Source organism: Terrabacter sp. 2YAF2 (assembly GCF_052114705.1).
Classification (GTDB): Bacteria; Actinomycetota; Actinomycetes; order Actinomycetales; family Dermatophilaceae; genus Terrabacter.
The window spans coordinates 1-48,880 of record NZ_JBFRFG010000024.1; the positions used below are offsets into that span (position 1 = coordinate 1).

36 protein-coding genes are annotated in these 48,880 nt (G+C 71.5%); 11 read left to right on the top strand and 25 right to left on the bottom strand.

Annotation, left to right across the window (positions count from 1 at the left end; all coding sequences use genetic code 11):
• Positions 1 to 252 precede the first annotated feature (252 nt).
• The 6 genes from rplI to AB4030_RS19625 all read right to left on the bottom strand — a co-directional run bounded on the left by rplI (position 253) and on the right by AB4030_RS19625 (position 5,844).
• The gene (gene rplI, locus AB4030_RS19600) at positions 253 to 699 is read right to left on the bottom strand and encodes a 50S ribosomal protein L9 (protein WP_442280886.1); all 447 of its coding nucleotides are present in this window, start codon (positions 697 to 699) and stop codon (positions 253 to 255) included.
• A 26-nt stretch (positions 700 to 725) separates the two neighbouring features.
• A complete protein-coding gene (gene rpsR, locus AB4030_RS19605; RefSeq protein WP_013494395.1) occupies positions 726 to 962 on the bottom strand; it encodes a 30S ribosomal protein S18 in 237 nt (78 codons plus the stop codon).
• A gap of 135 nt (positions 963 to 1,097) precedes the next feature.
• On the bottom strand, positions 1,098 to 1,712 hold the full coding sequence (locus AB4030_RS19610; RefSeq protein ID WP_442280887.1) for a single-stranded DNA-binding protein: 615 nt from the start codon (positions 1,710 to 1,712) through the stop codon (positions 1,098 to 1,100).
• 60 nt (positions 1,713 to 1,772) lie between these two features.
• Complete coding sequence (rpsF, locus tag AB4030_RS19615) at positions 1,773 to 2,060, bottom strand: 30S ribosomal protein S6 (protein WP_030197748.1); 288 nt, start codon at positions 2,058 to 2,060, stop codon at positions 1,773 to 1,775.
• A gap of 261 nt (positions 2,061 to 2,321) precedes the next feature.
• Positions 2,322 to 3,665, bottom strand: coding sequence for a glycosyltransferase 87 family protein (locus AB4030_RS19620; RefSeq protein WP_442280888.1), 1,344 nt, complete (start codon positions 3,663 to 3,665; stop codon positions 2,322 to 2,324).
• A 49-nt stretch (positions 3,666 to 3,714) separates the two neighbouring features.
• Positions 3,715 to 5,844, bottom strand: a complete 2,130-nt coding sequence (locus AB4030_RS19625) for a transglycosylase domain-containing protein (protein WP_442280889.1) — start codon at positions 5,842 to 5,844, stop codon at positions 3,715 to 3,717.
• Between the two features lie 197 nt (positions 5,845 to 6,041).
• On the opposite strand from AB4030_RS19625, the gene AB4030_RS19630 reads away from it, so the two are divergent.
• From AB4030_RS19630 to AB4030_RS19645, 4 genes are all read left to right on the top strand, one after another.
• Positions 6,042 to 6,620, top strand: a complete 579-nt coding sequence (locus AB4030_RS19630) for a SigE family RNA polymerase sigma factor (RefSeq protein WP_442280890.1) — start codon at positions 6,042 to 6,044, stop codon at positions 6,618 to 6,620.
• Complete coding sequence (locus tag AB4030_RS19635; RefSeq protein WP_442280891.1) at positions 6,617 to 7,705, top strand: hypothetical protein; 1,089 nt, start codon at positions 6,617 to 6,619, stop codon at positions 7,703 to 7,705. Before AB4030_RS19630 ends, AB4030_RS19635 begins: the two co-directional genes overlap by 4 nt.
• 128 nt (positions 7,706 to 7,833) lie before the next feature.
• Positions 7,834 to 8,472: a PadR family transcriptional regulator gene (locus tag AB4030_RS19640; protein WP_442280892.1), complete on the top strand. Its 639-nt coding sequence runs from the start codon at positions 7,834 to 7,836 to the stop codon at positions 8,470 to 8,472.
• Between the two features lie 3 nt (positions 8,473 to 8,475).
• Positions 8,476 to 9,567, top strand: coding sequence for an inositol-3-phosphate synthase (locus tag AB4030_RS19645; protein ID WP_442280893.1), 1,092 nt, complete (start codon positions 8,476 to 8,478; stop codon positions 9,565 to 9,567).
• Between the two features lie 132 nt (positions 9,568 to 9,699).
• On the opposite strand, the gene AB4030_RS19650 is transcribed toward AB4030_RS19645, so the two are convergent.
• From AB4030_RS19650 to AB4030_RS19660, 3 genes are all read right to left on the bottom strand, one after another.
• Positions 9,700 to 10,404 carry a DUF4190 domain-containing protein gene (locus AB4030_RS19650; protein ID WP_442280894.1) on the bottom strand — a complete coding sequence of 235 codons (705 nt, stop codon included), beginning with the start codon at positions 10,402 to 10,404 and terminating at the stop codon, positions 9,700 to 9,702.
• The gene (locus AB4030_RS19655; protein WP_442280895.1) at positions 10,401 to 11,180 is read right to left on the bottom strand and encodes a hypothetical protein; all 780 of its coding nucleotides are present in this window, start codon (positions 11,178 to 11,180) and stop codon (positions 10,401 to 10,403) included. The genes AB4030_RS19650 and AB4030_RS19655 overlap by 4 nt, the downstream gene beginning before the upstream one ends.
• A 168-nt stretch (positions 11,181 to 11,348) precedes the next feature.
• Positions 11,349 to 12,035 carry a DedA family protein gene (locus AB4030_RS19660; protein WP_442280896.1) on the bottom strand — a complete coding sequence of 229 codons (687 nt, stop codon included), beginning with the start codon at positions 12,033 to 12,035 and terminating at the stop codon, positions 11,349 to 11,351.
• Between the two features lie 173 nt (positions 12,036 to 12,208).
• On the opposite strand from AB4030_RS19660, the gene AB4030_RS19665 reads away from it, so the two are divergent.
• Complete coding sequence (locus AB4030_RS19665; protein WP_442280897.1) at positions 12,209 to 12,847, top strand: peroxiredoxin; 639 nt, start codon at positions 12,209 to 12,211, stop codon at positions 12,845 to 12,847.
• Positions 12,848 to 12,915: 68 nt separating this feature from the next.
• Here the strand turns inward: AB4030_RS19665 and AB4030_RS19670 are convergent, their stop codons facing one another.
• The 16 genes from AB4030_RS19670 to AB4030_RS19745 form a co-directional block, all read right to left on the bottom strand.
• Positions 12,916 to 13,977 carry a threonine aldolase family protein gene (locus AB4030_RS19670; protein WP_442280898.1) on the bottom strand — a complete coding sequence of 354 codons (1,062 nt, stop codon included), beginning with the start codon at positions 13,975 to 13,977 and terminating at the stop codon, positions 12,916 to 12,918.
• A gap of 122 nt (positions 13,978 to 14,099) precedes the next feature.
• Positions 14,100 to 14,831, bottom strand: a complete 732-nt coding sequence (locus tag AB4030_RS19675) for an SDR family NAD(P)-dependent oxidoreductase (RefSeq protein WP_442280899.1) — start codon at positions 14,829 to 14,831, stop codon at positions 14,100 to 14,102.
• The gene (locus AB4030_RS19680) at positions 14,828 to 16,180 is read right to left on the bottom strand and encodes a DUF6421 family protein (RefSeq protein ID WP_442280917.1); all 1,353 of its coding nucleotides are present in this window, start codon (positions 16,178 to 16,180) and stop codon (positions 14,828 to 14,830) included. Before AB4030_RS19680 ends, AB4030_RS19675 begins: the two co-directional genes overlap by 4 nt.
• 774 nt (positions 16,181 to 16,954) lie before the next feature.
• A complete protein-coding gene (locus AB4030_RS19685; RefSeq protein ID WP_344942552.1) occupies positions 16,955 to 17,230 on the bottom strand; it encodes a WXG100 family type VII secretion target in 276 nt (91 codons plus the stop codon).
• Between the two features lie 55 nt (positions 17,231 to 17,285).
• Positions 17,286 to 17,561, bottom strand: a complete 276-nt coding sequence (locus AB4030_RS19690; RefSeq protein WP_081633740.1) for a WXG100 family type VII secretion target — start codon at positions 17,559 to 17,561, stop codon at positions 17,286 to 17,288.
• A 283-nt stretch (positions 17,562 to 17,844) separates the two neighbouring features.
• Positions 17,845 to 22,245 (bottom strand): FtsK/SpoIIIE domain-containing protein, encoded by a 4,401-nt coding sequence (locus tag AB4030_RS19695; RefSeq protein ID WP_442280900.1) that lies wholly within the window; start codon positions 22,243 to 22,245, stop codon positions 17,845 to 17,847.
• Positions 22,242 to 24,938, bottom strand: a complete 2,697-nt coding sequence (locus tag AB4030_RS19700) for a transglutaminaseTgpA domain-containing protein (RefSeq protein ID WP_442280901.1) — start codon at positions 24,936 to 24,938, stop codon at positions 22,242 to 22,244. Before AB4030_RS19700 ends, AB4030_RS19695 begins: the two co-directional genes overlap by 4 nt.
• Entirely contained in the window at positions 24,935 to 26,404 is a 1,470-nt protein-coding gene (locus tag AB4030_RS19705; protein WP_442280902.1) for a DUF58 domain-containing protein, read from the bottom strand. Before AB4030_RS19705 ends, AB4030_RS19700 begins: the two co-directional genes overlap by 4 nt.
• A gap of 34 nt (positions 26,405 to 26,438) precedes the next feature.
• A complete protein-coding gene (locus AB4030_RS19710; RefSeq protein WP_442280903.1) occupies positions 26,439 to 27,422 on the bottom strand; it encodes an AAA family ATPase in 984 nt (327 codons plus the stop codon).
• Between the two features lie 91 nt (positions 27,423 to 27,513).
• Positions 27,514 to 33,831, bottom strand: a complete 6,318-nt coding sequence (locus tag AB4030_RS19715) for an Ig-like domain-containing protein (RefSeq protein ID WP_442280904.1) — start codon at positions 33,829 to 33,831, stop codon at positions 27,514 to 27,516.
• Positions 33,828 to 34,622 (bottom strand): hypothetical protein, encoded by a 795-nt coding sequence (locus AB4030_RS19720; protein WP_442280905.1) that lies wholly within the window; start codon positions 34,620 to 34,622, stop codon positions 33,828 to 33,830. The genes AB4030_RS19715 and AB4030_RS19720 overlap by 4 nt, the downstream gene beginning before the upstream one ends.
• A gap of 208 nt (positions 34,623 to 34,830) precedes the next feature.
• Positions 34,831 to 36,531 (bottom strand): protein kinase domain-containing protein, encoded by a 1,701-nt coding sequence (locus AB4030_RS19725; protein ID WP_442280906.1) that lies wholly within the window; start codon positions 36,529 to 36,531, stop codon positions 34,831 to 34,833.
• Positions 36,528 to 38,762, bottom strand: coding sequence for an FHA domain-containing protein (locus AB4030_RS19730; RefSeq protein WP_442280907.1), 2,235 nt, complete (start codon positions 38,760 to 38,762; stop codon positions 36,528 to 36,530). The genes AB4030_RS19725 and AB4030_RS19730 overlap by 4 nt, the downstream gene beginning before the upstream one ends.
• 2 nt (positions 38,763 to 38,764) lie before the next feature.
• Positions 38,765 to 39,577: a PP2C family protein-serine/threonine phosphatase gene (locus AB4030_RS19735; protein WP_442280908.1), complete on the bottom strand. Its 813-nt coding sequence runs from the start codon at positions 39,575 to 39,577 to the stop codon at positions 38,765 to 38,767.
• Positions 39,574 to 40,062, bottom strand: coding sequence for a hypothetical protein (locus AB4030_RS19740; protein ID WP_442280909.1), 489 nt, complete (start codon positions 40,060 to 40,062; stop codon positions 39,574 to 39,576). Before AB4030_RS19740 ends, AB4030_RS19735 begins: the two co-directional genes overlap by 4 nt.
• A 205-nt stretch (positions 40,063 to 40,267) precedes the next feature.
• Entirely contained in the window at positions 40,268 to 41,767 is a 1,500-nt protein-coding gene (locus AB4030_RS19745; RefSeq protein WP_442280910.1) for a CCA tRNA nucleotidyltransferase, read from the bottom strand.
• Between the two features lie 152 nt (positions 41,768 to 41,919).
• On the opposite strand from AB4030_RS19745, the gene AB4030_RS19750 reads away from it, so the two are divergent.
• The 6 genes from AB4030_RS19750 to AB4030_RS19775 all read left to right on the top strand — a co-directional run.
• Positions 41,920 to 42,405 carry an NUDIX hydrolase gene (locus AB4030_RS19750; protein ID WP_442280911.1) on the top strand — a complete coding sequence of 162 codons (486 nt, stop codon included), beginning with the start codon at positions 41,920 to 41,922 and terminating at the stop codon, positions 42,403 to 42,405.
• The gene (locus AB4030_RS19755; protein ID WP_442280912.1) at positions 42,402 to 44,786 is read left to right on the top strand and encodes a DUF6049 family protein; all 2,385 of its coding nucleotides are present in this window, start codon (positions 42,402 to 42,404) and stop codon (positions 44,784 to 44,786) included. The genes AB4030_RS19750 and AB4030_RS19755 overlap by 4 nt, the downstream gene beginning before the upstream one ends.
• Before the next feature lie 54 nt (positions 44,787 to 44,840).
• On the top strand, positions 44,841 to 46,868 hold the full coding sequence (locus tag AB4030_RS19760; RefSeq protein WP_442280913.1) for a hypothetical protein: 2,028 nt from the start codon (positions 44,841 to 44,843) through the stop codon (positions 46,866 to 46,868).
• Between the two features lie 2 nt (positions 46,869 to 46,870).
• Positions 46,871 to 47,443 (top strand): RNA polymerase sigma factor SigM, encoded by a 573-nt coding sequence (sigM, locus tag AB4030_RS19765; RefSeq protein WP_442280914.1) that lies wholly within the window; start codon positions 46,871 to 46,873, stop codon positions 47,441 to 47,443.
• Positions 47,444 to 47,603: 160 nt separating this feature from the next.
• Complete coding sequence (locus AB4030_RS19770; protein WP_442280915.1) at positions 47,604 to 48,524, top strand: hypothetical protein; 921 nt, start codon at positions 47,604 to 47,606, stop codon at positions 48,522 to 48,524.
• A gap of 156 nt (positions 48,525 to 48,680) precedes the next feature.
• A partial coding sequence (locus AB4030_RS19775; RefSeq protein ID WP_442280916.1) for an FAD-dependent oxidoreductase occupies positions 48,681 to 48,880 on the top strand: 200 nt, incomplete at its 3' end.

The window sequence follows — 48,880 nt, forward strand, 5'->3', positions numbered from 1 at the left end:
CCCCAAAGGCATCGACTTCACCACTGTCACCGACGAACGCGTCGCCCACGTCGAACACCTGCTCAACACCCGACCCCGAGCCACCCTCGGCTTCCACACCCCCGCCGTTAGGCTCAACGAACTACTCACCGTTGCGCAGACGACTTGAGTCCGCCCCGCCGGAAACTGGGCACTCGACGGGGCCGGGCATGACGAAGGGCCGGGCTCCGCGTGGTGCGGAGCCCGGCCCTTCGGCCGATCAGACCTCGACGGTCAGGCGGGGACGACCTCGAAGGTGAGGGTCGCCGCGACCTCGGGGTGCAGACGGACGGTCGCCTCGTAGGAGCCGAGCGTCTTGATGGCCTGCTTGACCTCGATCTTGCGCTTGTCGAGCTCCGGGCCACCGGCAGCCTTGACGGCTGCGGCGATGTCACCGTTGCTGACGGCGCCGAAGAGGCGGCCGGACTGGCCGGACTTGGCCGGAACCTTCACCGAGGTTGCCTCGAGCTGGCCCTTGATGCCCTTGGCCTGGTCGAGGTCCTTGATCTCGCGGACCGCGCGACCCTTGGTCAGGGCGTCGACCTGCTTCTGGCCACCCTTGGTCCACGGGGTCGCGAGACCGCGCGGCATCAGGAAGTTGCGGCCGTAGCCGTCCTTGACCTCGACGACGTCACCAGCGGCACCGAGGCCGGAGACCTCGTGCGTGAGAATGAGCTTCATGGTGTTCTCCTCGTTCCCGAACTAGCTCAGCGAGCCGAGCTCGAGTAGGGCAGCAGGGCCATCTCACGGGCGTTCTTGACGGCCGTGGCGATGAGGCGCTGCTCCTGGACGGACACACCGGTCACGCGACGCGCGCGGATCTTGCCGCGGTCGGAGATGAACTTGCGCAGGAGCGCAGTGTCCTTGTAGTCGATGTTCTCGACCTTCGCCGCCTTCAGCGGGTTGGCCTTCTTCTTGGGCTTGCGCACAACGGGCTTTGCCATCGTGGTGCTCTCCTTCTTGATGAGAGCCCGGGGTTTGGTGCCCCGGGATGGGTTTAAGAACTACGTGGGTATGCCGTCCGGCTCACTTCACCGAACGACGGTGCTGACCTGCTCGAGCTCGATCAGGAAGCGCGATCAGAAGGGGGGCTCGTCGTAGCTGGGGGCTGCGCCCCAACCGCCACCCTGCTGGCCGCCACTCTGCTGACCGCCACCGGAGGACTGGTTGTTCCAGCCACCCTGCTGGCCGCCACTCGCAGCCGGGGCCGCCTGGCCACCGGCGGAACCGCCGGTCGCCCACGGGTCCTCGGCCTGGCCGCCGGAGCCACCGCTCCAGCCGCCGCCCTGGCCGCCCTGGCCGCCGCCGAAGCCGCCACCGCCGCCGCCGCGCTGGGTCTTGTTGACCTTCGCGGTGGCACTGCGCAGGGACGGGCCGATCTCGTCGACGTCCATCTCCACGACGGTGCGCTTCTCGCCTTCCTTGGTCTCGTAGGAACGAGACTTCAGCCGGCCGGACACGATCACGCGCATGCCCCGCTGGCACGACTCCGCGACGTTCTCCGCCGCGTCGCGCCACACCGAGCAGCGCATGAACAGCGTCTCGCCGTCCTTCCACTCATTGCTCTGGCGGTCGAACTGCCGCGGCGTCGAGGCCACGGTGAAGTTCGCGACCGCAGCCCCGGACGGCGTGAAACGCAGCTCCGGGTCGGCGGTCAGGTTGCCGATGATCGTGATGACGGTGTCGCCTGCCATGCGTGGGCTCCGTTCAGTCCTTCGTCGGGTGATCGAGCGGGTTCAGTGACTGTCGCTGAATCAGGCGCCGGGGCGCAGCAGCTTGGTGCGCATGATCGACTCGCTGAGGTTCAGCTGGCGATCGAGCTCCTGGGCGGTGGCCGGCTCCGCCGTCATGGTGACGACGACGTAGATGCCCTCGGACTTCTTCTTGATGTCGTAGGCGAGACGGCGACGGCCCCAGATGTCGACGTTGTCGACGGTGCCGCCGTCGTTCTTCACGACGGTGAGGAACTTGTCCATCGTCTTGTCGACGGTGCGCTCTTCGGTCTCCGGGTCGAGGATGACCATGAGTTCGTACTGACGCATGCTTCTAACCCACCTCCTCTGGTCTCGGCGGTCACGAGTCTCTCTCGTGACAGGAGGGTTGCATTCGTCCCACCGCGGGCACGGGGCCCGGCCTGATCTTCCAGCCGGGTTCAGCCTCGCAGACCGCGCCGACATCGGTCGGTTTGATCCACAGGCCACCGGGCACACGGCGAACTGGGCAAGACTACCGGGCGAGACGGCATACCCCGAAATCGGCGCAGCCCGCGGCCCCTGCGCCCAGGAGAACGCTCGGGGGAACGCTCAGGAGAAGCGGACGATGAGCCGATCCGGCGCGCCGGTCATCGGCCCGGCGAGGTCGTCGGTCTCGGACGTCCCGCGACCCCACCGACCCCGCGCCCGCAGCCACACCACGGCCACCAGCCACAGCACGGCCACGACGCGCAGCATCGAGAAGAACGCATACCACGGCGCCGGCAGCCCACGGTCCGGCACGGTCGTCGCGGCGATCGTGAGCCATACGGCGACGAAGTTGAGTGCCTCGGCGCCGGCCCAGATGAGGTGGTCACGCCACTGCAGGGCGCACCACGCGACGAGCGGCACCAGCCACAGGGAGCTCTGGACCGTGAACGACTTGCCCGTGACGAGGACGATCCCGACCATGACGAGCGACACCTCGGCGATGGTAGGTCGCCGCGCGGACGACAGCGCGAGCACGGCTCCGACCACGAGCGCGAGGAGCCAACCGACGACCGCGAGCGTCGTCACGGCCCCCTCGGGAAGGGGGTGGCCGGCGAGCTGCGGCAGGAGCCACGGCGAGCCGTAGCCCGCGCCCGAGGACGCCCACCCCTGGTAGGGGGAGGCGGCCGCTCCGCGGTTGAGCAGCCACAGCCCCGAGAGCAGGGCGCCGAACGTCAGCAGGGCATAGCCGACGACGCGGCCCATCTCGCGCAGCCGCCCGGACCGCACGCAGAGCAGCGCGATGGCCACGAGGACCAGCACGGGATACGACCGGGCCCCGATGGCGAGCCCGAGCAGCACCCCGGCGAGCGTCGGGTTGCGCCGCGACCACGCCCACATGCCGGCGCTCGCGAGCGCCACCCCCAGCAGGTCGGCGGAGATGAAGCCGGCGAGCACCACGACGGGTGACAGCGCGACGTGCGCGGCCGAGAAGGGCCGGGCGGCGGACGACGCGACGAGCCAGACGACGGCGAGCAGCAGGAGCGTCAGCAGCACCGACCACAGCGCGAAGTACCAGACCGCGCGCGTCGCCAGCGACCCGTTGTCCGGCGTGAGGCTCGCGACGGCGGTGAGCACCAGCCCGGTCAGGGGCGGCTGACCGGTGACCGGCGCGCCGTCGCCACCCTGGAGGTAGGCGGCGATTCCGGCCTTGACGTTGGCGTCGCGGTAGGCGGTGGGCAGGTCGGCGTAGCACGCGCTCCAGAACTGGGTGTCGCCGCTGAAGCCGGTGCGCAGGCACGGCACGCGGAGCAGGACGGCGAGCCCGGCGGTGACGGCTGTCAGGGCCGACAGGAGTGCGGCCGTGAGCAGCCACGGAAGCTCGTGCGCCGCGGCATACCGCCCACGGGGGCCCCCGATGACCTCGGAGGCCGCCCGCACGACGGGGTCGTCGACCTGCTCGGTCACCGAGGCACCAGCCCCGTCAGGCCGTGACGCCCCCGACCGCACCGCCGGCTCAAGGAGTGTTGCCCTGGCTCGACCGCTGCCCCAGCGGCACCGTCAGGGTCGGCGTGGACGTCGCCGTCCGGGTCCTGGTCCTCGTCGGCGCCTGCGTCGTCGTCGGGACCTGCGTGGTCGTCGGCGCCTGCGTGGTCGTCGTGGACGGCGCCTGCGTGGTGGTCGTCGTCGGCGCCTGCGTCGTCGTCGTGGTCGGCGGCGGGGTGAAGGTCGTCGTCGGCGTGGGGATCTTGTCGTCGCCGACGCCTGCCCGCGCCGGGAAGTCCTGAACCTCCATCCCCTGGAGGGCGACCTTCATGAAGTCGTAGAAGACGTCGGCGGGGACCGTGCCACCCGTGAGGTTGGTGTCCTCGGAGCTCGTGAGGGTCTGCGGGTTGCCTTGCGCGTCGGGCTTGTACATGCCGATCGACACCGCCAGCTGCGGGACGAAGCCGGAGAACCAGATCGACTTCGCGTAGGACGACGTGCCCGTCTTGCCGGCGACCGGACGGCCGAGCCGCTGCAGCTTCGTCGCCGTGCCCCCGGTCTTGACGGTGTAGGTCATCGCGTCGGTGACGTCGGCGGTGACGTCCTTGTCGAACGCCCGCTTGGTCTGGGCCTTGGCCTCGAAGCTGAAGTCGCTCGTCGTCGAGGTGACCTTCTTGACGAAGTACGGCTTGGCGCGCACGCCCTGCGAGGCGATCGTCGAGTAGGCCGTGGCCATGTCGATGACGTGGGGCGAGGCGGTGCCGAGGACGTTGGTCAGCGTCGCGTCGAGCCCCGGCGTCTTCTCCGGGATGCCGGCGTCGATGGCCGCCTGCCGGGTCAGCTCCGGCCCGATCGTGTTGTTGAGGTTGACGAAGGCGGTGTTGATCGAGCGACCGATCATCCGGCGCATGTCGACCATGCCGTACGAGCGGCCGCCGAAGTTGGTGATCGTCGTGCCGGCGATGTCCTGGGGCTGGTCGCCGTCGAACTTCGTCTTCGTCGAGACGCCGCTGCGCACCGCGGCGAGCACGGCGAACGGCTTGAAGTTCGAGGCGCCCTGCATGATCGCCTGGGTCGAGGTGTTGAACTGCGACTTCGAGTAGTCCGCGCCGCCGTACATCGCGACGACCGCGCCGTCACCGGGTCGCACCGCGACGAGGCCGCCCTGCACCTGCTTGGGCAGGTTCGACTGCATCGCCGTGATCGCGGCGTCCTGGGACTTCTTGTCGATCGTCGTGACGATGCGCAGGCCGCCCTTGTCGATGTCCTGCTCGGACAGGCCGGTCGAGAGCAGCTCGTTCTTGACCTGCGCCGTGATGAACCCGTTGGGACCGGACGAGAACTTGTTGCCCTTGTAGGGCTGGATCTTCGGCAGCGCGGCGTACTTGGCCCGGTCCGCGGCGCTGAGCCAGCCCTCCTGCACCATGCCGTCGAGGACGTATGCGTAGCGCTTGGTGAGGTTGGCTTCGGCGGCCGGGCCCTGGGCGGGGTCGTAGAGCGTCGGGGCGTTGAGGACCGACGCGAGCACCGCGCCCTCACCGACGGTGAGCTGGGAGACGTCCTTGCCGAAGTACGCCTTCGCCGCGCTCTGGATGCCGTAGGCGCCGCGGCCGTAGTAGATGGTGTTGAGGTACTTCTCGAGGATCTCGGACTTGGAGAGCTGGCCGTCGATCTTGACGGCGATGAGGATCTCCTTGGCCTTGCGGGAGATGGTCCGGTCCTGCGTGAGGAAGTAGTTCTTGACGTACTGCTGGGTGATGGTGGAGCCGCCGACCTGGGTCTCGCCGGTGACGCTCGTCTTGACGGCGCGCAGGATGCCGCCGACCGAGATGCCGTTGTTCTGGTAGAAGGTCCGGTCTTCGGCCGCGATGTGCGCGTCCTGGACGAACTTCGGCACCTTGCTGAGCGGCACGGACTCGCGGTTGCCGTCCTGGACGGCGATGCGGTCGAGCTCGGTCTTGCCGTCGCTGTAGTAGACGATCGAGACCTGCTTGTTGGCGAGCTGGTTCGGCTGCGGGATGGCGGTCCGGTTGTAGGCGATGACCACGCCGATGACACCGACCACGAGCAGGACGCCAGCGGCGATCGAGCCCCACTTGAGGGTGCCGATGGCCCACTTCTTCCAGCCGGTGCGGCTCTTGTCGCGCCTGCTCTGCGTCACAACCTGCTCCATTCACTGATCAGGCCCGAGAACCGTCCCGAGCCGCCACTCAGTATGACCCGACCTGCACCGGGACGACGAAACCGGCGAGGCGCTTCACACGAGCGGCACAACCACCCCACAGGCTCGCTTCACATACCCCCGCATGACGTGCAACCTTTCTCCCGGGCCAGCCGGTCCTGCAGGGTGTGACGACCGTGACGAGCGCCGACGCCGGGGCGAGCAGCTCCTCGACCTGGCCGCTGACAGGGGGACCAGCCGTGGACCGAGGGTCCTTCGACGACTTCGTGGCGACGCGCTCCACGAGACTGCTGCGGACGGCATACCTGCTGACGCACGACCGCGCCCTGGCGGAGGACCTCGTGCAGACCTCGCTCGCCAAGGCGTGGTTCGCCTGGGCGCGCATCGAGGGCCAGCCCGACGCCTACGTCCGTCGGGTCATGGTCAACACGTACTCGAGCTGGTGGCGGCGGCGCTGGAACGGCGAGGAGGCGACGGCCGAGCTCCCCGAGCGTGGCGTGGGCTCCGGCCACCGTCCCGCCGACGACGTACGCGTGGACGACCGCACCGACCTCTGGCGGGCGCTCGCGCGCCTACCGAGACGCCAGCGGGCCGTCGTCGTGCTCCGGTTCTACGAGGACCTCTCCGAGGCCGAGACCGCCGAGATCATGCAGTGCTCGGTCGGCACCGTGAAGAGCCAGGCGAGCCGCGCCCTCGCCAAGCTCCGCATCGACCCCACCCTGGCGCCGAACTCCGACGAGGAGCGCGTCCGATGAACCTCACCGACCTGCGCGACGAGCTGACCACCCACGCCGACGACCTCGGCACGGCCACCGACCTCCGGGCCGGCGTCGCCGCGAAGGTCATGCAGACGAAGCGCCGCCGCGCGGTGGCCGTCGGTGCCGGCGCCACCCTCGCGGTTGCCGCGCTGGCCGTCGGGGTCGTGACGTCGCTCGGCCGGCCCAGCCCGACCGTTCCCGCCGGCACGCCGTCGAGCACGGCCCCGATGATCGGCGCCGACGGCCTGCCGTACCGTGCCGTTCCGGATGCCCACGGCGACATCATCAAGGACGGCCTCCGCCTTCGGGCGCACTCGGCCGACAGCCTGCTGGCAGGCGGCGCCATCGGCAACGTCGGGCAGCGCTCGCTCGACGTCGACTGGAACCCGACGACGACGAAGATCTCGCTCACCGTCGAGTGCTACGCCCCCACGACCTCGCCCACAGCAGCCCGAGACCTCATGGTGCGGGCACGGGTCGGCGCCATGGAGGGCTACGTCTCGATGTCCTGCTCGGCGACGGCACCGGGCGGCGACCTGCCCGTCGGCGGTCTCGAGCTGGGTCCGTCCGGCCAGGGGTCCGCCGACGTCACGGTGGGCACCCCGGCCACCCTCCACATCGACCTCGTCGACAGGCAGAACCGGCCGGTGTCGCGGCCAGGGGTGCGACTCGTCGCCGCCGTCTACGAGCTGGGTCCGCAGACCGAGGTCCGCGACGCGGCGCAGCAGGTGGTCGGCCTCGTCCCGGACGCGCTCGAGCACCAGGGCTACACGTACCGGCTACTGGCGCTCACGGCCGGACCACTCACCGATGTCGCTCGCCGGAAGGTCGAGCTCGAGGCACCGTCGAGCGGCCCCTACCTCGTCACCTACGGCACCGTCGGCACCGGCTCCCTCCGGGCGAACCCGGGCTACTACACGCTCGACGGCCTCACCGGCCAGGCCTCACAGGTCCAGGAGGGTGGCAGGGAGACCGTGCCCCAGTCCGCGGGTCGGGGGCAGTGGCTCACGGTGCAGCTCGGCGAGGGATCCCCGAACTCGACCGGCACGGCCTACATCGCCACCTACGTCCTCGCGCCCTGACGATCGAAAGAGCAATCCGTACCCACGCTGCGCGACCGCGCGGTCACACACGACGGACGGATTGCTCTTTCGATCGCACTTTGACTGGCGATGTATCGCAGCGATATATCTGCCTGTATGGTGAAGGCGTGCCGTCATCCCCACGTCCTCAGAGCCGCCGCGCCGCGCTGCTCGAGTTCGCGGTCCTCGGCCTGCTCCATGACGGTCCCCTGCACGGCTACGAGCTGCGCAAGCGGCTGACCACCGCGCTCGGCATCTTCCGCGCCCTGTCCTACGGCTCGCTCTACCCGGCGCTGCGCCAGCTGCTCGACTCGGGCTGGATCCACGAGACCACCGAGGCGGCGACCGGGACGAGCAAGCGCCCCCGGATCACCTACGAGCTGACCGCCGACGGCAAGGAGCACTTCCAGGACCTCGTCGCGGCCAGCGGCCCGGACGCCTGGGACGACGACGACTTCGACGTCCGCTTCGCCTTCTTCTCCCGCACCGAGGCCCAGGTCCGGCTGCGGATCCTCGAGGGCCGTCGCTCCCGCCTCGAGGAGCGTCTCGCCAACATCCGCGACGCCTCCCAGGCGCGCCGCGAGCGCATGGACAGCTACACCCTGGCGCTGCAGCAGCACGGCGAGGAGCGCGCCGAGCGCGAGGTCCGCTGGCTCGAGGAGCTCATCGTCGCCGAACGGCGCGCGGCCCTCGACCCGGGCCCAGCGGCATACGACACCACCGACATCACCACCCCCCAGAGCACGACCACCAACAACAAGGAGTGATCCATGGGATCCGTACGCGTCGCCATCGTCGGCGTCGGCAACTGCGCGAGCTCGCTCGTGCAGGGCGTCGAGTACTACAAGGACGCCGACCCGACCACCGGTGTCCCCGGCCTCATGCACGTCAAGTTCGGCGACTACCACGTCTCTGACGTCGAGTTCGTCGCCGCGTTCGACGTCGACGACAAGAAGGTCGGCAAGGACCTGTCCGAGGCCATCAACGCCTCGGAGAACAACACCATCAAGATCGCCGACGTCCCCACCACGGGTGTCGAGGTCCAGCGCGGCCACACGCTCGACGGCCTCGGCAAGTACTACAAGCTGACGATCGACGAGTCGTCCGCCGAGCCGGTCGACGTCGTGCAGGTGCTCAAGGACCGCAAGGTCGACGTCCTCGTCTCCTACCTCCCGGTGGGCTCCGAGCAGGCCGACAAGTTCTACGCGCAGTGCGCCATCGACGCGAAGGTCGCCTTCGTCAATGCGCTCCCGGTCTTCATCGCCTCCGACCCCGAGTGGGCCGCGAAGTTCGAGGCCGCCGGCGTGCCGATCATCGGTGACGACATCAAGAGCCAGGTCGGCGCGACCATCACGCACCGCGTCATGGCCAAGCTCTTCGAGGACCGCGGCGTCGCGCTCGACCGGACGTACCAGCTCAACGTCGGCGGCAACATGGACTTCAAGAACATGCTCGAGCGCGAGCGTCTCGAGTCCAAGAAGGTCTCCAAGACCCAGGCCGTGACGTCCAACCTGACCGGCTCGCTCTCGGGCCTCGTCGACAGCAAGAACGTCCACATCGGCCCGTCCGACTACGTCGCGTGGCTCGACGACCGCAAGTGGGCCTACGTGCGCCTCGAGGGTCGCGCCTTCGGTGACGTGCCGCTGAACCTGGAGTACAAGCTCGAGGTCTGGGACTCCCCCAACTCGGCCGGCATCATCATCGACGCCATCCGCGCGGCGAAGATCGCCAAGGACCGTGGCATCGGCGGCGCCCTGCTGTCCGCCTCGTCCTACCTCATGAAGTCCCCGCCGGAGCAGCGTCCCGACGACCTCGGTCGTGCCAAGCTCGAGGCGTTCATCGCGGGCACCGAGGCGCGCTGACCCCAGCGATCATCCCCGGGTCGAGGTGATCGCCGACCCACCGCGGTCGCCGATCACCTCGACCCGAGCACGTATGCCGTGAGGCCCCCTCCCAGCTGGGAGGGGGCCTCACGTGCGTGTGGCGTCGGCGACCTACTTCAGGACCGAGCCGGTGAGCTTGCCCGACGTTGCCGCGAGGATGCAGACGGCGTGTCGGTCGAGGCGCCACGCGAGCGCCGTGTCGGGGTAGACGAAACTCAGGTCGGTGTCCGTCACGTTGTCGCGGAGCCGCGGCTCGACCGCGTCGCTGCAGGCCCGTCCGGCGAGATCGGCGGCCTGCTTGTCTCCGGGGAAGGCTCCTTCGCGGAGCTCGACGATCGCGGCAACCTGGGCCTCGTGCGCTCCGCTGCAGGCGCGGGAGGTCACCGCGTCGACCGCGGCGTCCGGAGTGGCCGGCACGCCGTCGAAGCAGTCTCCCGCCTTGAGGTCCTGGAGGAACACCGACTGAGCCGGAGCGACCTGCCCGGAGGCGTCACGCTCCGGCCCGCCGGCGAAGATGCCGATGGCGAGCAGCGCAGCCCAGGCGAGCACGCCGAGCACGCCCAGGACGATGCCGGTGATGGCCATGCCCCGACCTCGCTGGAAGCCGCCTCGCAGCTGGTTGAGGGCGACGACGCCGAAGACGACGGCGAGCACGCCGACCAGGGGAACGAAGGCGGCGAGACCGCAGCACAGGGCAGCGATGGCGAGTCCGTTGCGCCCTCCGGGCGCCGGCACCAGCTGACCGCTCTGACCGGGCGTCGCCGTCACGGGTGGGACCAGCGGCGGGCCGCTGGGCGGAGGGAGCTCGGTGGTCACGCCGGGTGGTCCTCGTCGACCGCCACGACCGTGATGGTGGCTGGGGCATTGGCCTGGAGCGGCTGCGGCGTGATGTCGACCGCGAGCCGCGCCCCGACCGCCTCGGCGACCCAGTACGCCGGCCCCGTCCGGCGGGGGCGCATCGGCCGCCACGGGTTGCCCGTGCGCTCGAGGCCACCGCCGAGCATGTCGAACACCGCTTGCGGGGGCACGTCGATGTTGAGCCGGGACCTAACGGCCGTGACGAGGTCGTTCGACAGTGCGGCGTACTCGCGGTCGTCGATCTTCCGGGTGCGCAGGTCGTCCCAGACCAGCACCGCACCCCAGAGGAGGAAGAAGATGAAACCGATGTTGCCGACGACGCTGCTCTTCACCATCCCGATGACACCCAGCACGACGATGGTCGCCACACCGCCCCACACCAGGAGCTGGTAGCGACGCTCGCGACCCGGGTCGAGGCGCGCCAGGTCGGGGACGTGGACCTCGACGGTGCCCAGCACCCGACCTCGCGGCCGGCGGTGCTCCGCCAGCCGCAGGGCCGAGGCGCAGGTGACGCCGTTGCCGAGCGGGGCTCCCTCGATGGTGAGCTCCGACCCGATCGCCAGGTCGAGACCCTCGACCTGGTCCGCGCGGGTGGCCGAGAGGAACACCTGGGCGGCGTCCGTGTGCGGGTCGTCGTCGGTCTGCACCCAGAAGATGATCCCGCGGTCGTCGTCCAGCACGGTCTGCTCCGGGCGGCTCGCGACGATGCCGTGGAAGGTCTGGGGGGCGGTCACGCTGGTGCTCCTGCTCGGGTCGGGGCAAAGCGGGGCTCAGCCGCCCCGCGCAGGAGCATGACAGGTCATCCCCGGATTGGGGACCAAATGGGGCAAAGAGGATGAACTATCAAACCCGGCGCCCGGCGTCGGCCSGCGTCGGCCGGCGTCGGCCCGCGTCGGCCCGCGTCAGCCCGCCGACGGCATACGCGACGGAGCCTCGTGACCCTCGTGACCCTCGCGACCCTCGGGGCCCGCGTCGGCGCCCGCGCTGTGCCGCCGCTTCTGCCAGATGACGAGCGCCACGACCACGACCACCGCGACGACGACGGCAGCACCCCGTCCGAGCCACGTCTCGACGCGAGCGTACGACTGTCCGGCCAGGTAGCCGGCGGTGACCACGACACTCCCCCAGGCGATACCGCCGGCCGCGTTCCAGGCCAGGAAGGTCGGGTAGTGCATCTTGGACATCCCGGCGAGCGCCGGCATCACGGCGCGCAGGAAGGCCGTCCAGCGCGACAGGAACACTGCGGTGCCACCTTTCCGACCGAGGAAGTCCTGCGCACGGTCGATGCGGTCCCGGTGCCGGTCGAAGGCGCTGAGCCCCACGACCCGGCCGCCGAGATGGCGACCGACCTCGAAGCCGACGCTGTCGCCGACGATGGCCGCGACCACGACCACGACGAGGACCGCCGCGAGCGGCACGTGTCCCAGCGAGGCCGCGACCCCGCCGAGGATCGCGACCGTCTCACCCGGCACGACGAAGCCGACGAAGAGCGCATCCTCGACGAAGACGACCCCGCCGACGACGAGGAGCACGAGCCAGACCGGTGCATGGAGGACCTGGGTGGTGATCGTGTCGAGCAGAGCGCTCACGTCGGACTCCTCGGGGTGGCGACAGGGTTCGAGGAAGTCTTGGCGGCTTGACTGGGTGCCCGCTGAGTGCGCGTCACAACATTTGGACACCCATAACGCGATGCATGGTCTTGTGGTCACAATGAGTCGCAGACCGGGGCGCGCCGTGCGCCCGACCGCGAGAGGACGAGCCAATGGCAACACCGCGACTGGGCGAGATCGCCCCCGACTTCGAGGCCACGACCACCGAGGGCCCGATCCGCTTCCACGACTGGAAGGACGCCAGCTGGGCCGTCCTCTTCAGCCACCCGGCCGACTTCACGCCGGTCTGCACCACCGAGCTCGGCCGCGTGGCCGCCCTCGACGACGAGTGGAACAAGCGCGGCGTCAAGGTGCTCGCCGTCTCGGTCGACCCGATCGAGCAGCACGAGGAGTGGAAGGGCGACATCGAGGAGGTCGGCGGCGCCAAGGTCGGCTACCCGATCATCGCCGACGACTCCCGCCAGGTCTCCGAGCTCTACGACATGATCCACCCCGGCGAGGGCGACACCTCCGGCGTCCGCTCGGTCTTCGTCATCGACCCGGCCAACAAGGTCCGGCTGTCGCTGACCTACCCCAAGAGCGTCGGCCGCAACTTCGACGAGATCCTGCGTGCCGTCGACGCCCTCCAACTCACCGACAGCGGCCCCTTCTCGACCCCCGCTGACTGGCGCGAGGGCCAGAAGGTCATCGTCGCCCCGACGGTCTCGACCGCCGACGCCCGCGAGCGATTCGGCGCCGATGCCGTCGACGAGGTCAAGCCCTACCTGCGGTTCACGACGGCCCCGGCCTGACCAGTTTCGTCACAGGGCAGGGCCCGCACCTCGACGAGGTACGGGCCCTGCCGCTGCAAACGGAGCTCTCAGGCGCCGAGGAGCCGTTGCAACTCCGCGAGGAAGGCGTCGACGTCGGCCTCCGTCGTGTCCCAGGAGCACATCCAGCGCACCTCGCCGGTGGCCGGGTCCCAGTCGTAGAACCGGAACCGCTCGCGCAGCGCGTTCGCGACGTCTCGGTCGAGCACCGCGAAGACGGCGTTGGCCTGCACCGGGCGCTGGACCGTGACGCCGGCAAGCGGCTCGACGCCCGCCGCGAGGCGGGTCGCCATCGCGTTGGCGTGCGTGGCCGACCGCAGCCACAGGTCGGTGCCGTAGAGCGCGATGAGCTGTGCCGACACGAAGCGCATCTTGGAGGCCAGCTGCATCGACAGCTTGCGCACGTGGACGAGCCCGAGGGACGGGTCGGCGGCCAGCTCGGGGTTCACCACGACGACCGCCTCGGCCGCGAGACCGCCGTTCTTGGTGCCGCCGAGGCTCACGACGTCGACGCCGGCCTCGCCGGTGAAGGCGGACAGGTCGGTGCCGAGGGTCGCGGCGGCGTTGGAGATGCGGGCGCCGTCGAGGTGGACCCGCATGCCCAGCGAGTGCGCATGGTCGCTGATGGCGCGCACCTCCTCGGGCGTGTAGCAGGTGCCGAGCTCGGTGGTCTGCGTGATCGACACGACGAGCGGCTGCGCGCGGTGCTCGTCGCCGAAGCCCCAGGCCTGCCGGTCGACGAGCTCCGGCGTGAGCTTGCCGTCCGGCGTCGGCACGGTGAGCAGCTTGATGCTGCCCATCCGCTCCGGCGCCCCGCCCTCGTCGGTGTTGATGTGGGCCGTCTCGGCGCAGACGACGGCGCCCCAGCGCGGCAGGAGCGCCTGGAGGGCCACGACGTTGGCGCCGGTGCCGTTGAAGACCGGCCAGGTCACGGCGCCCGCGCCGACATGGCCCGCGACGACCTCCTGCAGCCGCGCCGTGTAGGCGTCCTCGCCGTAGGCGATCTCGTGGCCGCCGTTGGCCTCGGCGAGCGCGGCCAGCACCTCGGGGTGCAGGCCGGCGTAGTTGTCGGACGCGAAGCCGCGGCGCTCGGGGTCGTGCAGGGTCGTCACGGGAGTCCTCACTCGGTCAGTCGGTCGGTCAGGTCGGCCTGGGCGGTGACCCAGCGGACGGATTGCTCTTTCGATCGAGCTCCGGGCGCCTACGGGGCGGACGAAGTGCTCTTTCGATTGCGTCAGAGGTCGACGCGCGCGCCGTTGAGGGCTGAGGGATCCCCGTCGAGCAGCCCGGTGAGCCACTCGGCGATCGCCGCCGGGCTGGTCGCCGTGCGACCCGTCCCGATCCACCTCACCACACCGATGACCGCGGCCGAGCCCGGGGTCGCCCCGTCGGACCCGAAGGAGTCCGCGAGGGCGCCGAGCCACGTCTCGGCCGCTGCCTTCGCGCTGGCGTATGCCGCGTTGCCAGCCGTGGGTGCCTGTGCGGCAGCCGCGCTCACGATCGCCACGCGGCCTCGCCCCGAGGCGAGCAGGTGGTCGTGCAGCGCGAGGGTCGTGTGCCGGAGCGTGTCGACGAGGTTGCCCGAGAGCCAGCGCCAGTCGTCGTCGGTCGAGTCGGTGAAACGGTCACCGCCGCGCCAGCCACCGACGAGGTGGAAGAGCGCGTCGACGTGCCCGTGGTCCGCCACGACGTCGCGGGCCAGGGCCTGGACAGCACCGCCGTCGAGCAGGTCGCAGACGCGCGTGTCGAGACGGCCGCCGGCGTCGTCACCGAGCGCATCGTCCAGCTCGGCGCGGAGCGACTCGAGCGAGGCGGCGTCGCGGCCGACGGCCACCACCTGCTCACCGCGGGCGAGCACGGCGGCGCAGGTCGCGCGCCCGGTCGCTCCGGTGGCGCCGGTCACGACGACGACCCGCACGGACGACGCCACCGAGCCGACCGAGCCGACCGAGCCGGTCGCGGTCACGCGCTCGCCCCGGTGATCCCGGCCGTCGACTCGATGACGCCCTTCATCTTCTTGGACAGGGCCTCGTAGAACATCGAGAGCGGGAACTCGTCGGGCAGCACCGCGTCGGTGAGCCCCTTGGGCGGCCCGTCGAGAGGCAGTGCGGTCAGGTCGCCGTCGCGGTGCCGGTCCCACGCCGACAGCGGGTGCGGCGTCAGCACGGACGCGACGAGGTCGTAGGCCGCCAGCCAGTGCGCGGTCTTGGGACGGTCGATCGAGCGCCAGTAGAGGTCCTCGACCTTCCGGCCCAGCTCGAGCACCGGCTCCGCCACGCGGTCCCACTCGATCGTGAGGCGGTTGTCGGTCCAGTGCAGCACGCCCTGCTGGTGCAGCCAGGCGAAGAGGAGCTGTCCGCCCAGGCCGTCGTAGTTGCGGGTGCGGTCACCGGTGATGGCGAAGCGGAAGATGCGGTCGAAGAGGACGGCATACTGCACCGACCGCGCGTAGGGGTGGCCCTGTGCCTCGAGCGTGACGGCCTCACGGAACGCCGTGAGGTCGCATCGCAGCTCCTCGAGCGAGTAGAGGAAGTACGGCATCCGCTGCTTGATCATGAACGGGTCGAAGGGCAGGTCCCCGTGCATGTGGGTGCGGTCGTGGATGAGGTCCCACATGACGAAGGCACGCTCGGCGAGGTCCTGGTCCGCGATGAGGCGCGCGGCGTCCGGCGGCAGGGACAGGCGCGTCACCGCGGCCGCCTCGGACACGACGCGACGGAACCGGGCCGCCTCACGGTCGGCGAAGATGCCGCCCCACGTGAAGGCCGGGACCTCGCGCATCGCGACGGTCTCGGGGAAGAGCACGGCGGAGTTCGTGTCGTAGCCCGCGGTGAAGTCGAGGAAGCGGATCGGCAGGAAGAGCTTGTTGGAGTAGTCGCCGCCCTCGAGCTCGGCGACGAAGTCGGGCCAGATCACCTCGAGCAGGACGGCCTCGACCTGGCGGTCCGGGTTGCCGTTCTGGGTGTACATCGGGAAGACGACGAGATGGGGGAGCCCGTCGACCCGGTGCTGTGCCGGCGCGAACGCGACGAGGGAGTCGTAGAAGTCCGGCACGTCGAACCCGCCGTCGGCCCAGCGACCGAAGTCCTTGACGAGGGCTTCGAGGTAGTCGGCGTCGTGCGGCAGCTGCGGCGCGAGGGCCTCGATGCCGGCGACGACGCGGCCGACGTGGCCTGCGGCGGCCTCGTGGTGGGCGGAGTCCGGCACGGACCCGTCGGCCACCTGCAGAGACCGGAGGTCGGTGACGGCGGACTTGAGCCCGGCCCAGGCCTCGGAGCGGACCAGCGGGTGGGTGGCGCCGTCAACGGGGCGCACCCGACGCGGCGCGACGAAGCAGACGGCGTTGTGCACGAGCTCGGCGAACGACTCCTCCCCGGCGGCCGAGGCCGCATCCGGGACGACGGTCAGCACGGCGACACGACCGACACGACCGGCACGACCCGCCTCGGTCGTCGTGGTGGCGGCCACCGGCACCCCGCCGGCGGCGAGCAGCGGACGGGCCGGGGCCTGCACGACCAGCGAGCCGGAGGCACGGAGGGCGCCGAGGTCGACGCGCGCCAGCAGGTCCTCGCCGATCTCCGTGTCGCGCTCGACGCGGACGGCGGGCCGGAGGGTTCCGGTCGCGGTGTCCTCACCAGCGGTTACACCGGACAGGGCGCTCGCCGGGGCACCGAGGACGACGACGCCCCGGCCGTGGGCCAGCGCGTCACGCACCTCGTCGTCCGCGGCCGAGGAGGCATCGACGACGAGGACGTCGGCCGCCTGGGCGGGGGTGGGCACGCAACCGCGTCGGGTCAGTGCGTCGGCGAGGTCGGGCCGGTCGGCGACGACGGCCACGAGGGGAAACAGGCTCACGAGGGGCCTCCTGTCCGGAGATACTTCTGCATTGCTGCCTTGCTGATGAAGAATCTACGGGGCGGTGGCGTGCCAACGCCAATTCATCTCGCCGGCACGTGACATGACGCACATCTGGGCGTCTCCGGTCGACGAGCCGGGCACACGAAAGGGCGGCCGCTCCTCCCCTGGGAGAGCGACCACCCTTCGCGCTACGGCTACCGCCGAGCCGTCTGGCTCACGCGAGCGCCAAGCTCACTTCGACGACGTCTGCTTCTGCGTCTCCGCGTTCGTCTTGCACTTCTTGCCCATGGCGTCGAGCTTGTCGCCGGCGGCCGAGACGACCTGGCGCTGGCCGTGCCAGTCGCTCTGGAACTGCTCCGCGTCGGTGCCGCCCCAGTTGCCCTTGATGGTGGAGACGGCGCCGTTGACGGCCTCGACGATGCCGTCGAGCTCGCCCTTGTAGCCGACGAGCTTGTCACCGGACGCGGACACCGCGTCGGCGTTCATACCCTTCTTGTAAACAGCCATGTCAGTTCCCCTTCAGAAGTGAAGCGTGTGTTGGTCTTGTGTGAGCGAAGGTCGATCAGTACTGCGACGAGGTGCTGCGCTGCTGCTGGACCTCGTGGTCGATCGTCGACTTCATCTCGGTGAGCAGCTTCTGGGCCTTCTGGAGCTCGGGACGGTGCGTGCCGGTCCACTCCTGCTCGAACTGCTTGGAGTCGTCACCCTGCCAGTTCTGCTTCAGGGACTCGACCTCCTGGTCGACCTTGGTGATGAGCTTCTGGATGGCCTCCGCCTGCTGCTGCAGGACGTTGCCCTGAGCGTTGACCTCATCGTCGTTCATTCCGAGCCAAGCCATGACCTTCTCCTTTGCCTGTGTTCCCCCGACTGATTCGGGAAGTTCTCTTCCGGACCAACCGTGCAGGCCCGCGCTGTTCGAAACTTCTCGACGTTCTGACACCTTCGGGCGGTTCGTCCGATGGGTGGCTTTCGTCGACATGCAGGAACCTATGTCAGCGTTCGGGGCGTGTCGATGGGGAGCACTCCCCATGGTTTCGCCGCCCCCGCGGACACCGCTGTCGTATGCCGTGAACGTCCTTCGATTCCCTTGTGCCACAACGCTTTCGGCGTGCTCGACAAGCTCACGGCAGGGCCGCTTGGAGCAGCTCGAAACGGCCCTTCTCGATGAGGAAACCGCGTCCCGGGGGAAGCTCGGCCCGGTTGAGGGCGGGGAGGTTGGCCTTGAAGACCGAGAGCCCCTCGTTGCCGTCCGGGTGCAGGGCGAGGCCCGAGCGCGACGTCTTGAGCAGGGCCTGCAGGCCGAAGTTGCTGCTGAAGAAGGCCGCCTCGCCCTCGGCGACGACGAGCTGGTCGTTGTCGACGCAGGCCTTGGTCAGGGTGGTCAGGGCGTTCTCGGCGCCCGACGGGGCGAGGTCGTCGATGCGCTCGACGAAGACGGCGATCGGCCTCGTGACGCGTCCCTCCTCGATGTCGGCGGCGAGTCGGGTCGCGAGCGCCGTCGTCGCCTCCCCGCCGACGGCGGTCTCGGTCCAGATGCCGAGGTCGAGCAGCTCGGAGGTCCGCCGCGGCGTCATGAGGTAGAGCGCCGAGGCCGAGCTGAACCGGAAGAGGCCGGCCGCCGTCGTGGCGACCGCCGTCGTGCGCCCCGAACCGGAGGGCCCGGTGATGATGAAGGTGCCCTTCGGGTCGAAGCCGTGCGGCTCGAGGCTCGAGGAGGCAACCCCGACGACGGGTCGACCTCCGAACTCCGAGGGCAGGTCGCCGAGCGGGATGACCTCGGCGAGACTCTCGATCGGCGGCGCCTGGCTGACACCAGCCTTGCGCGTCGCGTCGGCGAAGGCCTCGATCGCCGCGGCTTGGACGGTGACGTCGGACGAGCCGCCGAGCACCGCAACCTGGACCTCGGAGCCTGACATGAGGCCTCGTCCGGGCGGCGAGGCCATCGTCAGGACGTCGCCGGGCACGCCGAAGACGGAGTAGTCGTCGACGTTGCTCATGCGCAGGATGATCCGTCCTTGCACCGCCGCGGCGAGGTTGGTGGGCAGGCCGGTGCGCTGGTCGGAGGCGATGATGAAGTGCACGCCGACGGGGCGCCCGTCGGCCGCGAGACCGGCCAGCAGGTCGAGCCACTGGAAGCGTCCGCCCACCTCGTAGGCCTGCCGGAACGCCGTCATGTTGTCGATGAGCACGAGCACGCGCGGCTCGTCGGGCCGACCGGCCAGGCGGCGGTAGTCGGTGATCGTCGCGGCACTGACGGCCGAGTAGCGCGAGGCGCGTTCGTCGATGGTGGCGCGCAGCATGCGGAGCAGCCTCGTGACGCGCTCGTGGTCACCGCCCGGCACGATGGATCCGACGTGCGGCAGCGTCTCGAGCATCGCGAGACCGCGGTTGCCGAAGTCCAGGCCGTAGACGTGGCAGGGGCCGCCGCGCACCGTGTAGCCGGCCGCGACCGCCATCGAGCGCAGGAAGACGGACTTGCCCGAGCCGGACGTGCCGTAGATGGCGATGTTGCCCTCCTTGTCCGGGCGGAAGGCGATCTCGGGCTGGGCCTGGTTGTCCGGGTCGTCGGCCACGCCGAAGACGAGCTCGTCGTCGCGGCGCTCCGTCGGCAGCGTCGCGAGGTCGTAGACCGCGCGCATGTCGGGCAGCCACGGCTTGCGGGGCTTGGGCAGTTCGGCGACGCGCGCGGCGCGGCCGAGCGTGCCGACGAGACGCTGGATGTCGGTCGGGCCGAGGTCGGCCGCCTCGTCGGCGCCCTCGACGCGCGGCGGCTCCCACTCGGTGCCGCGGCCGAAGGTCAGCGTCTCGACCTTCATGTCGGGCGGCGGCGGGACGTCCGAGGTCCACCCACCGGCATACCCCGTCTGGAAGGGGACGAGCCGGCCCGGGCCGGTCTTGGACACGGCGCGGCCGGGGAGGGCGGGGTCGAAGAACGCGGCCTCCTTGGAGCCGAGCACGTCGTCGGAGTCGTTCTCGTCGGCCATGCGCAGCGCCATCCGCAGGTTGGTGTTGGCGCGCAGGTTGTCCTTGATGACACCGGCGGGACGCTGCGTGGCGAGGATGAGGTGCAGGCCGAGCGAACGGCCGCGCTGGGCGACGTTGACGACCCCGTCGACGAACTCGGGCACCTCCTGGACGAGGGCCGCGAACTCGTCGACGACGATGATGAGCGAGGGCGGGGCGTCGACCTCGCCGCGTCGCTCGAGCTCGACGAGGTCCTTGGCCTTGTGCCGGGCGAGCAGGTGCTCGCGGTAGTGCAGCTCGGCCGCGAGCGACGCGAGCGCGCGGCGCACGAGGTGCGGCGACAGGTCGGTGACGAGGCCGACCGTGTGCGGCAGCTTGACGCAGTCGCGGAAGGCCGAGCCGCCCTTGTAGTCGACGAGCAGGAAGGTGACGCGCTGCGGCGAGTGGGCCGCGGCCATGCCGAGGATCCACGCCTGGAGCAGCTCGGACTTGCCGGCACCGGTCGTGCCACCGACGAGCGCGTGGGGTCCGTCGGAGCGGATGTCGACGGAGAAGGTGCCCTGGCTCGACTGTCCGACGATGGCGCGCAGGTTGCCGGGCTTGCGTGGCAGGACCGCCGGCGCATACGGGCCCGTGAGGATCGAGCGCGACTCGCCCCACTTCTCGATGACGGCCTGTTCGGAGCTCGCGAGGTCGGTGCCGGCGAGGGTGAGGAGCGAGACGGCCCGGGGCAGGTCGCTCGCGTCGTCCACCGGCACTCCGGCGTCCACGACGGGCGCGAGCTGGCGCGCGCACGCCATCGCCTCGTCGTAGCCGATGCGGTCGACGGCGACGGGCTGCACCTCCTCGCCCGCGTGGACGAAGCCGGCGAGCGAGCTGTGGTCGTCGCTGACGACGAGGAAGGTGTGGCACGCGGCCGGCAGCAGCTGCTGGGTCTCCGCGACCCAGACCACGACGATGCCGTGGCGGTGGCCGCGCTCGGCGATCGCGACGAGGCGGCTGCGGTCGATGGGGGCGTCGCTCTCGACGAGCACGAGTACGGTGGGACGCTCGGCGTTCGCCTGCTCCTGCTCCTGCGCGGTGCCCTTGGCCTCGATGATGTCCTCGAGGGCGTCGGCGAGGGCCGAGCACCCGGGCGCGCTCGCAGCGAGGTGGTCGACCTCGATCGGGCTGTGCGGCGACGTCGTGTGCGGGAGCCACTTGAGGAAGTCCCAGTCACGCGCGGAGCTGCCGGAGGCGAAGGAGCAGACGGCGAGCTCGGCCGGTGAGTGCAGCGACGCCATCTGGAGCACGAAGGAGCGGGCCGCGCCGAGAGCGCTCGCGCGCTGGCCGGCGATGCCGACGGCGCCGTCGGTCAGGGGGGTGGCCACGACGGGGACGTCGCGGACGACCTCGAGACCCTGCAGCTCCTCCGAGACCGCGAGCCAGGCCTCCGCCTTGGAGCGGCCGACCGCGGGCATCTTGATCGCGGACCGGGACGGGCGCGTGCCGAGGCCGAGGCGGAGCTCGCCGAAACCGTTGCCGTCGCGTCGGCGGGTCCACAGCAGCGCGCTCCGGTCGCGGACGGCGGTGAGGCAGTCGACGCCGCTGGGGTGCTCGGCACGCCGGGTGTTGCCCTCGACCTCGAGCGAGCCCCGGATGCGCTGGGAGAGCAGCTCGAGGTCCTCGCGGAAGTCCGCCATCGCCTGCGCGTAGTCCTTCTTCTGCTGGCGCCGCGCCTCGTAGTAGGTGCCGGCCATCATCATCGGCATCATCAGCATGAAGATGATCGAGAACGCACTGCGCGTGATGAGGTACATGACGATGCCCATGAGCAGCGGCACGACCATCGCGACGAGCGGCATCGGGCCCCGCTTGCCGCGCTCGGGCAGGTCGGGCACCTGCCACTCCTGGCCGGAGAATAGCGGCGCGACCCGGGGCGAGCGCGAGAACGCAACGGTGCCGGCGTCGCCGGACAGGACGCCGCTGCCGGGACGGCTGACGACGCCGTCTCCCTCGAGGTGCACCTCGAGCTCGGTGTCCCCGACGCGCACGACGTCGCCGCTCTTGAGGTGCGCGCGCGTCACCTGCTGCCCGCCGGCGGTGATGCCGTTGGCCGAGCCGAGGTCGACGACCTCGACGACCTCCTGGATGACGAGCTTGGCGTGCTTGCGCGAGACCGACTCGTCGGACAGCTGCACCTCGCAGCCCCGACCACGGCCGACGTATGCCGTCCCGCGGGCGAGCGGGAACTCCTTGCCCGCGTCGGGGCCGGACCGGATGAGGGCGACGGCCGCTGGACGGCCCCGGTCCACGAAGCCCTCCCCGGCGCGGGTCACCGAGACGCGCATGCCCGACTGCAGACCGCTCTCGGCGACCGTGGAGCGCGGGTCGAGCCCGCGCAGGTCCTGGTCGACGAGGGCGAGTGTCATCGCGGTGTCGACCCCGAGCACGCTCGAGCGGTTCGGGTCGGCGGCCGCGAGATAGGAGGCGAGGTCACCGACCGTGGTCGCGGAGTCCGTCGTCGCGACGAGGTCGGTCTCGCGGTCCCCGGAGCGGAGGACGAACTTCAGCTTCACGCGTCTCTTCCCTTTCGTGCCGCCCGAGCGCTCTTGGCGCTGGGGGCCATGGTGCCGCGGCGGGTCGTCGTCGCCGGTTCGCGTCGCGCGGGCGCATCTCGGCCTTGGCGGCGCGAGGTGCGGACGCGGGCGGGCCCGAGGCCGGAGCCGTTCGGTAGGTGGTCTCGGAAGGTGCGCAGCGAGACGTCGCCACGCAGCCTCTGCCAGAAGCTCTGCTCGCTCCGGATCCGCTGGCGCGCCGTCTCGACGTCGGCCCAGAAGGCGTCGACCTCCTCCGGCGTCGGCTCGGTGACGTCGAAGACGTGACCGTTGGCGGCGGCCGCGAGCGGCACGAGGGCCAGGTCGCCAGCCTGTCGAGTGCTCACCTCCCCACCCTCGGAGGGACCAGAGCCGGGGGCCGGGGGGAGCTGGGCACTCGCCTTGGCGGGGGCGCCGATGACGGCGCCGTCGACGACCGGGCTCGGCTTCTCGGGCGCGGGACCGAAGACGTGCTCCTCGAGAGCGCGCGCCTGCTCGAGCCGGGTTCCCTTGACCGGCAGGGGCATGCGCAGGTCGCGGGCGGTGTCGACGACCTCGCGCCAGCCGCCGCTGACCCGGCTCGCGGTCTCGCCCGTCGTGCGCCGACGCCGCCGGCGGAGCCACTTGGCCCCGCGGATGGCGCCGTAGACGAGCAGCAGCACGAGCAGCGGGATGACGACGACGAAGAGGAGCCAGCGCAGCCAGTCCGGCCAGTTGTTCGGGTCGAGCGGGTTCTTGTCGTCCTTCTGCGGGGTCTTCAGCTGGGTCGCGTTCTGCGCCTGGTCGGGACCCTGGAGGACGCTCGGCGGGTTGTTCGCCGCGGGCGGCGGCACCTGGGCGCCGGTCTTCTTCTCCTCGGACTTCTGGATCAGCTGCTGCGGCTTCTTGTTGCGGTCCGGGACGAACTGCTTCCAGTAGATCGGCTGCCACGACCCGTCGGCCCGCGCGACCTCGACCCAGGCGTGGACGTCCTTGCCCTTGATGGCGCCGGTGGCGTCGGGCTCGGCGCCGAGGACGACGCGCGCCGGCACTCCGAGTCGGTTGGCCGCGAGGGCCAGCCCGGCGGCGTACTGCTCGTCGTCGCCGGCGAGCTGGGTGGCCTTCATGAACTGCGTCATCCGCCGGAGGCTGTGGCCCGGGAGGAAGATGTTCTGGTAGTCGCCGGGCGCGCCGCCGTCGGTGTAGGCGCCGTCCTGCATGGCCTTGGCGACGGCGACGACCTTCTCCCACTGGCCGTCGACGCGCTCGGTCCACGGCGAGATCTTGTCGTCGATGAACGTCAGGTTCTGGCTGTCGACGACGGTGCCGTCGGCGACGTCGACGCTCTTCGGCAGCTCGGCGTCGACCTTCTGGGCCAGGGCGGTGACGGTGTAGGTGTCGCCGGCCTGGAGCTTCTCGGGCAGCACACCGGTGTTGGTGTCGACGTTGAAGCGCAGGTCGCCCCTGAGCTGGTCGGCGCGGGGGCCGCCGAAGTCGAGACCGGTGACCGTGCCGAACGTCGGCAGCCACACGTCGCTGTAGCCACCGGCCGGAACGCTGACCGTTGCCGTCACCGGGTCGCCGGCGCCCTCGGCCGCGATGTGGCTGCCGACCTTGCGGAAGCCCGCGCCGTCGGGGGTGTCTCCGGAGCCGTCGTTGGCGACGTTGCCGGCGCCCCAGACGAAGTCGTCGTAGGAGTCGAGAGCGGCGATGCGCACCGGCACGCCCTGCGGCAGGCCCTTGACCGTCAGCAGGGTCTTGTCGAAGAGCTGGGCGCCGTTGGGTTCGGTGTATTGCCGGAAGCCGGCGAGCGGGGACGGGTACTGGGCCACGTCGGCGGGCGGGACGAGCGCCGACCGGAAGACGGTGCGGTCCGCCCCGTCGGCACCCGGCAGCAACGGCCCGACGAAGAAGCCACCCACGGTCGCGACGGCGAGTAGCGCGGCAGTCGTGACCGCCCGGGTGGTGCGGCCGGCGCCGTTCTGCAGGGCGGGCCGGTTGCGGTTGCTGCGGAGCGCAGTCCAGCCGATGGCGACGAGGGCGAAGACGGCGCCCTGGAGCAGCGTCGCCGCGGGAGTCAGTGTGCCGAGCACGATCGACGCGACGAGGAGCACCACCGGCGCGACGAGCGCCAACACGGCACCGGCCCAGCGACGCGCGACTCCGTAGGTCAGCACGGCCCCGACGAGCCCGAAGAGGAACGGCAGGGCCATGTAGGGGCCCTCGGAGTCGACCGGAGCGAGCGCCGTCAGCAGCTCCTTCCAGCCGGGCACCGCCATGTGCACGAGCGTCGCGAACGTCTGCCCCGACGGGATGAAGCCCGCGACGAGGTCCTCGCGAACCGCGACGGGCCCGCCGAGCAGGAGGTAGGCCGCCGCGACCGCGAGCAGCGTGACGATGCCGTAGGCCCGGAACGTCGCGGTGACGTGGGTGACGAGCAGGCCGATGACGAGGCCGGCGAGTCCGACCCAGAGCCAGCCGAGTCCGAAGAAGGTCGTGCGGAAGCCGACGAGGGCCAGCGCCACGAGCACCAGGGTGAAGCCGGCGTCGACGAGGTGGGGGACGGTCGGGCGCAGACGGACCAGCTGGGCACGGAGGCGCTCGCCGGCCGTCGGCGGCTTGACCAGCGCGGACGGAGGCGGTGCCGGGATCGAGCCCGTGGAGCCTGCCGGGCCCGGTGACATCGGTGAGCTCATCGGGCCACCCCTGAGACGAGAAGCGTGCGGAGGTCCTCGAGCGCGGAGAGCGTGAGGATGACGAGGCCGCCACCATGACGGATGCCGTGGTCGGCCATCGGGTCGATGACGACGATGACGCGCGTGACCTCGGGCGGGAACTGTCCGGCCGCGCGCTGCAGCTCGACGAACGGGCGGTGCGGCCCGGTCACGAGGAAGCAGGTGCTCGTGTCGGGGGCCAGCTCGACCGCGTCGAGCGAGGTGGTGAAGAGGTCGACCGGTCCGGGCTCGACCCGCGACATCGCGTCGAGGCCCACCTGCGGGACCGACTTCGTCACCTTCTGCGTGCCGCAGACGATGGTGGCGTCCTGCTCGTCGAGCATGACGCGGACCATGATCGAGCTGCCGACCGAGATCGCCGTCTCGACGTCGGCCTGGATCGCCGTCGGGGCGTTGGCCGCCATGACGTCGCGCTCGACGTCGCGGTCGGAGCGCCCCGTCCTGCCGTGGCCGGAGCGGTACTGCTCCGGGTCGGGGTCGACGATGACCGTCACGTGCGAGCGCCGGGTGTCGAGGAACTGGCGCACGAGGAGCTTGCCGGCCTTGGCCGAGCTGCGCCAGTGGATGTAGCGGCGGTCGTCACCCGGCTGGTACTCCCGGAGCGCGTGGAAGGCGAGGTCGCTCATCGAGACGTCCTCGGTGGTGCTGCCTTCGAGGTCTCGCAGCAGACCGGCCCCCAGCGACTCCAGGGCGACGGTGCGCGGGTGGACGAAGAGCTCGGTGCGCTCGGTCCACGTCAGGGTGCGGCGCATCAGGCCGAGCGGGTCGCCCTGCACGGTCGTCGCGGGGCCGACCTGGATGACGCCGCGGCGCGAGGTCGGGACGACGAAGAGCTCCTCGTGCTCGCTGCCCGGGGTCAGCGCGGGCAGCACGAAGCGTGCGGCCGACAGGCCGACGGGCAGCTCGACGAGGATCGGCAGCATCGGCGTGCGCGCCTCGTTGGTGACGAGGATCCGCCCGGTCGCGGGTTCGCCGACGACGACCCGTCGCGGGTCGACCTCGGCGAGGATGCGGACCTTGGTCCGTCCGAGCGCGAGGACGAAGCAGACGACGAAGAGGAGCAGGGCCGCAGCGGCGACCATGAGCAGCTCCGTCCACCCCCACCGCGCGCCGACGGCCCAGCAGACGACGCCGAGTGCGAGGATCGTCCACCCGAGCGGGGAGATCCACCGCACGAGGCCGGCGACCGGACGCCAGACACCCTCGGTCTGGTCGGCCACCTGCTCGATGGAGCGGGTGATCGGCGCAGTGATCTGGCGGATGCCACGGCTCGTCGACGCCGGAACGGCGTGCGCGCGACCACCCGTCGTGCCGGTGGCTGCCGCCGCCACCGGCGCGGCGGCACCGGCCGACGCCCCCTGGCGTGACGGCATACGGAAGCGGCCGCCGCGACGCGACGGCGCGGCCTCCTGGTCCTGCTGGGTCATGCGGTCCCCTTGGTTGCTGCTGTGCGAGCGGCGGTCAGGCCGAGGCGCGCTCGGCCGGCGGCGCGATGTCGCCGAGGATCTGGTCGACGCACTGCTCGACGGTCGTTCCGGCGAACTGCGCCTCGGCGTTGAGGAGGAGGCGGTGGCTGAGGATCGGCTCGGCGAGCAGCTTGATGTCGTCGGGCACGACGTAGGTGCGGCCCTGGCTCGCGGCCCACGTCTTGGCGCAGCGGACGTAGGCGAGGCAGCCACGCACCGACAGGCCGAGCTTGAGCGAGGGGTGGCGGCGCGACTCCTCGGCGATGCGGCTGACGTAGCCGAGGATCGCCGGGTCGACGTGCACCTCGTCGGCGAGCTTGCTCATCTCGACGATGACGTTGCTCGCGATGAGCGGGCTGAGGGTCTTGGCGCGGTCACGCGTCTTGGCGTCCGCGAGGACGGCGATGGTCGCCTCGTGGTCGGGATAGCCGACGCTCGCCTTCATGAGGAAGCGGTCGAGCTGCGCCTCGGGCAGGCGGTAGGTGCCGGCCTGCTCGATGGGGTTCTGCGTCGCGATGACCATGAACGGCTCACCGACCGAGTGCGGCTTGCCGTCGATGGTGACGCGGCCCTCCTCCATGACCTCGAGCAGCGCCGACTGCGTCTTCGGCGAGGCGCGGTTGATCTCGTCGGCGAGCACGATGGTCGCGAAGATCGGGCCCGGGTGGAACTCGAAGGACTGCTTCGTCGGCTCGTAGATCGTCACGCCCGTCACGTCGCTCGGCAGCAGGTCGGGGGTGAACTGGATGCGGCTGTGCGTGCCCTGGACCGTGGCCGAGAGGGCGCGGGCGAGCTGCGTCTTGCCGGTGCCGGGGTAGTCCTCGAGGAGCATGTGGCCCTCGGAGAGCAGGCAGGTCAGCGCGAGGCGCGTCACGTGCTGCTTGCCGAGGACGGCCTTCTCGATGTTGCCGACGAGCTGGTCGAACGTGTGGGCGAACCACGTGACCTGCTCCTGGGTGATGCGGCTGGTGACGCTCATGGGTTTCGTTCTCCTGTGGTGCTGCTGGTCGATGCGTGCGTATGCCGCTGGGCTGACTCCCGCCGCGGCGCGCGGTCCCGGGGGCGGTCCGTCAGCCGCCCCACGGGTTCTTGGTGTCGCCCTTCTGTCTCCCGTCGGCGCCGCGGCAGGTGACTGTCACTGATCCTTGGGGGAACCCGTAGAACTTGTGCGACTGGTTGAAGCCGTTCGTCGGCTCGTGGGAGCCGCCCGTGCCGTCGTCGGGCTGGGACCAACCCGAGACGGAGCAGCTGATCGGAGCGACGAAGTTGCCCAGGGTGTAGGTGACCCACTGGCAGTTCTGGGTCGTGCAGCCCTGCGCGGGCGTACAGGTCGGCGCGCACTGTCCGCCGCGCTGCACGCTGATCGACAGCGCCGGGGGTGGCGGCTTCGGGTCGGTCGTGCCGGTCACGTTGGCCGTCCACGGTCCGGGCCCGGAGTCCTGGGCGATGGCGCGCACCCGGATGGTTCTCGACGTCGAGTAGCCGAGGTTGTTGAAGGTCGTCGAGTGCGTGCCCGCCCCGACGGTCTGGTTGCGGTCACCGTTGATCTCGTAGCCGGTGATCGGCCGCCCGTTGCTGGCCGTGGTCCCCCAGCTGAAGGTGATGCTGTTGCCGTCCTTGCTCGAGACGTGGAGGTTGGGCACGCCCTGGGTCGAGCCGTACGGCGAGATGGACGCCCCGCCGGAGGTCTGGCAGAGGTTGGCGCTGTTGCAGGTCGTCACCGTGATCGTCTGCGACCCGACCGGAAGCGCGCCGGTGGTCTGCGTGCACGACCCGGACGCACAGCTGAAGCTGCCACGGGCCCCGCTGGAGGTCGAGTACGTGACCCGCTGGCCACCGCCCGCGTGCGCGGCTCCGACCGTGTAGCTGATGTCGGCGGTCTTGTCGTCACGGGGCGTGACGGCACGGGTGATGGCCGGCTTGTCGGGGTAGCCGTTGGCCGTGTAGCTCCGGTAGTTGGCCTTGTCGGACGTCGCCGGACCACCGTTGGTCGCCGTCACGACGTAGTCCACCGTCTGGCCCTGGTAGGGCACCGTGTCGCTCGCGACCCGGGAGTCCCCGCCCGACCGCGTCGCGATGAGGTTCCATGCCCCGCCTCCGGTGCGCCGGAACACGTCGTACTTCGTGATGGCCGGGCCGTTGGGGTCGGTCGAGGGCCAGGAGATCGACACCTGGGCGTTGGTCTCGCCGGGGACCGGCGACCGAGGACTCAACGTCGGCGCCGGCACCGCGGCCGGCTTGCCGAACGACTGGGCCTTGACGTCGGGCCCGAAGGGCCCCCAGCCGGCCTCGTTGTAGGCCTGCACCCGCACGTTGTAGGCGTCGTCGTTGATCAGGCCGGTGACGACCTTGGTCAGGCCGGGGGCCACGACCTCCGCCTGCCCCGTGGCACCGGCGCTGCCGCCGAGGTTGACCCACTGGACGCGGTACTTCAGCACCTTGCTGCCCTCGTTGGGCGGCTCGGTCCAGCTCACCGTGAGCTTGCGGTCGCCCGGGGTGATGTCACTGATCGACGTCGCCTTGGGCTTGGTGTCGGGACGCACCGTGTTGCTCGGCGGGCTCGGGTCGGACCAGCCGACCGGGTTGCGGCTGCGGACCGTGAACGAGTAGTCCTGACCGTTCGTCAGGCCGGTGACGGTGCACGGCGACGACGAGCAGGCCTTGGCGCCACCGCCGGGTCCGATCGCCGTGACCTCGTAGCCCTGGATCGGGAGACCGCCGTCGTAGGCCGGCGGCCGGAAGTCGACGCGCGCGCTGCTCCCGAGGATCCGGTCGGCCACCGCGACCGGTGCAGCTGCCGCGTCGGGCTTGCTCCGGACACTGACGCTGACCTCGCCCAGCGCCGCGGGGCGTCCCGGCGCGTCGATGACCTGCACGGCGATGCTCGCGTCGCCGCGCGCCTTGTCGGAGGCCGTGACGGTGAGCTGGCAGCCGCTGGCTGAGGCACTGACGCCGGTGCCGGACCTCACCTGCGACCCCTGCACCGAGCATTTCGGCGCGGTCAGGGGGCTGTCGAGGTACTGCGCAAGGTTGACGGTGCGGCTCGTGCCGGCGATGAGGCCCTCGATGCGCACCGGACGCAGGGTGGCGATCGGCGGCGAGCTGATGACTCTGACCTTGATCTTGAAGGAGTCGGCGCCGCCCTTGGCCCTGACGGTGACGGCGCCCGTCGCGCCCTCCTTGGCGGCAGCCTGCGCCTTGAGGACCACCTGACGCCCACCGGCACCGGCCTGGCTCAGGTCGACCCGGTCGATGGCCGGGTCCCAGGCCGCCTCGTACTGCGCGCTGCCGGCGTCCAGTCCGGTCGGCAGCCACGCGTGGCACAGGCGCGGGATGTCGAACGAGCGGGCCGGCCCGTCGGCGACGAGCTGCACCTCGTGGTCGGGGCAGCGCAGCACCGGCACGTCCGCGCCGATCTGGACCGGGATCGTGACGTATGCCGTCTGGGCGGCCTTGTCCGCGGGTCCCGTCGCGTTGGTCACCTCGAGCATCACGGCTGCGGGTCCGACGTAGCCGTTGGTGGACGTCAGGCTGAGGTCGGTGCCCGAGCCGGCCTCGGACTGGAGGTTCTCCTCGGGAGAGGTCGACAGGGTGTCGGGCGAGGTCAGCGTGACCTTGCCGCCACGCGGGTCGCTGACGTAGTCGCCGAGCGAGACCTTGACGGTCGAGTCGGCACCCATCTTGATGGTCTTGCCGTCCACGACGTAGGGGACGCCGTTGGCGCCGGCCGGGACGTAGATGAGCGCCATGGCCGCCGCGCCGTCCGCGTCCTCGATGACGTAGGGGACGACGCGCGCCTGCGGTCGCAGCTGGATGCGCAGCTTGCGGCCCTCCCGCACGACGCCGTCGCCGATGAACTTCGTGATCTTGAGGCTCGCCTGGTCGCCGTCGAGGTCACGGTCGTTGGCGAGCGCGTCGACGAGGATCGAGGTCTCGCCCGGCTTGGCGATGCCGGTGTCGTCGACCGCGATCGGCGGGTTGTTGAAGTCCTTCTGGCCGCGCACCGTCAGCGTCGACTTCGACGGGTCGAAGAGGCCGTCCGTGATGCCGTAGGTGAGCACCTTCGCCGGCCCGTCCTCGGGAGCGACGACCTTGAAGCTGTCGTCCTTCTGCCGCTGGAAGTCCTTGAGCACGCCGGCGTCGTTGAGCGTCGACAGGTCGACGAAGGAGACGGAGTCACCGGCGGCGATGAGGTCGTTGGAGAGCACGTCGGCGTGCACGGTGCGGCCGGGTGCGGCGACGACGTCGTCCTCGACCGCCACGGGCGGCTGCGGGTCGCCGGGCTGGACCACGCCGACGCGCACGAAGCCCTCGCTCGTCAGCCCGAAGCGGTCGCGCAGCTGGTAGCGGATCACCTCGGTGCCCGCGCTGCGCGGATAGGCCTCGTAGCGGATCGTCGCGGCGCCGAAGCCGAGCACCCGGCCCAGCTTGAGGTCGACGGCCTTGCCGTCCTCCCCCACGATGCCGCTGACGAAGGTGAGGTCCCCGTCGGGGTCGACGCCACTCGTGGGGACCGTGATGGCCAGGGTGTCACCGGCCGTGACGCTCGCCGAGAAGCTGCGCGCCGACGGCGGCTGGTTCGGGTACTTCACGGCGTCGGGGAGCGGGTTGATGGTCACGTTGATGCGACCGGTCACGGCCCGGGCGCGCAGGCCCTCCGGGTAGGTGGCGTACTCGAGGATCGCCGCCTTCGGGCCCTTGAGCGGCTCCTGGTCCGGGACGTAGCGCACGACGGTCCCGGAGGCGAAGGCCTGGCCGCCGCCCGAGAGGACCTTGACGCCGGCCGGGTCCAGCTTGAGCGGGATGCCCTCGCTCATCGAGTCGTTGTCGAGGGCCGGAATCGTGACGGCGTCACCGACCCGGACCGTCGCCACGTCGTCGACGACCGTCGGCAGGACCTTCTCCCTGGGCTCCGGCTTCTGGACGACGGAGAGCTGGCCGACGGCGGTCTTCGTGCCGTCGCTGATCGTGTAGCTCACGGTGCCGCGACGGGGCCTGTCACCGTCGAGCGGCGCCGTCGCCTCGGCGCGGACCCACCGCCCCTGCACGACCGAGACGCGCAGCCACGCGTCGCCCGTGACGACACGCTGGACGACGAGCACGTCGCTGCGCGGGCTGTAGTCGTTGGAGAGCACGTCGGCGATGACCGGCGTCTGCCCACGCAGCACGGCCGCGTCAGGCGTCGCGACGGGCGGCAGGTCGACCGAGGGGTTGGGCATGATGTCGACGCGGATGCGACCCACGCTGACCCCCGAACCCACCTGCGCGGCATACGTGACCGTCGAGGTGCCGGGCGTCTGGCCCGTCACGGTGAGGACGTTGGTGTCGAGGTTGGTGTCGAGCGTGAGCTGGCCCGGGCCCTTGACGGCCTGCGCGAGGCGCATGCGGGCCTGGGGGTCGGTCGGGTCGGCGCCGGCGATGTCGTTGCCGAGCGGCTGGAGCTGGACCGGCTTGCCGACGACAGCTCGCAGCACGTCCGGCTGGGTCTTCGGCGGGACCGCCTTGCTGTCCTGCTCGCTCAGCACGTCGAGGGTGACGGACGCCTGCTGCGTGCCCCCACGGCCGTCGTCGACCTGGTACTGGACGACCTGGTCCCCCTTGTTGACCTGCGCCTTGACGGTCAGGGCACCGGAGCCGTCGACCCCGGTGGTGGTCGGGTCCATGGCCGAGACCTGGATCGGGTCGTTCTCGGCGTCGCGCCAGTCGGCGACGACACCGACGCGCACGGAGCCTCCGGCGACGACGGGGTACTTCGCCTGCGCCAGCTTCGCCTGACCCGCGCGCAGCTTCGGCGCCGTGTTGGTCTCGGACCCGACGATGCGGACGGTGACCTTGGCGGTGGCCCGGCCGTTCTTGGCCGTCGTGCCGTTGTTGACGGTGTAGTCGAACGAGAACGTGCCGCTGGCCTCCTCGGGGACCGTGACCTGGACGGTCTGCCCGTCGGCGGAGGCGCTCGTCGAGATGCCCGGCGCCCCGGGCTGGCTGACGTCACCGGGCGAGATGGCGAGGATCGAGCCCTGCGAGTCCGAGTCGTTGTCGAGGACGTGCAGCGTCGACGTGCGTCCCGGACGGACCTGCAGGTTGTCCGGCTGCGCCTTCGGAGGCGTGCGGCTCACCTGGTCGTCGACGAGGTTCTCGTCCTTCTTCTTGTTCTTGTTGTCGGTCTGCGGCGGCGGGATGACCGAGTTCCAGTTGTCGATCTTGACCTTGTTGCGGTCGATGTCCCAGACGTCGCCGGAGTCGAGGTCGTTGAGCACGATGAGACCGCGGTTGACGCGCAGCTTCACGCCATCGGTGCGCACGCCCTTCTTCATCGCCCCGAGGTCCACCGTGGCGGCGTCGGTGGGTGACCCGCAGTTGCGGCCGTAGTAGACGTTGGAGGCGCCGGCCCACGCTGCGTGGACGCAGCTCGCGAGGCGGACCGGGGCGGAGAGGAACAGCCGCTGCCCGGGCGCGCCCTGGCTCAGCTTCACGCCGCCCGAGGTCGGGCTGTCGCCGGTCAGGGAGACCTGGGTCAGCTGGGCCTCGTCCTGGATGAGGACCGACCCCGCGTCGGGGCCGGGCTGCTGCAGCGCGGCGAAGGCCGGGTTGCCGGGCTCGGCGTTGCCGACCGAGAGCTGCTGGGGCTCCGAGAGGGCGTCGGAGTAGAGCTTGCCGGTGCTGGAGTCCCAGACGACCCAGTGGGCACCGACGGCCGTGACCTGTGCCGACTTGGACGTGAAGCCGAGCTTCGTCGTGACCGGCGCGGCGAACGCGTCGCCCGCCGGGCGCAGCACGGTGATCGTGCCCAGCTCGGCGGACACGGCATACACCGTGCCGTCGACCCCGACGGCGACCGCGGCGTTGCCACCGACCTTGGCGAGCGGCTTGGCCTGGGTCTGGAGGGCGTCGAGGCCGGCGATGCCCGAGCGGTTGTCGACGTGCTGCGCACGAACCTCGCCCTTGGCCGGGTCGATCATGGCGATGGTCTCGCCGCGGACGTCGACGAGGGGGGCGGTGAAGACGCGGTTGCCGGTGGCCGTGCTGGGCTTCGGCACGACGATCGACTGCTCCGGAGCAAGAGTGCCCTCGGCCGGGTTGATCGGGACGATCTGGTTGCTCGCCTTCGAGTAACCGACGATCGCCCCGCCGTCCTGGAAGACGTCGAGGCCCGAACCGGTCGAGCCGTCCGACAGCACGCCCGCGTCGAGCTGACCGGCCGGCTTGTTGATGCGCCCGAAGCGGGCCTGCTCGGCGTTGGTCACCCAGATGCCGCCGTCGTTGAGGTCGGCCTTGCGGACGATCTCACCGTCGCTGCGGGAGGCCATCCAGACGAGCAGGCTCGCGAGGAGGGCGACGACGACGGTGGAGATGACCCCGACCCGTCGCTTGGTGGCGGCGGTGCTCATGCGTTCCCCTGTTCGGCGACGGCCATGCGGTCGTCGACCCTGTTCTCTTCATCGGGCGTGGTGTCGGTGGTGACCGCCCCGTCGAGGAGGGCGAGGTCGCCATCCGTGACGAGCTTGGTCGAGAGGGCGTGCTCCACGAGCCGCGCCTTGCGGTTGGTCGCGAGCTTGCCGACGCCGCCGTGCAGGCCGCGCGTGCCGGCATCGGCGAGCTTCTGGCAGACGTTGTCGAGCTTGCGGTTGAAACGAGTGAGGGTCCAGCCGAGCCGTTCAGCGGCGGCGGCCGAGGAGGGTATCTGGTTCGTACCCGCTTCACGGCGCCGCAGGAACGGCTCGCAGAGCGCCACGACGAGCAGCTTCTGGTCGGGGGTGAACGACACGCGTCCGACGGTGGCCGCTCCGACCTCGTCCTCCGCGTCGGCGGAACCGTCGGCGGGCGCGTCGGCGGTCACGGACCGGAAGGCGGGGCTCGCCACGTGGATCTCGAAGTCATAGGTCGTCGGGCCGGCCGTGAACCAGACGATGAGCTTCCTCATCGCGAGCGGGATCTTCGCGCCCGGGTTGAGCCACGCCTGGAAGAGGCCCTGCTCGTCGGCGACCGTCGCCGTCAACGTCGACCCGGTGTTGCTGATCCACCAGAAGCCGTTCTCGAACGAGACGACGAGGAAGGTGCGGTGCAGGTAGGGGTTGTCGTCCACCTCGACGTCGCCCGTGCGACCGATGGTCAGACCGGTCTCCGGCGACACGGAGTACTCCTCGCCGCAGAACACGACGGTCACCTTGCTGTGGATCACGATCAGGTCCCCTAATCCCTGTCGACGCGCTCGCGCGCTGGCCCCCGCTGCCAACGACGGGCAGACGCGCGGCGTTACGGAAGCTTGTGGCGATTTGGCAGTGTCTGTCCCGAGGGTGCCGTCCCGACCGTCAGGTGTCCACCCGTTGGCGTACTCAGGCAGTCGTCGGCGGTCGGTGCGCCGTGGCGATGGTTCGGGTCTCCGCGCCTCACTGCGCCGTCTCGCACTGGACGTCGGAGCCCGGTGAGGTCTGGCCCAGACGAGCCACGACGACGGTCGCGCACACCTTGGTGCCCTTGGCTGCCTTGACCGTGTAGCCCCTCGTCGCGACCGAGACGATCTTGGCGCGGTGCGGGTTCCCGGCATCGGACGGGGTGGGGCCGTAGGACACCTGGAAGGTGTCCTTCTTCGTGGGCTGCGGGTAGTTCCACGTGAAACTGACGTTGCCCGCGCCCGACCGCGCCGAGACCGTCGGCTTGTCGAAGACACCATCGCCGATCGCACTGTCGTCACCCGGCATCGAGACCGTGGCGCTCGGCTTGGGCTTGGCTGGTGTCGGGTCGTCCGACCCGGGGCGCACGATGACGAAGACCACGAGACCGACGAGGACGACCACGCCGGCCACGAGTCCCCAGAGGACGCCAGGCCTGGCGAGCGGCGCGGCCGATGCCGGGACCGAAGCCGGAAGCGCCTGCGGATCGGCGGTGCTCGCAGCCCGACGGACCGTCGCCTCCTCCGAGGAGTCCGAGCCGAGGGGCGCGGTCTGGCTCGTCACCGGGTCGGTGGCGGCAGCGGGACGCACGGGAGCTGCCGGGGTCGCACGGCTCGGGCTCGGCATCGGGGCCGGTGACCAGCGCTGACCGCCGGCCTCCGAGCGACGACGCGTCTCGCCGTCGGCCGTCGTCGGCGAGGGCCCGACCGGTTGTGCGACGACGGTCTGCGGGGCCTTGATGCGGGTGCGGTCCTCGTCGTCCCCGCCGCGGCCCGTCGGTGAGCCTTGCGTCTGGCTGACCAGGGTCGTGTGGCCCTGCTCGTCGAGCACGACGATGGGCGTGCGGCCCAACCGCTGCTGCTGCTCGACGGCCTGGAGGGCGCGGGCGAACTCGAGTGCCGACGCCGGTCGGTGCGCGGGATCCTTGGCCATGGCCTGCGCCAGCAGGCGCTCGAGCCCCGCCGGGACGTCCTGGCGCCCCGTCGTCGGCGGCGCGGTGCTGCGGATCCGCGGCATCAACGCATACGCCGAGTTGTCGCCGCCGGGCACCTCGAACGGGGACCTGCCGACGAGCAGCTGCCACAGCGTGGCCGCGAGGGAGTAGACGTCGGAGCGCTCGTCGCCGTTGCTCTGGCCGTAGAGGACCTCCGGCGCTGCCCAGGGGACCGAGACGCCGACGTCGTCGGTGGCCTCGGGCGGGGCGTCACCCTCGCGCGCGCCGCGACCCGCGATGCCGAAGTCGGTCAGCCCGGGGGCGCCGTAGGCGCTGATGAGCACGTTGGCCGGCTTGATGTCGCGGTGCGTGATGTGGGCGCGGTGCGCCGTCTCGACGGCACTCGAGAGCTGGATGCCGGTGCGCAGCACGTCCTCGACGGAGAAGCGCTCGGCGCGCGCCCGCATCGCGAGGTTCGGCGGCGGGTAGTACTTCATGACGAGGTACGGGCGACCGTCGTCGGAGGCGCCGGACCGGAAGACCTGCACGATGTAGGGGTGGTCGCCGAGGGCGGCCATCGTGTCGGCCTCGTCGACGAACTGCCGGCGCAGCGCGTCGGTCAGCCCCTCGGACTTGAGCACCTTCACCGCGACCGGCATGCGCGGGCTCTGCTGCTCGTAGAGGAAGACGTCGGCGTAGCCGCCGGAGCCGAGCGGCTGGACGAAGACGAGCCCCGGGATCTTCGGGGGCGCACCCTTCTTCACGTCGCGGCCTCGAAGGTGAACGAGACCTCGTCGGCCATGGACACGTACGACCCCGGCTCGAGGACCTGCTGGTCGTTGGCGCGCAGGCGAACCGGACTCTCGCCCGGCAGGCTCACCGTGGTGCCGTTCGTCGTGCCGAGATCACGGATGAGGACGTGCCAGCCCTCGAGGATGACCTCGACGTGGTTGCGGGAGACGTCCCGCTCGGGGCTCGGCACCTTGACGACGTGCGGGCGGTCGTGGGCGGCCAGCCCGTCGCCGAGCTTGGGGGCGCGGCCGAGCAGGACGCTGCGGTCGAGCGTGACCACATCGCCGGTCGAGAGCCTCAGCACCCCGAGGGGCGGTCGCGGCATCGTGAACGGCTCCTGTGGCGGGATGCTCGAGCCGCACACCCGGCACCGGTCGCTGTGCGGCGTCGTCGGGTGACCGGCCGCGCAGAGGACGGCGAGCACGCTCGGTCCGGAGATGGTCTGGTTCTGCGCGGCGTTGCGGGCCTCGAGCAGCGCGCTGCGGTCGACGGTCAGCTCCGTCTCGTCGTCGTCGAACGTCTCGACGTCGCCGGTGGGCACGGACGCCACCGGCATCGAGATGGGCACGTCGAAGGTCGGCTCCGTGGTCGGCTGGCCCGTTGGGGCGTATGCCAGGGGCGCGGACGAGGGCGCGGACGGGGGCGCGGGCGGGCTGGGTGCCGGGCTGGGTGCCGGGCTGGCGGTCGCGGGCGGCGGTCCGGTCGCGATCAGCGGAGTGGCCTCGGGGGCACGGACACCCGGAGGCGGAGTGATCGTCGGGGGCAGCAGGCTCGGGGCGGGGGGCGGCGAGTGCCGTCCGGAGAAGGTCGGCACCTCCGGCTCCGGGGCCGGCTGGGACGCTTTCGGCGCAGGGCTGGCCCATGGGACGGACGAGATGAGACCGCCCTCGGACAGCTCTGCGACCGGGGGGACCTGTGGCGCGGACGGGATGGGCCGCGGCGGCACCTCGGGGACGGGGGCGGCGTTCGTGACCGGAACGTCGAGCAGGTCGTTGACCGTGGACACCGCGAGTGGCTCGTCCTCGTCGGATCCGCCGTCCTCGTCGTCGGTCTGCGTCAGCTGGGCGAGCGCCTTGCGGTGCTCGTCGGCCGTCGTCGTGTGCCCGAAGAGGTAGTCGTAGCTGGGCAGCGCCGGCCGTTGTCCGTCGTGCACGTCATCCCTGTCGTCCGGCAGAGGCGCCGTCGGCCCGGCCGGTCGGTCGGGGAGGGCGGTCGACGGTGCCGGGGCTGGGGTTGGGGAGGACGTCGCCGCGTCAGGCTCCAGAAGCGGGCGCGCGGCCCAGGTCGAGTCGACGTCCCGCGGAACGACGACGGGGAGGTCGTCGGCCACCGGCGCGGACGCGGCATCGGTGGGGGCGCCGGGCGCCGGGGCTCGGACGGGGGCTGGTGGGGTGACCGAGGTCCATGCACGCAGGGCCGATTTCCCGGCTGCGGGGACGGCGGGCGGTGTCGGCTCGACGGATCGGTGTGGTTCGGGCGTCGGCGCTGCGGGCGCCGGTGGAGGGCCGTCGGCTTGAGGCGGACTCGCCGCGGACGTGGTGTCGTGGCGGGCCCAGCTGCGACCCCACGGCGACCGACCCGAGCCGTCCGATCCGCTCGAACCGGTCGAACCGCTCGCACCCTCGCCCGTGCGGTCGGGTGCCTCGGGCGACCGGACCGCAGCGCCGAAGGTCGGGATGACCCCGGGTGGCGGCGCATCACCGGCGGCCGGAAGGGTCTCAGGTGTCGGTGTCCGGACCGCGGGCTGCACCGCCGACGCGTCGGAGACGGGCTGGGGAGCCGGGGCGCCGGTCACGAAAGCCAGCGGCGGCGCCGGCTGGGAGCGCTCGGACTCGTCGAGGACGCGCAGCACCACCCGATCGGGGTGCTCCGGGAGCTCGAGGTCGGTCCAGACCTTGCTGCTCGTCGCGCGGACGTCGTGCTCGGTCCCGTCGGCCAGGGTCACGACGGCCGCAACAGGACCGAAGGCGACGATGCGGGTGCGCGGCCTCCAGTGGACGCCGACGAAGTGGTGGGCCTTGCGCATGCCACCGGCGGTCAGCACCTCGACGACGTCGTCGATGTCTCCACCGTCCGCGGCGTCGCTCGCTGAGATCGTGCGCTCGTCGTCCTCGTCGAGGCCGATGAGCAGGTGCATGCCGGGGCCCCCGATGTGCGTCCACCCGTCGGGGGCCCGTTCGACGACCACGGACGGGTCACTCACGTCTACGACCTGCTCTCCCCTGATGAGCCGTTCACGTTCTCGCGCGGGGTGGTGTCCTCGTCGACGTCGGAGTCGGCGTCCTGCCCCTGCACCGCGACGACGATAGCAGTGACGTTGTCCCGTCCTCCGGCTGCGACACCGCGCCGCACGAGCTCGGCAGCCGCCTCCTCGGCGTCGGGATGGTCGGCGAGGACGGCCTCCATCTCCTCGCGGGCGAGCTCGTTGGAGAGGCCGTCGGAGCAGATGACGAAGACCTCACCCGGGTAGGGCGGGAAGACCCACGTGTCGACGACGCCCATCGGGTCGCGCCCGAGCGAGCGGGTGACGACGTTGCGTCCGGGGTGCCGCTGGGCCTGTTCCGGCGTGATGAGCCCCCGCTCGACGAGCTCCCACACCTCCGAGTGGTCGACGGTGACCTGGGAGAGCTGCCCGTCGAGGCAGCGGTAGACGCGTGAGTCGCCGATGTTGAAGACGGCCCAGTGTCGCGAGCCGCCGACGGAGACGAGGGCCAGACCGGCGACGGTCGTCCCCATCCCGGTCTGCTCGGGGTGCCGTGCGGCGGAGGCGAGGATGCGTCGGTTGGCCTCCTCGACCTGGGCGACGACGTCACCCACGTGGACGACCGGGCGCGCGGCGAGCTCGACGACGGTCTCGGCCGCGATGCGGCTCGCGACCTCGCCCGCGGCATGCCCTCCCATGCCGTCGGCGACGACATAGACGGTCCCGCTCGTGAGTGCCGCGTCCTCGTTGTGCTGGCGGACGCGTCCCACGTCGGTCGCCAGACCGACGGTGATCGCCGGAAGGCCGCTGCTCATGCCTCGCCCCACGGGGTGACACGGACCGTCGTCAGGACCTGACGGATGAGCTCGTAGTCGGCGACCGCCTCCGGCCCACCGACAGCACCGGTCAGCTGGACGAGGTGCGCGCCCACGTCGGGAGCCTCGGAGCTCACGAGGTGGAAGAGGTTGGCCTGGAGCACGGTCTCGACGTCGGGGTCCGGCCAGGTCGCATCGCACCCGACGAACGCGGCACCGCCGAGGTCCGCGGCATACGGCTCCGAGACGGCGCCGCCCCGGGAGGTCGTCAGGGAGGCGATCTGCTCGAGCGAGTCCTCGACCCTGAACTCCGGTCCGCACGCCTCGATGGTGACGACGACGTTGGGGGCGAACGCACCCTCGCGCGGCAGCCGGGCGGCCATCGTCGTGCCCGGTGCGTGCGCGGGCTCCCATCCGTCCGGAACCTCGAGGGCCACCGACGGCTGCCCCGGGAAGTCGGCGCTCGGGTAGGCGAGGGTGCTCATGGGCTCGTTCCTTTCGGTCGCTCCCGCAGGGGTCGGGGACGGCGCGGTCAGTCAATCATTCACGCGGTGCCGTGTCAGGTCGGTCGTGGTGCCTTTCGAGCAGGTGGTGGCACCGGGAACGAAGTGCTGAGCGTACGACGGTCGCACCGGGCCTCGCGATGGGGAGGACTGCCCATCGCACCGACCAGACCGACACCCGCGGACGTCAGTCCGTGGCCCCTCGCGCGGCCCACCAGGCCTCGAGCTTCTCGCGGGCGGCGTCCTTGCCGATGGGGCCGTCGTCGAGGCGGACCGACAGGAGGAAGTCGTACGCCTCACCCAGCACCGGGCCCGGTCGGATGCCCAGCGCCTCGGCGATCTCGTTGCCGTTGAGCTCCGGCCGCACACTGGCCAGCTCCTCCTCCTGGGCGAGTCGGTCGATGCGCCGCTCGAGGTCGTCGTAGGCCTGGGAGAGGCGTGCTGCCTTGCGCGCGTTGCGCGTCGTGCAGTCAGAGCGCGTCAGGCGGTGCAGTCGGGTCAGCAGCGGCCCGGCGTCCGTGACGTAGCGGCGCACGGCGGAGTCGGTCCACTGCCCGTCGCCGTAGCCGTGGAAACGCAGGTGCAGCTCCACGAGTCGGGCGACCTGCTTGGTCGTGTCCTTGTCGAAGCGCATCGCCTTGAGCCGCTTGCTCGTGAGCTTGGCGCCGACGAGCTCGTGGTGGTGGAACGAGACGCCGCCACCGTCCTCGAAGCGTCGGGTGGCGGGCTTGCCGACGTCGTGGAGCAGCGCAGCGAGGCGCAGCACGAGGTCCGGACCGGGCACGGACTCGGGCGCTCCCTCGGCGGGGCCCTCGAGGTCGATGGCCTGCTCGAGGACGATCAGGGAGTGGTCGTAGACGTCCTTGTGCCGGTGGTGCTCATCGAGCTCGAGGCGCAGGGCCGGCAGCTCGGGGAGGAACACCTGGGCCAGACCGGTGTCCACGAGCAGCGTCAGTCCGAGCCTCGGGCGGGATGACAGCAGCAGCTTGGTGAACTCGTCGCGCACGCGCTCGGCCGAGACGATCGAGAGGGTGTCGGCGCGCTCCGTCATGGCGGCACGAACCTCGGGTGCCACGTCGAAGCCGAGCTGCGAGGCGAAACGGGCCGCCCGCATCATCCGCAGCGGGTCGTCGGCGAAGGACTCCTCGGGCGCGGCCGGCGTCATGAGCCGGCGCTGCACGAGGTCGGGCAGCCCGCCGTGGACGTCGACGAACTCGAGAGTGGGCAGCCGTACCGCCATGGCGTTGACCGTGAAGTCGCGACGCACGAGGTCACCCTCGAGGCTGTCGCCGAACATGACCTCGGGCTTGCGCGACGTGCGGTCGTAGGTGTCGGCACGGTAGGTCGTGATCTCGATGACGTGGGCGCCCTTGCGCAGGCCGATCGTGCCGAACTCGCGACCGATGTCCCAGTGCGCGTCGGCCCAGCCCCGGACCACCGCGAGGATCTCGTCGGGCCGCGCGTCGGACGTGAGGTCGAGGTCGGGCGAGACCCGACCGAGGAACGCGTCACGGACCGGTCCGCCGACCAGTGCCAGATCGTGTCCGGCCCCGGCGAACCGCTCACCGAGCTCGGTGAGCATGGGCAGGACGGGGGCGAGTCGGGCGACGGCGGCGCGCAGGAGCGGCAGGCCGGCGTCGGCGGGCTGCTGGCCGTCGGGGGCGGGCGTGTCGGGTCGGTCAGGCACGCGACCAGCCTAGTGAGCGTCCGGCGAGCCCCCCGACCGCGTGCAGGCGCGTCCTGGCGTTCGCGTGGGGTCCCGTGTGGTCCCCGTGTGGCCCCCTGTCGCCGTCTCCCGACGACGGGAGGTGCCACGGTTCCGCCGGTTATGGTGGCGATGTGAGCGCGCTTCCCGTCCCGAGTCCCCTGCCGGGGAGGCGTCTGCCCGCCGTCGAGGAACGGTCGGCCGGGGGCATCGTCGTGGATGTCCGCGAGGGTCTGGCGCTCATCGCGATCATCGCCCGGCGCAACCGGGCCGGGCGCATCGAGTGGTGCCTGCCCAAGGGCCACGTCGAGCCCGGTGAGACGCTCGTCGAGGCGGCCGCCCGCGAGGTGGCCGAGGAGACCGGCATCGTCGGACGCGTGCTCATCGAGCTCGGCACCATCGACTACTGGTTCGCGACGTCGAGCACACGGGTGCACAAGTTCGTGCACCACTACCTCCTCGAGGCCACGGGCGGGGAGCTCTCCATCGAGAACGACCCGGACCACGAGGCGATCGACGTCGCCTGGATGAGGCTCGACGAGGTGCACCGCAGACTCACGTTCCCCAACGAACGCCGCATCGCGCAGGCGGCGTGGAACCGGCTGGCGGGGACGGCGTGATCCGTCGAGGGTCGCGGCGTCCGGACACGAGCGGGCGTGGCGCGACCCGCCTCGTGCGCACCCTGGCCGCCACCGCGTCGACGCTGGCCGCCGTGGGGCTCTCGGTCGGGGGCACCCTCGCGAGCGCCGCTCCGTCGTCCCGGGTCCCGACGACGTATGCCGGCACGTCCGCCCGTGCGCTCGAGCACCGTCCCGCCGTGACGCCGGTCAAGGACGTCGCCGTCATCGTCCTCGACACCCTGTCGCCCGCCGTGGTGAGCCCGGGCAAGGACGTCACGATCACCGGCACCGTCACGGCACCGCTGACCGGCCCGCTCTCCAGCCCCAAGCTGCAGGTGGTGCGCGGGGACGTGACGGTGAACCAGCGCGCGGCACTCGACGACTGGGCGTCCGGCCGCACGCCGTCCTCGGGCCGCACCGTCGCCACGACGGCCGTTCCGACCGTGCCGGCAGGCCAGACCCGACCGTTCACGACCACGGTGCCGTGGGGGCGGCTGCGCTCCGCCGACGCCTTCGCCGCCGTGCCGATCTCGGTCGACGTGGTCCAGCAGGGCGCGACCGAGCCCACCGGCCGGACGCGGACCTTCATCGCCTGGAACGGTCGCAAGGAGTACGTCCCGCTCAAGGTGGCCACCGTGCTGCCCCTGACGCTCGACCCGGACGTCGGCCTCTTCTCCCGCAACGACGCCACCCGGGAGTCCGCCTGGCAGCGAGCCATCGGACCCGACTCGCGCGTGGCCCGCATCCTCGACGGCACCAGTGGCGCGCACGTCGATCTCGCCGTCGACCCGTCCGTGCTCGGCCCGGATCTTGCTGCCGGGTCCTCTTCCGGGGCCGGTTCCGCTCCGGGCGGGGCCACCCCGACACCGAGCGGCACCGCCTCGGGTACCCCCGCCACCCCCAGCACCCCCGACACGGGCACGACACCGACGACTCCGACGGCTCCGACGCCCACTCCCACTCCCACGACCCAGGGCACCCCGCCGTCCCAGGCCACCGCCACCATCGCGCGCCTCGGCGACGAGCTCGTGACCCAGCTGCAGGGCCGCAGCGTGTGGGCGCTGCCGTACACCGACGCCGATGTCGCCGCCACCGTTGCCGTCGACCCCTCGAACTCGCTCGTGCGCGACCTCGTGACCCGCGCGAGCACCTTGGCCACGCGACTCGGCCAAGCCGCCCGGGCCGACATCGTCTGGCCCGTCGACGGCCTGATGCCGGCAGGTCGCGAGCAGGGCATCCAGACCCTCCTGTCCGGCACCTCGGTCAAGAAGCCGGCCGGCATCGTCGTCAACGCCGCCGCGGTGACCAGGACGACGGCATACACCCCGACCGCACGGAGGGTCGCGGCCGCCGGGACGCGACTGCTCGCGTACGACCCCCGCCTGTCGGCGCTCCTTCCCGCACGCACCGACCCGAGCCCGGTCCTGTCGACCCAGCGCTACCTCGCGGAGACGCTCGTGCTCCTCGGGGAGCGGGCCGGCACGCCCCGGTCCGTCCTCGTCACCGCCCCCCGCACGTACGACCCCGACGGGGGCGCCCTCGCGACGTTCCTCGCCGCTACGTCGAGCGCCCCGTGGCTCGAGCCCGTCGACGCAGCGTCGCTGCTCTCCGACAGCGGCACCGACCAGGCAGTCGGGCAGGCCACCCCGGCGACCCCGGTCGCGTCCGCCGCGCCGCCGGCAGTCCTCACCGCGCGCCGCCTCGCCCAGATGGCCGAGCAGCGCGACACGCTGCTCAGTGTGTCCTCGGTGCTGCGGGACGGCGCCGAGTTCGAGCGCACCTACCGAGCGGTGCTCGACGAGCTCGCCAGCACCCGATGGCGCTACGAGCCCGGCTCGTGGGCCACCCTCTCCGCCTCGGTGGCCAGGGACATCCGGGCAGCGACGAGCGCGATCCGCGTCGTGCCACGCACGAGCACGATCAACCTCCTCGCCGAGAAGGGCACCCTGCGGATCACCGTAGAGAACGGCCTCGACTACACCGTCCAGGACATCCGCCTGCGACTCGTTCCGGACAACCCCCGCGTCCGGGTCGTCGAGCAGCCCGGCCCGGTGACCATCGGACCCCTGTCCCGCACGAACGTCCCCGTGGAGGTCGCCGCCGTAGCCGCCGGCCGCGCCGAGATCCGCGCCTTCCTCACGACGGCCGACGGCACCCAGATCGGATCGCCGGCCACGATCCCGGTGTCGGCCAACCCGCTCGACGGCGCCATCTACTGGGTCGGCGGGATCCTCGTCGGCCTCGTCCTGCTGGCCGGTGTCGTTCGCGCCGTCCTCAAGGGCACCTCACGCGTCGACGAGATCGCCGACATCGAGGCACTCACCGCGGCACACGAGTCTCTCGGCGGTGCGGACACTCGGGATGCCGACCGACCCGCCTAGGATGATGCCGAGCCACGCCTCCAGGTACGGCCGGACGAGGGGAGGGTGACGCAGGTGCAAGGAGTCGGACCGGGATCCGTCCTCGGTGGCCGCTATGCCGTGACGCTGCGCACCTCAGAGGGCGTGCACCACGAGCGCTGGCGCGCCAACGACCACACTCTCGAGCGCGAGGTCGTGCTCGTCTGCTTCTCCGCCGCGGAATCAGTGGCGGCGGCGGCGCTGGACGCCGCCAGGCGTGCCGCCGGCATCGAGGACCTTCGCCTCGTGCGGGTGCTCGACGTCGGCACCGACCAGGGAGTCGGTTTCATCGTCGAGGAGCCGCTCACCGGAGCCGTCCCTCTCTCGCACCTGCTCCAGAGCGGCGGCCTCGCCGCCGACGAGGTGCGCCGCCTGACCGGTGAGGCCGCCACGGCCCTCGACAAGGCGAGCCACCGCGGTCTGCATCACCTCGCCCTGACGCCCAGCGCGGTCCTGCGCATGCCCGACGGCGCCGTCAAGGTCCGTGGGCTGGCCACCGAGGCCGCGCTGAGCGACGCGGACCGGCTCTCCGACGAGCGCGCCTCCCGCGCCGACGCCGTCGGCCTCGTCAAGATCGCGTATGCCGGCCTCACCGGTCGTTGGCCGATGGTGGCCGTCGACGACGGGCTGATCCCCGCCGGCGCGTCGGTCGGTCTCGAAGCCGCACCCACCATCGTCGGCGGCGTGGCCGCCCCCTCCGAGATCGCCGTGGGCGTGCCCAACGACCTCGACCTCATCTGCCGCATGACGCTCGGCAGCGGCCGCCGCGGCCCGATCTCACCCGGTGACCTCGCGCTGCAGATCGCACCCTGGCCCGCCGAGCAGGCGACGTCCGACGGCGCGACCGGCATGCGGCTGCGCGGCCGTGACGACTCCGAGTCCCTGGACCCGACGCGGGTGATGCCGTCGGTGGCCGCCGGCGGAGGGTCCGGCGTGGGTCTCGGCGTGGGCGCTGCCGCAGCGGCTGGATCGGCAGGATCGGCAGGGGCCCTCCGCTCCGGCGAGGTCGGTGGCACGAGTGGCGACGAGGGTCAGAACGAGACGGTGTCGTTCGTCAGCCCCGCCGAGGGCCATTCCGGTCAGCAGGAGCCGACGCAGCCGTCCGCGGAACGCCTCCAGGCCGGCATCGCGGCGGCCGGTGCTGCCGCCGCAGGGGTGGCCGGCGCCATCGGCGAGCGGGTCGGCTCCTTCGCCCGGGCCGCGGCCGACAAGGCGTCGGCGCGAGCCGCCGAGCGTCGGGCCACCCGCGAAGGCGACGTGGACGACGACTTCGACGACACCTTCGACGACACGTTCGACGACTCGTTCGGCGACGACGGCATCGGCCTGGTCGACGCCCTCGAGGACGCGCCCCCGGCACGCCTCGAGCCGCCGGTGCCGGTCTTCGGGCGACGCGACGTCCCGGAGGCCCCGAGCGGCACCCAGTCCCGCATCGCCCTCGCGATCGTGGGCGTCCTCGTGCTCGTGGCGCTCTTCATCGGGGTGGGCAACGTCATGAAGATCGGGCAGCACGACGGCACGGCGGCGCCGGTCGTCGTGACCCAGACCCGCAGCCCGGGTGCCACCCAGCCGCCCACCACGTCGACGCCGGCCCCGACGACCACGACCCAGGCGCCTCCCGCGGCGCCGGTCGCGGTGGTCGGGGGCACGGGCTTCGACCCCGAGGACGGCACCGAGACCGACCAGAACGTCAAGCTCACCTTCGACGGCAACCCCGGCACCGACTGGCGGTCGCGCTGGTACGGCTCCGACAACTTCAACGGCAAGAAGGCCGGTGTCGGGGTCCTGCTCGACCTCAGCGCCCCCACGGCCGTGAAGGAGGTCCAGCTCGTCCTCGGAGCCGCTCAGGACGTCACGGTCTACGCCACCGACTCCGCCTCCACCAAGTCGCTCGACGGCGCCCAGGAGATCGGTTCGGCCACCAACGCCAACGGCACCGTCGTCATCAAGGCCACCGGCCAGCTCAAGCCGGCCAGCAAGATCATCGTCCTCGTGACCAAGGCGGCGCCCGCCGAGGCTGCGAACCACTACCGCGCGCAGATCAGTGAAGTGACGGTGCGCTGACCGTGAGCTCGGGGGATGCCGCTCCGATCGCCGACCTGAGCGACCGGGAGCTGCTGGCACTGCACGTCAACGGTGACGACCATGCCTTCGCCGAGCTCTTCCGCCGGCACAAGGACCGGATGTGGGCTGTCGCCCTGCGCACCGTCCGCGATCCCGAGCTCGCCGCCGACTGTGTCCAGGACGGCTTCATCGCCGCCTTCCGCCGCGCCGACTCCTTCCGGGGCGAGGCGGCCGTCACGACGTGGCTGCACCGCATCGTCGTCAACGCCTGTCTCGACCGGCTGCGCCGGCGCCGGCCGACGACCGAGCTCTTCGAGTACGACCTCGCCGACCGGCACGACCACCACGCCTCCACCGAGGTGCGCCTGGACATCCAGGAGGCTCTCGCCCGGCTACCCGAGGGCCAGCGTGCCGCGCTCGTCCTCGTCGACATGCACGCGGTGCCCGTCGCCGAGGCCGCCGTCATCCTCGGCGTGGCCGAGGGCACGATCAAGTCCCGCTGCGCGCGGGGGCGCGCCGCCCTGGCGCAGCACCTGGGCCTGACGCCCGGAGTGCGACCGGTCGAGCAGGACTGACCGGGCGGGTCCCCCGCCCGGGGCCGCGCGGGGACCCCGCCGAACAATGGTTGAATCCGGGGGAACCCGACGGCCACAGGGGGCCGTCGAAACCGCGGCGACCGGCACACCCCTGCCTGCCCGTACGACCACTGCACGCTCTGCCCGAAGGACCACATCGGTGGACGAGTCCGCGAACACCCCTGAGCACGACCGACCCCTCGACCTCCCCGAACCGCGTGACCCGACCGCGCCGCCCGCCACCGATCTCGTTCACGAGATCGAGGACGAGGGCCCCGAGCCGCACATCGACGCGCACCTCGATGCCCGGGTGCGAGAGCTGCTGGCAGACGCGCCCGACCCCGGTCCGATGCCCGCCGAGGTGGGCGAGCGCATCTCGCGGGCCCTGCTGCACGCCGCGCAGCTGCGCGTGGACCCCGGCCCGCTCGCGCCCGGCAGCTCGAAACACAGCCCGGACGGGCCGGACGGCGGCCCGGGCCCCGGCGGCGGCGCGGTGCTCGCGATGCCATCGCGAGCCGGACGACCCAAGCCGATCTACCTCGCCGCCGCGGTCGCTGCGGCTGTCGCCGTCGTCGCCGTGGGCGCCTCAGCCCTGCACCTGACGAAGCGACCGAACGGTGCGGCGGCCATCGGCGACACCTACAACTCCGGCGCCAGCGCGTCGCCGTCTAGCGGCCCGTCGAATGCCCCATCAGGTGCCCAGTCCAGCCCACCGGCCACGCGGTCCGGGCTGCACATCCAGCTCAGCACGACGGCATACTCCCCCGGCAGGCTCGCCGCGCAGGCGAGGACGCTCCTCGACCACCCCGGTCAGCCGATCGGCGACCTGGCAGCCGAGTCACCGGCCGTCGGTCCCATCGCCACCCCCACGGGCCTCGAGTCGTGCCTGCGGGCGATCGGGGCCCGCGACGGCGCCGACCCGGCGCCTGAGGCCGTGTCGGCCGATCTCGCGACCTACGACGGACACCCCGCGGTCGTGGTGGTCGTGACCCGTGACGGCGTCAGCACCGCCTGGGCCGTCGAGCGCAGCTGCACGACCGGCGCCCCCGGGGTGCTCGAGGGCGCCACCCCCGTCCCGTGAGGCCCGACGGCCGTGAGCTGCTCCGAGTGGGAACAACGACCACCTAGGATCGGTTGAGGCCTATGCGGCTCGTGGCCGCGCGCAGCACCGGCACCTGCCGGTCACCGAGCTGGTCGAACGGTCACGACACGAGAAGCGTCACAAGGAGCAGCCCACATGTCCCGTCCGGACACCGTCCGCAACGTCATCATCATCGGCTCCGGCCCCGCGGGCTACACCGCGGCCGTCTACGCGGCCCGCGCGAACCTCGCGCCCCTCGTCTTCGAGGGCGCCGTGACCGCTGGCGGCGCGCTGATGAACACGACCGAGGTCGAGAACTTCCCCGGCTTCAAGGACGGCATCATGGGACCCGACCT

Bases quoted from the DNA above. Each gene is read 5' to 3' on its own strand.
- rplI (WP_442280886.1), bottom strand. From the start codon at position 699: ATGAAGCTCATTCTCACGCACGAGGTCTCCGGCCTCGGTGCCGCTGGT.
- rpsR (WP_013494395.1), bottom strand. From the start codon at position 962: ATGGCAAAGCCCGTTGTGCGCAAGCCCAAGAAGAAGGCCAACCCGCTG.
- AB4030_RS19610 (WP_442280887.1), bottom strand. From the start codon at position 1,712: ATGGCAGGCGACACCGTCATCACGATCATCGGCAACCTGACCGCCGAC.
- rpsF (WP_030197748.1), bottom strand. From the start codon at position 2,060: ATGCGTCAGTACGAACTCATGGTCATCCTCGACCCGGAGACCGAAGAG.
- AB4030_RS19635 (WP_442280891.1), top strand. From the start codon at position 6,617: ATGAACCTCACCGACCTGCGCGACGAGCTGACCACCCACGCCGACGAC.
- AB4030_RS19645 (WP_442280893.1), top strand. From the start codon at position 8,476: ATGGGATCCGTACGCGTCGCCATCGTCGGCGTCGGCAACTGCGCGAGC.
- AB4030_RS19665 (WP_442280897.1), top strand. From the start codon at position 12,209: ATGGCAACACCGCGACTGGGCGAGATCGCCCCCGACTTCGAGGCCACG.
- AB4030_RS19685 (WP_344942552.1), bottom strand. From the start codon at position 17,230: ATGGCTGTTTACAAGAAGGGTATGAACGCCGACGCGGTGTCCGCGTCC.
- AB4030_RS19690 (WP_081633740.1), bottom strand. From the start codon at position 17,561: ATGGCTTGGCTCGGAATGAACGACGATGAGGTCAACGCTCAGGGCAAC.
- AB4030_RS19700 (WP_442280901.1), bottom strand. From the start codon at position 24,938: ATGAGCTCACCGATGTCACCGGGCCCGGCAGGCTCCACGGGCTCGATC.
- AB4030_RS19705 (WP_442280902.1), bottom strand. From the start codon at position 26,404: ATGACCCAGCAGGACCAGGAGGCCGCGCCGTCGCGTCGCGGCGGCCGC.
- AB4030_RS19710 (WP_442280903.1), bottom strand. From the start codon at position 27,422: ATGAGCGTCACCAGCCGCATCACCCAGGAGCAGGTCACGTGGTTCGCC.
- AB4030_RS19715 (WP_442280904.1), bottom strand. From the start codon at position 33,831: ATGAGCACCGCCGCCACCAAGCGACGGGTCGGGGTCATCTCCACCGTC.
- AB4030_RS19735 (WP_442280908.1), bottom strand. From the start codon at position 39,577: ATGAGCAGCGGCCTTCCGGCGATCACCGTCGGTCTGGCGACCGACGTG.
- AB4030_RS19740 (WP_442280909.1), bottom strand. From the start codon at position 40,062: ATGAGCACCCTCGCCTACCCGAGCGCCGACTTCCCGGGGCAGCCGTCG.